Genomic DNA, 55,631 nt, shown 5'->3' with positions numbered 1-55,631 from the left:
TGTCCAAACAACCGGGGCCAGCTCTGGTGGGCAAAGGCGCATCGCGCCGTGCCCACGACTTTTGTCTACGGATGCGATGGTGGGCACGCTTCCGCCTTCGCTCGTCGAGCTACGGCGGACAGGTTGCTTTGCCCACCCTCGCGATCGCGAAACTGACTATTTCGGTGGCGACCTCTGTCGTTCATGCTCAAATCTCGCAATCTCCCCCTGCCATTCCCGATACCGCTCCGAGCTCATCGGAATTCCGATAAGGTGAAATCCGAGAGCATCCTCGTACATCGCGACGTAATACTCCTGGGCCAACTGACGCGGTGTGCTCGGACCCAGAGCATAGGTGTGAGTGAAGGTGCCCCCACGGCCTCCACCGAACGTGACACTTACCAACTCTTGGGCAGGTCGCTTTCCACGAATGACGTCGAGCACCTTCAACTTCGCGGCATAAGGTTCTCGCGGCTTTTCAATCGATGGACGTCCGGACTGGTCGGGACCAACGAGAAAAACAGGTTCCCGCAGCACGCGCACCTTGGCAACGGTGACCTGATCGGTCGATGACGGGCGCGTACGCTCCGCAAAATCGAAGGTCGCCTCATCCGAAAAGTAGGTGATCGGACCGTCGGCCGCCTCGGCGAATGTTGCCGCGCAGGCGAATATAACGACGGCAAGAGAGCGACTGAGCAACCTGATCACCAAAGACATCCATTCGCTTTCGCATAATCCTAGTTGTTATTGCGGTAATGCTGTGACAGTCCGCAGCCTCGATCTGCGAAGTCGTGGGCACGGCGCTATGCGCCTTTGCCCACCCTACGGATCCCGCATCAGGCCACGCCTGCGATCGGACCTTTCGGTTCACTCTGTTGCAGCCGGCGCAAGGCCGCGAGGTTGGTCTCGACCGAGGCGAGGCAGCAGCGCGATTTGCCGCCCGACTTCGCCTCGTAGAGCGCGGCATCGGCGACGGCGAGCAATTCCGCGACGTCGGCGCCGTGATCCGGCGACATCGCAATGCCGACGCTGGCGCGCACCTCGCCGCCGAGCTCATAGGAGGCGGCGACCTCGGCGATGAGGCGGTGTCCCATCTCCTGCGCCATCTCGGGCGTGACGCCGTCGAGGAGCACGACGAACTCGTCGCCGCCCATCCGCGCAACCGCCGTGCGGTCAGGCAACACCCGGCGCACGCGCGCGGCCACCGTCTTTAGCACCTCGTCGCCCGCCGCGTGTCCGAACGTGTCGTTGATCGGCTTGAAATTGTCGAGGTCGAAGAACATCACGGCGAACCGGCGTTCGGCGCGCGCAGCAAGCCTCGTGCCGAGCGCCTCGACGAAGCCGGCCCGATTGAGCAGCCCCGTGAGCGCGTCATGATGGGCGCGATGGCTGTTCTCGCGCTCGGCGCGCATGGTGGTGACCAGCATGCGGTTGAGGCGGAAGGCAGCGGCCGTCATCGCGGCGAGATACATCGGCACCTGCAGATAAACGATGTAGAACAACGGCTCGCCGGCGAGCGCGGCGCCCGGGATGATGGGACCGAGGCTCAGGAGGATCATGGTTCCGGCGAGGCGCGGCGCGCCGAAATTGCGGAAGCAGATGCCGCCGACCATCGCCGCCGCCGACAGCGACGCCAGCATGGCGACGACCCAGTCGCCGCTCGCAAGGCTGGCAATGGCGCCAAATCCGACGCTGGCACTCCAGGCGACCGCGAGCAGGAGATGAAGGTCGGTCGGAGTGGGGCGGTGCTCACGCGCCCTGCGATGCGCGCTGGCGAGCACGAGGAGACGGGCGAGGCAGATCGCGATCTCCATGACCAGCCAGACGATGAAGGGGGCAGTCTGCTTGCGCGCGGCGATCACGGCGGCGACGGCAATGGTGTTGACGGCGCCGGCGGCAAAGACCGGCAGCGATCCGTGGAGCTGCGCAATGAGCGCGGCCCGGATGTCCTCGGGCACCCCAGGCCCCGGCTCGGCCAGCCAGCGCGTCAGCCGCCAGCGCGGCGCGCTGTAGAGTCCCTCGTTCGATTGCATTGCGGAAGCGTCCCCGTATCCCGGGGCCAACAACGACGACGGCTCCTAACAGCCTTTTAAGGTAGCAGCCGATTGTGCCGGCCGTGCTTGACGCGAGGTAAATGGGCGCTGCCGGGACTGTGGCCGTGCAGGTAGGTGCGGGTTGGTGCAGGAGTGGCGGCGAGGGAGAGGCGGATTGGGGTAGCGAGCCAACGGGTCGGCGCGAAGCGCCGCCCGATGACAGGCTCCGCGATATCCGGGGAAAGGTCCCGCATGTCGCTGCGCTCATGCGGGCTACCAGCGTCGTAGCCCGGATGGAGCGGAGCGTAATCCGGGACGGTGTCCCCGCATTCCGCTTCGCTGCATGCGGGCTACGAGACCAGAGCGATCACACCGCCTCCAATTGATCCGCCGCGCGCTTTTTCTTCACCTTCGCCTGGCCGAGCAGGGGAGTTGCCGTGAGCGCGGCCGTATCGGCCACGCCCGGGTCGCGCGAGATCATGGCGGCGACGATGGCACCGTCGATGATGAGGCCGAGCTGGTGCGCCAGCACGGTGGGCTCGGTTGATCCGAGCTCGCCGGCGAGCTTCTCGATGTGGCCGAGCACGATCTTCTTGTGCTTCAGCGCGATGTTGCGGAACTGTTTGGCGTCCTTGTCGTGCTCGCCGACGGCGTTGATGAAGGGGCAGCCGTAGAAGCGCTCTTCCGCGAACCAGCTCTTCAGGGCAGGGAAGATCCGCGTCAGTTTTGTTTGCGCGTCGCCGCCGCCAGCTTCCATGGCGCCGATGAACCATTCGCGCCACTGCTTGCCTTCGCTCTCCAGCACCGCGTTGACGAGATTGGTCTTGGAGCCGAACAGCTTGTAGAGCGTGGTCTTCGCCGTGCCGGCTTCCTCGATGATCGCGTCGATGCCGGTGGCGTTGATGCCGTTCTTGCAGAACAGATGCGTCGCCGCGCTGAGCAGACGCCCGCGTGCGGACTCGTCGTCGCCGGCGCCGGAATGCGGCGCGTTTGCAGTCTTCTTCGATGAAGCTTTTGCCATGGTGACAAACTTACCCGCAGCCATGCCGCATCAGCAAGCCGCATCTGTTCCGCGCTGAAAAGATTCGCAAAGACCAGGCCATCTGCATCGCCTTTGAGCAAGGAGCGGCTGATCAATCCGCAGGCAGGGAGGCGTAAGCGGCTCCAATGCTTCGCGTTTTGATTTTGGCCGGCTCTGGCACGCTCCATGCAAGGAAACAGACCGTTCGGTATCCTGCCGATTTCCACTTCTGCCAGGGAGAAGATTGATGACTGCCGTCGTTCAGAAGACAGTGCTGACGGGGTGCCTCGCGCCCATCGACAAGAACGGGCTCGAGCAACTGATCGCCAACGGCAAGGCGAATCCGAAGGTCATCAAGACCTTGAAGTGCAAGACGGTGGCGGAAGGCAAATTCCGCCACGCCAACTACATCCGCAACCTGCAGCCCTACATCGTCGACGAGCCGCCGGGGCTGCTGGGCGACGATACCGCGCCCAATCCGTCGGAGGCCTCGCTCGCCGCGCTCGGCTCCTGCCTTGCGGTCGGCCTGCACGCCAACGCGGTGCATCGCGGCTGGATCGTCAACAAGCTCGAACTCGAGCTCGAAGGCGACCTCAACATCACCGCGGTCTGGGGCACCGGCGATGTCTCCGACAAGCCGGTCGGTTTCACCGACGTGCGCGTGAAAGTGGACATGGAGTGCGAGGGCATCTCGCCGGACGAGATCAACGCGCTGGTCGCCCATGTGAAGAAATGGTCGCCGGTCGCCAACACCTTCACCCGCCCGGTCAATCTCGAGGTCGGCATCTAGCAATAGCAACAGGACAAGGTGCGGGAGACGATCATGGGTTCACTGGCTTTATCGCGGGCCGAAGTTTTGGATCAGCCCGCACCGTCCATTGCAGGGGAGGTGGCGCGGATCGCGCGGGAGCAGCTCGCGCCGCTCGCCGCCGGCATCGACGCCGGCACGGTCTATCCGGCCGAGGTGCTGCGCGCGTTCGGCACGGTCGGCGCCTGGGGCAGTCATGTTCCTTACGAAGGTCCCGCGGACTTGCGCTGCGCGATCGAGTCGATGGCTGTGATCGGCGAGGTCTGCGGCGCCACGGCCTTCATGGCCTGGTGCCAGAACACGCTGGTCTGGTACGCCGCCAACTCGACCAATCTGAAGCTGGCGAGGCGTTTTGGCGATGCCTTCTCGACCGGGCGCGTGCTCGGCGGCACCGGCCTGTCCAATCCGATGAAGAGTTTCTTCGGCATCGAGAAGCTGAAGCTGAAAGGGCGGAAGGTCGACGGCGGCTACATCGTGCGCGGCGCGCTGCCCTGGGTCTCCAATCTCGGCCCGGACCATTATTTCGGCACGATCTTCGAGCGCGAGGACGATGAGGGGACGGTGATGTTCCTGGCTGATTGCTCCGACCCCGCGATCACGCTGACGCCGTGCAAGCCGTTCCTCGCCATGGACGGCACCGGCACTTACGGCGTGCAGTTCCGAGACGTCTTCGTGCCGGACGAGCTGATCCTCGCCGATCCCGCTGCGCCCTTCGTCAAGAAGATCCGTGCCGGCTTCATCCTGCTGCAGGCCGGCATGGCGCTCGGCGTCATCCGCGATTGCATCAACATCATGGACGAGGTGGATAGCCCGCTCGGCCACATCAACCGCTACCTGCCGCAGCAGCCGGTGCACTTCCGCGATCTCGCCGCCGAGCTCGAGGCCGAGACCATGGCGCTGGCGCGCGATCCCTACAACGAGGAGGAGACTTACTGGCGCAAGGTGATCGCGCTCCGCCTGCGCGCCGGCGAAGCCAGCGTCGCGGCGGCCCATGCGGCGATGCTGCATTGTGGCGCGCGCGGCTATCTCAAAAGCCACCGCGCGCAGCGGCGCCTGCGCGAGGCCTATTTCGTCGCGATCGTCACGCCGGCCACCAAGCAGCTGCGCAAGATGCTCGCCGATGCCTGAGTTCTACGAGTCCACCCCAAGACGAACCTAAGACGACGACCCTAGTGACCCCCAACCTCAACGGAGAGGCTGCCATGACTGACGTTCTGATCACTGCCGTCGAACTCGCCGATCTCTTGAAGACCGAGCCGTGTGTCGTGATCGACACCCGCAATCCCGATGCCTACGCCGCCGGGCATCTGCCTGATGCCGTCAACGTGCACGAGATTTTTACGTTCCTTGCGACCTCGACGCCGGAGGGTATGGCGGAGCTGAAGACAAAATTCGCCGATGCGTTCGGCGGTGCCGGGCTCTCCGGCAAGGAAACGGCCGTGATCTACGAGCAGTCGATGAACTCCGGCTTCGGCCAGTCCTGCCGCGGCTATTACCTGCTCACCATGCTCGGCTATCCCAAGGTGAAGGTGCTGCATGGCGGCTTCGACGCCTGGTCGGCCGCCGGCTTCCCGGTGACCACGGACGTTGCGACGCCTGCCAAGGCCGGGTTCTCGATCGTGCCTGAAGCCGGCGAGATCCTGATCGACGCGAAGACGATGCTCGGCGCCGTCGGCAAGCCCGGCATCGCCATCCTCGACGTCCGCGATGTCGACGAGTGGATCGGCGACAGCTCGTCTCCTTACGGCAAGGATTTCTGCCCGCGCAAGGGCCGCATCCCCGGCGCGGTGTGGCTGGAATGGTATCGCATGATGAAACCGACCGCCGAGGGCCCGCGCTTCAAGTCCAAGGACGAGATTTTGGCAGAATGCGCCACCGTCGGCATCTCGCAGGCGACGCCGGTCTATCTCTACTGCTTCAAGGGCGCGCGGGCCTCGAACACCTTCCTGGCGCTGAAGAACGCCGGCGTGAAAGACGTGCGGATGTATTTCGGCTCCTGGAACGAATGGTCGCGCGATCCCTCGCTGCCGATCGAGCAGGGCCTGCCGATTGCGTCTGATGTGACGACCAAGGCGGCGTGAGCGCTCGCCTCGTCCTTCGAGACGACGCGGAGCCTGTCATCGGGCCGCGCTGTGCGCGGACCCGGTGGCGGTCTCCTCAGGATGAGGCTAAGCGGCAGCGGTGCCCGTTGATACCGCTGCCGCGCACACCGCCCTCATCCTGAGGAGCCCGCCTAAAGCGGGCGTCTCGAAGGATGGGCCGCTTGCGGACGAGGCGTAATCCCTAGCGCCTTGATCCGCGAGGCCAGCGTGGTCGGCTTGATATCGAGCATCTCGGCCGCGCCGTCGGGGCCGAAGACTTTTCCCGAGCAGGCCTCGAGCGCGGCCAGGATGTTGGCGCGCTCGTGGTCGCGCATTTCCGACGACGTCATGACGGCGGGGCGCGCATCCATCTTCTGGCGGGCGGCGCCGGTCGGGGCTTGTGCGCCGGATGCATCCGGCAGGTCGATGCGCAGGCGGCCGTTCTGCGACAGGATCGCCGCGCGCTCGATCACGTTCTGCAATTCGCGGACGTTGCCGGGCCAGTCGTAGCGGGCGAGCCGCCGCGCATCGCCCTCGGACAGGCGCAAATTCGACTTCAGCGCCTTGCCCTCGCGTGTCAGAAAATGCTGGGCCAGCAGGGGAATGTCCTCGCGCCGTTCACGCAAGGGAACGGTTTCGATCGGGAACACGTTGAGGCGGAAATAGAGGTCCTCGCGGAAACGGCCGCGCTGCACCTCCTGCTTGAGGTCGCGGTTGGTCGCGGCGATGACGCGGACGTCGACGGCGCGGGTGCGCTCCTGGCCGACGCGCTCGAAATTTCCCTCCTGCAGCACGCGCAGCAGCTTGCCTTGCAATTCGAGCGGGATCTCGCCGACCTCGTCGAGGAACAGCGTGCCGCCGTCGGCGAGCTCGAAGCGGCCGATGCGGTCGCGCGTTGCGCCGGTGAAGGCGCCGCGGACATGGCCGAAGAACTCGCTCTCGAACAATTCGCGCGGGATCGCCGCGCAGTTGACGCGGATCAGCGGCCGGTCGCTGCGGGTGGAATCCTCATGGATGGCGCGCGCGATCAGCTCCTTGCCGGTGCCGGATTCGCCGGTGATCATCACCGCCGCCGTGGTCGGCGCCACCAGCTTGACCTGGCGCAGCGTCTTCTGGATCGCCTCGCTTCCACCGATGATGCCGCGCGGATTGGTCTCGATGCGGATTTCTTCCTGGAGATAAGCGTTCTCGAGCTCCAGGCGTTCCCGCAGGCGATCGACTTCGGCGAGCGCGGCATGCAGCTTCTCGTCGGCCTCGCGGCGCTGGCTGACGTCGCGAAACACCACGACGGCGCCGACCACGACGCCGCGGTCGCGGATCGGCGTCGAGGTGTATTCGACCCAGGCGGGCGAGCCGTCCTTGCGCCAGAACACTTCGCCGTCGACCTGGTGCACGGCGCCGTCGCGGAACGCCGCATAGATCGGGCAATCGTGGTTGTGATAGTGACGGCCGTCGTGATGGGTGTGGTGCACGATCGGGTGGATCTCCTTGCCGACCAGCTCCTCGGCGGTCCAGCCCAGCATGCGCTCGGCCGCAGGATTGACGAAGGTGGTCTTGCCTTCCGCGTTGACGCCATAGATGCCTTCGCCGGCGGCGCGCAGGATCAGCTGGTTCTCGCGCTCGATGTCCTGGAACACGCGCTCGACCCGCTGCCAGGTGGAGATGCCGCCGCGCATGTGGTCTTCGGCGGCCGCATCGACATTGCGCCGGCGGCGCGCTTCGAGATCGGTCAGCGTGAGCAGCAGCAGCGAGCGGCCGTCATGCGGCAGCAGGCAGCCGGCATATTCGAGCTGGAGATTTTGCCCCGTCGCATGGCGGGGGGTGAGCGCCGTGGTCCAGTAGGCGCCCTTGTGCAGCACAGCCTGGGTGAAGACGGTGAGGGCCGGAAGCTCGCCGGCGTGGAGCGTGCTGGCCCGGGTCTGCCGGAGCAGGGCGCGGTCATAGCCGAGCAGGGCGCAGGCGGCCGGATTGGCATCGACGATCTGGTCGCTGAAGGGATCGACCAGCAGGGTCGCCTCGACCGAGGATTCGAACGCCGCGATGCGCGGGTCGACGGCGGGAGCCACATCATCGTGGACGGATATTGGCGTCGTTGCCATTGCGAAATCTCGTAATTGAACTACGAAATCTCGTTTATCACGAGTTTTCGTAGTGGCCAAGCGCGGGCGAAAATGCTGCGTCATCAAGGCACTGGCCGCTTCTAGGGCGGTGGCATGCTCCTTGCGTAATTGCTCCTCGCAATGACGCGCAGGAGGGCCGATGTCCACGTTCGACAATCCGTTTGATCCCGATCGCAACCTTCGAACCGGCTGCGTCTGCGGCCAGCATCAGTCCGCAGCCGAGCACGAGCAGGCCACGGCGCTGCGCTGCGCGCCCGTCGAGAGCGAGGAGAAGCGCTACGAGGGCGTGGTCGCCTCCGCAGTGATGCGCGCGATGTTTCCGCAGGACGTTGCGCGGCGCGCGTTCCTGAAGTCGGTCGGGGCATCGACTGCGCTCGCGGCACTCTCGCAGTTCTTCCCGCTCAAAACGGCGACCGAGGTCTTTGCGCAGGCCGGTGCGCCCGAGAAGAAGGACCTCAAGGTCGGCTTCATCCCGATCACCTGCGCCACGCCGATCATCATGGCGGCGCCGATGGGCTTCTATGCCAAGCACGGCCTCAACGTCGAGGTGGTCAAGACCGCGGGCTGGGCCGTGATCCGCGACAAGACCATCAACAAGGAATACGACGCCGCGCACATGCTGGCGCCGATGCCGATCGCGATCTCGCTCGGCCTCGGGGCCAACGCCATTCCCTTCGCCGTCCCTGCGATCGAGAACATCAACGGGCAGGGCATCGTGCTTGCGACCAAGCACAAGGACAAGCGCGATCCGAAGGACTGGAAGGGCCTGAAATTCGCGATCCCCTTCGACTATTCCATGCACAATTACCTGCTGCGCTATTATCTCGCCGAGCACGGGCTCGATCCTGACGCCGACGTGCAGCTGCGCTCGGTGCCGCCGCCGGAGATGGTCGCGAACCTGCGCGCCGACAACATCGACGGCTTCCTCGCGCCCGACAACATCTGCCAGCGCGCGATCTATGACGGCGTCGGCTTCATGCATCTGCTCTCCAAGGAGATCTGGGACGGCCATCCCTGCTGCAGCTTCGCCGCCAGCCGCGAGTTCATCACCACAGCGCCGAACAGCTTTGCGGCGCTGACGCGCGCCATCGTCGATGCCACCGCCTATGCCTCGAAGGCCGAGAACCGCAAGCAGATCGCGGAGGCCATTGCGCCCGCCAACTACATCAACGCGCCGGTCACGGTGCTGGAGCAGGTGCTGACCGGCACCTATGCCGACGGCCTCGGCGGTGTGAAGACCGATGCCAAGCGCGTCGATTTCGATCCGTTCCCCTGGCAGTCCTTTGCGGTGTGGATGCTGACGCAGATGAAGCGCTGGGGCCAGATCAAGGGCGATGTCGATTACAAGGCGGTGGCCGAGCAGGTCTATCTGGCGACCGACACCAAGAAGCTGATGACCGAGATGGGCCTGTCGCCGCCGGCGAGCAGCTACAAATCGTTCGCGGTGATGGGGAAGACGTTCGATCCGGCCAAGCCGGAGGACTATGTCGCGAGCTTCAAGATCAGGAAGGCGTCGTGATGGGTCGTGCTCTCTCTCCGGCGTCGTCCCGGCGAAGGCCGGGACCCATAACCACAGGGAGATGTTTGGCGATGACTCGTCGTTCGGTACTCCCACTGACCGCCATCGATAGATCACGCGGTATGGGTCCCGGCCTTCGCCGGGACGACATGTGGAGAGGGCACGTCGCATGACATCCTCCCTCCGCCTCCGCGCCGGCCTCGTCTCCATCGCGCTGCTCGCCGCGTTCCTCGGCATCTGGCATCTCGCCACGCGCTCGACGGCACCTGTCGCCACGATGAGCCCGGAATACGCCAAGCTGATGGGCCTCACGGCCACGCAGGGCAAATCCGCCATGCCTGGGCCGCTCGATGTCGGCGCAAAGCTCTGGGAGCATTTGAAGCGGCCGTTCTACGACAACGGGCCGAACGACAAGGGGCTCGGCATCCAGCTCGCTTATTCCATTGCGCGCGTCGGCACCGGCTATCTGCTCGCGGTGCTCGTCGCCATCCCGCTGGGTTTTCTCATCGGCATGTCACCGCTGCTGAGCAAGGCGCTCGATCCGTTCATCCAGGTGTTGAAGCCGATCTCGCCGCTCGCATGGATGCCGCTGGCGCTCTACACCATCAAGGATTCCTCGGTCTCGGCAATCTTCGTCATCTTCATCTGCTCGATCTGGCCGATGCTGCTCAACACCGTGTTCGGCGTCGCCAGCGTGCGCAAGGAGTGGATCAATGTCGCGCGCACGCTGGAGGTCGGCACCGTCAGGCGAGCCTTCACCGTGATCCTCCCCGCAGCGGCGCCGACGATCTTGACGGGCATGCGCATCTCGATCGGGATTGCCTGGCTCGTGATCGTCGCGGCCGAGATGCTCGTCGGCGGCACCGGCATCGGCTACTTCGTCTGGAACGAGTGGAACAACCTCTCGATAACCAACGTGATCATCGCGATCCTCCTGATCGGGATCGTCGGCATGCTGCTCGACCAGATCCTCGCGCGCTTCACGCGCATGGTCACCTTTCCGGAGTAGGGGCCGTGACCGACAAGTTCATTTCCATCGAAGGCATCGCAAAACGCTATCCCGGCGCAAGCGGCGCCACGACCACCGTGTTCGAGAACCTGTGGCTCTCGATGGCCCGCGGCGAGTTCTGTTGCGTGATCGGCCATTCCGGCTGCGGCAAGACCACTGTGCTCAACATCCTCGCCGGCCTCGATGCGCCGAGCGAGGGCGCGGTCATCGTCGACGGGCAGGCGATCTCGGGCACCAGCCTCGACCGCGCCGTGATCTTCCAGAGCCACGCGCTGCTGCCCTGGCGCACCGTGCTCGGCAACGTCGCTTATGCCGTGAGCTCGAAATGGCGGAGCTGGGACCGCGCCAAGGTCAAGGCGCACGCGCAGAAATTCATCGATCTCGTCGGGCTCACCGGCTCCGAGCACAAGCGGCCGTCAGAGTTGTCGGGCGGCATGAAGCAGCGTGTCGGCATCGCGCGGGCGCTCTCGATCACGCCGAAAATGATGCTGATGGACGAGCCGTTCTCGGCGCTGGATGCGCTGACGCGCGGCACGCTGCAGGACGAGGTGCGGCGCATTTGCCTGGAGACCGGGCAAACCGCGTTCATGATCACCCACGACGTCGACGAGGCGATCTACCTTGCCGACAAGATTTTCCTGATGACCAACGGTCCCGGCGCGGTGCTGGCCGAGGTCGTCGAGAACCCGCTGCCCAGGGATCGCGGCCGCACCGACCTGCACCGCCATCCGCTCTATTACGCGCTGCGCAACCACATCATCGATTTCCTGGTGACGCGCAGCAAGACCTTCGTCGCCGAGACGCCCGATCACGATCCGCGCAACGTGCCTGTGGTGCATATCGGCAAGCCTGGCCTCTCGATCGCAGCAAGCGGCGAAGAGCCACGACAGACCTGGATACCCGGGACCAATCCCGGACTGACGGCCTAACGAGGAGACCCTGACATGAAACGCGAAGACCTCACCGAAAAACTGCTCGACATCAAGCGCGAGAAGGGCTGGAGCTGGAAACACATCTGCGAAAAGATCGGCGGTTATTCCGAGGTGCTGATCGTCGGCGCGATCATGGGCCAGATGAAGCTGACGAAGCCGCAGGCGGCGAACGCCGGCGAGCTGTTCGGCCTCTCGAAGGCCGAGACTGCCATGCTCAACGAGGTGCCGATGCGCGGCACCGGCACGCCGATGCCGCCGACCGATCCCCTGATCTACCGCTTCTACGAGATGGTGATGGTGAACGGCCCGGCCTGGAAGGCGCTGATCGAGGAAGAGTTCGGCGACGGCATCATGTCGGCGATCGACTTCGACATGGGCATCGAGCGCGTCGCCAACCCGAAGGGCGACCGCGTCAAGATCACCATGAGCGGAAAATTCCTGCCGTACAAATATTACGGCGCCAGCGGCAACGTGCCGGAGTACGGCTTTAGGGAGGGCTGACCGACGCGAATGCGTCGCGCAGCTCTTTGATCGGTGCCATCTCGCGAACAAAGGTGAAGGAGCCGTTCTCCTTCATCTCGCGCGCGCTCCTCAGGAACGCGGCCAGCGCATAGCGCGACATGGCGCCGCCGACGCTGATGCGCTTGACGCCGGCCGCCGACAATTGTGCGAGCGTCAGCGTCGGATCGGCAAAACCCATCACGAGGTTGAACGGCTTTCCGACCGAGGCGACGACCGTCCTGATCGTGGCGAGGTCGTGGACCCCCGGTGCGTAGAGGACGTCGGCGCCCGCAGCCTCGAACGCCTGAAGCCGCCGGATCGTATCGTCGAGATCGTTGCGGCCGTGCAGAAGGTTTTCCGCGCGTGCCGTCAGCGTGAACGCGACCGAGAGCGAGCGTGCCGTCTCGACGGCCGCCTGCACGCGCTCGACCGCGAGCGAGAAGTCGTAGATCGGCCGCTCGCGGTCTCCGGTGAAGTCCTCGATCGAGCCGCCGACGGCGCCGGCCTCGGCTGCACGCCGGATCGCTTCCGCCGCCTGCCTCGGGTCGTGCGCGCCGCAGTTTTCCAGATCGACGCTGACCGGAAGATCGGTCGCCTTCGCGATCACGCGGCAATTGTCGAGGATCGCGTCCAGGCTGACGGTCGAGCTTCCCTGCATGTTGGCAAGGCCGAGGCTCGTGGTTGCGAGCGCCTCGAAGCCGGCGGCGGCGAGCAGCTTTGCGGTGCCGGCATCCCAGGGGTTGGGAATGATGAACGCGCCGGGGCGCTGGTGCAGGGCGCGAAATGCCTTCGCTTTCTCCAACTGGCTCGTCATGGCTCTCTCCGCTTGACCTTGTCTGTCGGGCAAGCCTTAGGGGCATTCTCCTCATCCGCCAAATTTGTTATTTCTTTCAGTATCATCAGTTTTTTGCATGAGGTGTCCGCCATGGACAGCGATGCCCTCAACACCTTCCTGACCGTTCATCGCAGGGGCGGGGTCTCGAATGCCGCGAAATTCCTGCATCGCTCGCAGCCGGCGATTTCGCGCCGCATTGCGCTGTTGGAGCAGGAGCTCGGGGTGCCCCTGTTCGAGAGGATCGCGGGCCGCACGCGGCTCAGCGACGCGGGGCGCGTGCTGATCCCCTATGCCGAGCGCGCCGTCGCGGCGGCGCAGGACGCCGAACAGGCGATACGCGCGCTGACCAAGCAGAATTCTGGGCCGGTTTCGCTGGCCGTGACCGGCACGCTCGCCGACGGCCGCCTGTCGGGCATCATGAAACGATTTGCCGCGGAGAATCCCGCCGTCGCGCTCGCCTTGCGCACCGCGACCAGCGCGGAGGTCAGCGATCTCATCCGGCGCGGCGAGGCCACGATCGGCCTGCGTTACAACACCGATCGCGCCGGCGATCTTGCCTGCGAGCTGGTGCTCAGCGAAGCGTTGCAGGTGGTCTGCGCGAGCGATCATCCGCTTGCCGGCAAGCGCGTGAAGCGGCTCGCCGAGCTTCGCGGCGAGCGCTGGATCGCGTTCCCGGAAACGCGCGGCCGCCGCGAGGTCGCGGCGGCTCACGTGTTCGCGCTGTTCCTGACGCAAGGCCTTGGCGAAGTGGAGTGGACGGCGGTGGACAGCCTCACCGCGCAGAAGCGGCTCGTGGAGGCGGGCTTTGGCCTTGCGCTATTGGCGCAGAGCCACGTGGCGGAGGAGCTGCATGCGGGAGCGATCTCGACGATCACCGTCGGCGATCTCGCCGCGGACCAGCACATCGTGCTCGTGACTCGTCGCGGCGGCTTCCTGAGTGCTGCCGCTCAGCGCCTGCTGGAAACCATCCGCCGCGACTACGCCACGTTCGACGGCCCGGCCAGCCGGAGCACCCGAAAGAGAGCGCCGGCGCGCAAGGTCATTGCGCGCCGGCGTGGGCTCTGAACGTATTATTTCCCTGCCTTCACCTCGGCGGCCGCGACCGCGAGCAGCTCGCTCATCTTGGTGCGAATCGCCTGTTCGGTAATTGCGACGCTCTTGGCGGCGAAATCGGCCGCGATCTTGCGCAGGACGTCGGCGTCGCCGGCTTCCTCGAAATCAGCCGCGACCACCTCCTTGGCGTAGGCCGTGGCGGCCTCGCCGGTGATTCCGAGCTTTTCGGCCGCCCACAGCCCGAGCAGCCGGTTGCGGCGGGCCTCCGCCTTGAATTTCTGCTCCTCGTCGAGGGCGAATTTCTTCTCGAAGCCTTCCTCGCGCTTGTTGATCTCGCTCATGCCTTTTCCAATTTCCTGCTGACTGGACCCGGCAGCCCTCGTTGCGGGAGCCCCGGCGCATGCCTAGATAAGGAGCACGAATCGGCAAAACAACGAGCCGTTAAGCCGCAGGCAAGACGGTATAAGTTGGCGCCGGACGGCCGGATCGATTGTGCTCGGACAGCCAATCGGATAGGTTGCCTAAAGGCTTGGTTCCCGTTCTGTTTCCTTGGTGTTTCCTTGGTGTTTCCTTGGGTTATGGATGGGTTCCGGGCTGTTCACGGCAGCTCCGCTGTGGGTCGTAATCCTAGTCAACCGGAGCACACCAAATTCATGGATTTCAACAAAACACGGTACATCCCCATGAGCCGTCGGCGTCGCATTTATGAAGGCAAGGCAAAGGTTCTCTATGAAGGCCCGGAGCCCGGTACCCTGATCCAGCACTTCAAGGACGACGCCACCGCGTTCAATGCGAAGAAGCATCAGGTGATCGAGGGCAAGGGTGTCCTCAACAACCGGATCTCGGAGTACCTGTTTCAGCACCTCAACGACATCGGGGTGCCGACCCACTTCATCCGCCGCCTCAACATGCGCGAGCAGTTGATTCGCGAGGTCGAGATCGTGCCGCTGGAAGTGGTGGTGCGGAACGTCGCCGCCGGCTCGCTGTCGCAGCGCCTCGGCATCGAGGAGGGCACGCAGCTGCCGCGCTCGATCATCGAGTTCTATTACAAGAACGACCAGCTCAACGACCCCATGGTGTCGGAAGAGCACATCACCGCCTTCGGCTGGGCGACGCCCCAGGAGATCGACGACATCATGGCGCTCGCCATCCGCGTCAACGACTTCCTCACCGGCCTCTTCCTCGGCATCGGCATCCGTCTCGTCGATTTCAAGATGGAGTGCGGACGGCTGTTCGAGAACGAGATGATGCGGATCATCGTCGCCGACGAGATCTCGCCGGACAGCTGCCGTCTGTGGGACATCAAGTCGAACGAGAAGCTCGACAAGGACCGTTTCCGCAGGGACCTCGGCGGCCTGCTCGAGGCCTATACCGAAGTTGCAAAGCGCCTCGGCATCCTCATGGAGAACGAGCGTCCGGCGGGCTCCGGCCCGGTGCTGGTGAAGAGCTAAAGGGGTTTTTGACGTGAAGGCACGTGTCACCGTTACCTTGAAGACGGGCATCCTCGATCCGCAGGGCAAGGCCATCGAAGGCGCGCTGAAGTCGCTCGGCGTCGACGGCGTCGCCAGCGTGCGCCAGGGCAAGGTGTTCGACATCGAGCTCGCCGGCGCCGACAAGGCCAAGGCGGAAGCCGCGCTGAAGGACGCCGCCGACAAGCTGCTGGCGAACACCGTGATTGAGAATTATGCTATCGAGATGAAGGCGTAAGGGTAGGCAGAAATGTCCGATGTGACGCCCGAGCGGATGTTCGAGGCGTTGAAATCGATCCAGGCGCGGCTAGCGCAGGTCGATGGCAAAATCGACGAAATGAAGCGGGAAATACTGGCGTTGCGGACGTCCCAAAACGCGGCTCGCCAGGATGTCACGAGCGTCTTTCAGGAAATCGCCGGCGTCCATGCCACGCTGGTGAGGCATGAGGGCCGGCTCGATCGTATCGAGCGGAGGCTTGAACTCAACGACGCGCCTGCCCGGTAACATCGGGCAGGCCTCACAGCCATCCCACCCGCCGAAAACGCCAGTAGAGCGAGCCGCAGGCTGCCAGCATCACGCCGAGCAGCATGTAATAGCCGTACTCCCACTCCAGCTCCGGCATGTGCTTGAAGTTCATGCCGTAGATGCCGGCGAGCGCAGTGGGGATGGCGATGATCGCCAGCCACGAGGCGAGCTTCTTCGAGACTGCCGTCTCCTGCGCCTGGCCGACCAGGAGACTTGCCTCGAAGGCGAAGGCCAGCACCTCGCGCATGGAATCGATCCGTTCCTGGATGTTCCTGACGTGGTCGGTAACGTCGCGGAACAGCGGCTGCATCGTCGCGCGCACCATCGACAGCTCGTCGTGCTCGAGCCGGCGGCAGACTTCCACCAGCGGTCCGATCGCGTTGCGCAGCCGCAGCAGGTCACGGCGCAGCATGTAGAGTCGCTCGATCTGCGCCCTGGTGATCGCGTGGGCGAGCACGTCGTCCTCGATGCCCTCGACCTCCTGTTGGATGCTCTCGAGCACGGGCGAGTAATTGTCGACGATGAAATCGAGAATGGCATAGAGGATGTAGTCCTCGCCGCGGGCGAGCGCCCGCGGGCAGCTTTCGCAGCGTTCGCGCACCGGCGTGTAGGACGTCGAGGCGCCGTGGCGCACCGAGACCAGATAGCCGTCGCCGACGAAGATGTGGGTCTCGCCGAAGGCGATCCGGCCCTCGATCAACTGCGCGGTGCGCGCCACGATGAACAGGGCCTCGCCATATTGCTCGATCTTGGGCCGCTGATGGGCGTGGTTGGCGTCCTCGATCGCGAGCTCGTGCAGGTCGAACTGCTTCTGCACCGCGCCGAGCAGCGCCATGTCCGGCTCATGCAGCCCGATCCAGACCACGTGGCCGGGCTTGGCCCGCCAGCTCGAGGCCTCGCTGATGGCGATGTTGGCGACGCGCCTTCCGTCGACATAGGCGCCGGCAGCGACGACGCCTTCGGTGGACACCGGCTCGGAAGGGGATGCAGGCCGCGACGGGACGTTCATGGTTTCAATCCCGGGCAAGATCGTCGGGCAAAAGTGCCGTGGTTATGGCCTGTGTACAAGGCCGCCCGGCAAGGCTAGCACTGGTAAAATCCCCGTCAAATGGCTATGTCTCTTCACGAATTGGCCCCTTGGCCAGCCCGATTCCCAGCACCGTCGGAACCCCTGCCATGAAAGCCGCCATCCTCGTCTTTCCCGGAATCAACCGTGAGCGCGACATGGCGCGCGCATTGAGGCTGATCTCCGGCAGCGAGCCGGCGATGGTCTGGCACGCCGAGACGTCGCTGCCATCAGGCACCGATCTCGTGGTCGTGCCCGGCGGATTCTCCTACGGCGATTATCTGCGCTGCGGCGCAATCGCCGCGCGTGCGCCGGTGATGGATGCGGTGCGCGATTATGCGGCCAAGGGCGGGCTCGTGCTCGGTGTCTGCAACGGTTTTCAGATCCTCTGCGAATCCGGCCTCCTGCCGGGCGTGTTGATGCGCAATGCGCGGCTGAAATTCATCTGCCGCGACGTGCATCTGCGCGTCGAGCGCTCCGATACCCCGTTCACCCGCGGTTACAATGCCGGCCAGGTGATCCGCGTGCCGGTCGCCCATGGCGAGGGCAATTACGAGGCGGACGAAGAAACCATCAAGCGGCTCGAGGGCGAGGGGCGGGTGCTCTATCGCTACTGCTCCGCCGACGGCGTGGTCGACGAGGCCGCCAATATCAACGGCGCGGCGCATTCCATCGCCGGCATAGTCAACGACAAGGGCAACGTGCTCGGCATGATGCCGCATCCGGAAAACCACGTCGAAGACATCATGGGCTGCACCGACGGCCGCGGCCTGTTCGCCGGCCTCGCCCAGCATCTGGACAAGGCCGCGTGAGCGCGTTCGTGCTGAAGCGTGCTCTCGCCGCGATCGCGGCGCTGGCGTTTGCAACAGGCGCATTCGCGCAGGAATATCCCAAGCGTCCGATCACCATGATCGTGCCGTTCGCGGCCGGCGGCACCTCGGACGTGATCGCGCGCACCGTCGCCGAGCAGATGGGCATCGCGCTCGGCCAGACCATCGTGATCGAGAACGTTGCGGGCGCCGGCGGCTCGACCGCTCTGGCGCGCGCCTCCCGCGCCGAGCCCGATGGCTACACGATCGCGATCGGCAATGCCGGCACCAATGCCGCGACCTACACGATCTATCCAAAACTGCCGTTCACGCCTGATTCCTTCGTGCCGATCGCGATGGTGGCGAAGACGTTCGGTATCATCGCGCTGCGCAAGGATTTTCCGGCCAAGGACCTGAAAGAGTTCATTGCCTACGCCAAGGCCAATCCCGGCAAGATCAATCTCGGCCATGCCGGCGTCGGCTCGTCGAACTATTTGATCTGCAAGAGCTTCGTCACCGCCGCCGGGATCGACGCGACGCTGGTCGGCTATCGCGGCGCCGCGCCCGCGCTGACGGACGCCGTCGGCAGCCAGATCGACGGCGTCTGCGATGCGGCGGCCTCGGTCTCGCAGTCGATCAACGAGAAGCTGGTGAAGGGGCTCGTGGTCGGCTCGACCGTCCGGCTCGCCACGCTGCCGGAGCTGCCGACATCGGCTGAAGCCGGCCTGCCCGAGTTCGAGGCGCAGGGCTGGAACGGCCTGTTCGCGCCGAAGGGCACGCCGCCGGCGGTGATCGCCAAGCTCAATGCCGCCGCCCGCACGGCGGTGGAGACCGACGCGGTGAAGAAGCGTTTTGCCGACCTTTCGACCGTTGCGCCCGATGACAACGAGCATACGCCGGAGCTGCTTCAGCAACTGGTGACGCGCGACGTCGAGAAGTACCGGAAGATGCTGGCGGACGACGCCAAGCAATAGCTGCATACGCCGTAGCAGCGTTGGGCTGGGATCTCATGAACCTGCGTCGCGCTTGGGGCGACTGATTTCTCGTCGCCATCAAACGCGCGCCCCGGGTCGCTGATTTTGCGGAAATGAGCAACTCAAAGTTGTTTAGTCGCGCCAGTTGCGATATCAGGAAGCGTGCGCTGTCGTTGTGCTCGTGGATGTCACATGCCCGTTGCCCTGGTCGTTCTGCTGCTCGATCTCACGCTGATCTATCACGCCTCGCGGACCGGGCGGTTGCGGCCCTGGGCCTTCATCATCCTGCTGGTGCCGATGATGGGCGCGCTCGCCTATATCGCGGTCGAGCTCATTCCCGAATGGTTTTCCAGCCCCGGTGCGCGGCAGGCGCGCCAGCGCGTCGCCAACCGCCTCGATCCGGAGAAGCGCTATCGTGAGCTGTCGGACCGTCTGGCCGGCACCGACACCATCGCCAACCGCGCGGCGCTGGCGGAAGAGTGCGCAAATATCGGCCGGTTCGGCGAAGCGGAAGCGCATTACGATCACATCCTGAAGCTGCCCATGGGCCACGATCCCGCCTATGCCTTCGGCAAGGCGCGCGCCGAGTTTGCCGCCAAGCGCCCGGCCGACGCGCTGGCGACGCTGGACGATCTCCAGAAGCAATGGCCCGACTTCGATTCCGCCGATGCGCATCTGTTGTACGCCCGCGCGCTCGCCGAGGTCGGCCGGCTCGACGAGGCACTGGAGGAATACCACGCGCTCGCCGGCTATTTCCCCGGCGCCGAGGCGCGGGTGCGCTACGGCATGCTGCTGCAAACGGTCGGCCGCACTGCAGAGGCGCGCATGGTCTTCAACGAGCTGCTGATCCAGATGCGCCGCGCGCCAAAATACCTGCGCGATGCGCAGGCCGAATGGCTGTCGATCGCGGAGAAGCAGCTCTCGACGTGACGGGACGTGCCGCGCGCAGAACGGCCTCAGCTTGGGAGCCTCACAGGAACACGAGCGATATCCAGGGTACGAAGGTGATCAGCAGCAGGCCCAGGAACAGCCAGGCGAGATAGATCCAGATCCTGCGCATGCCGGCATCCGGCGGGACGTTGCCGATGATGCAGGCGGCGTAGTAGCAGAGGCCGAAGGGCGGGGCGAACAGGCCGAGGCCCATGGCGAGGATCACCACCATCGCATAGTGCACCTCGTTGATCCCGAACTGAGCGGCCACCGGGAACAGCAGCGGGCCAAACAGCACGATGGCCGGGATGCCCTCCAGCACGCTGCCCAGCACGATGAAGGCGACCACCGAGATCAGCAGGAAGCCCCAGGCGCCGCCGGGCACGCCGGCCATGCGCGCCGCCAGATCATGCGAGAAGCCGGATTGCGCCAGCGCCCAGGCCATCGCGCTCGCAGCCCCCACGATGAACAGGATCGAGCCGGACAGTGAGGCGGTCTGCACCAGCATCGGCAGCACGTTCTTCCAGCTTAGGCTGCCGCGATAGATGATCAGGCCGAGCACGAGGCAATAGGCAATGCCGATGGTCGAGACTTCGGTCGCGGTCGCATAGCCCTCGACCACCGCGCTGCGGATCAGGAACGGCAGCGCCAGCGCCGGCAACGCCGCCCACAACGTCCTTGCGACCACCGACATGGGCGCACGCGCGACCTTGAGCGCTGCATTCTCCTCGGAGCCCGCGCGGTAGCGCGCGACGAAGGCGAGCACGATCGCGAGCACGATCCCCGGCAGGATGCCGGCGGTGAACAAGGCGGCAATCGACACGCCGGTGACGGAGGCGATCGCGATCAGAACGATCGACGGCGGAATGGTCTCGCTCATCGCGCCTGACGCCGCGAGCAGCGAGACCAGCTCGCCATCCTTCATGCCGCGCTTGCGCATTTCGGGAAAGAGCACCGGTGCGATCGCCGCCATGTCGGCGGTCTTGGAGCCGGAGATGCCGGAGACCAGCAGCATGGCCCCTAACATCACATAGGACAGCCCGCCGCGGACATGGCCGAGCACGGAGGCGAGGAACGCGACCATGACGCGCGCCATGCCGGTCTGCTCGACCAGTTGTCCGAGCAGCACGAACAGCGGCACCGCGAGCAGGATCAGCGAGCTCATGCCCTCGTCGATGCGCCCGACCACGACCAATAGCGGCGTCCGCGTCGTGGTCAGCAGGAAAGCGACGGTCGCAAGACAAAAGGAAAACGCAATCGGCACGCCCGCCATCACGGCACAGCCGAGCAGGCCGACGAAGAAGATCAACAGGTTCCAGTTGCCGAGCGATTTCAGCGATGGACCTGCGAGATAGAGCGCACCGGCAATGGCGGCGAACAAGACAGCCACACCAAGCAGGTCCTTCGCTGACCGCTTGACCAGGGTGAGGCAGATGCTGGCGAGCGCGATGATGCAGCCGGCCGGGATGGCCGCCGCGCGGACCATGCCGGACCAGCCGAGGGCCGGCGTCTCGACGAAGGCTTGGTCCTCCACATAGTCCAGTGCCGGATGCAGGATGATCGCGAGGAACAGCGCAACCCCGCCGGCCGCGAGCGTCGAGGCCCAGGCCTCCGCACGGGGCGACAGATACGACGTGAAGAAGGTCAGGCGCATATGCGCCGAGCGCTGCACGGCGATCGCGCTGCCGAGCATCGCCAGCCACAGGAACAGGATGGAGGCGAGTTCGTCCGACCAGATGATCGGCCGGTGGAAGATGCCGCGCGCGACGATGCCGGCGAACAGGATGATGACCTCGGCGACGACGGCTATCGCGGCCGGAACCTCCACCAGCCAGCGCAGCGACTGCTCCAGCCAGCGTCCGCGCAACGGCTGTGCTCTGCCGAGCGCCGCCGTTTCCTGCATGTCGATCACGGCGCTCATGCCAGTGCTCCGGCCGCGGCCTCCAGAATCTTCCAATGGTCCTCGCCGAACTTGCCGCGCCATTCCTTGTAGAAGCCGGCAGCCGACAGCCCCTTGCGGAACGCTTCCTTGTCGGAGGCCTCGAAGGTGATGCCCTTGGCGACCAGCTGGTCCTTCAGCGTCATATTGAGCTTGGCGGTGTCGGCGCGCTGCTCCACCGCGGCCTGGTCGAATTCACGCCGGACGATCGCCAGTAACTCGTCGGGCAGCGCCTTCACCGAGCGGCGGTTGCCGAGGATGAAGAACGGATCCCAGATATGGTTGGTCTCGGAGATGTATTTCTGCACCTCGTAGATCTTGCCGGCCTCGATGGTAACGAGGCCGTTCTCCTGGCCGTCGACGAGATGGGTCTGGAGTGCCGTGTACAATTCGTTGAAGTTGATCGAGGTCGGGTTGGCGCCCAGCGATTTGAACAACGAGGTGAAGATCGGCGATACCGGCACGCGGATGCGGTAGCCGGCGAGATCGGCCGGCGTCTTGATCGGCTTGGTGAACGAGGAAATCTGTCGGAACGTGTTGTCGGCGGGCTTGGCCATCACCAGCGCGCCGGTCTTCTCGATCTGACTTGCGATCAGCTTGCCGAGGTCGCCGTCCATCGCATTCCAGACCTGGCTGTAGTCGGAGAAGGCGAAGCCGACATTGGCGATGCCGGCGATCGGCGCCACCGTCGACAGCACGGAGCCGGCGATGTTGAGAAAATCGACGCCGCCGCTGCGGATCTGGGTCAACAGATCGGTGTCCGAGCCGAGCTGCGAGGCCGGAAAGAACTTGATCTCCAGCCGGCCGCCGCTCGCCTCCCTGATCCGCTTTGCGGCCTGATCGAGGCGGGTGTTGATCGGTTGGGTCAGCGATTGGCCGGTGGCGAGCTTGTATTCGAACTCGGCGGCCTGCGCCGGCCTGGTGCGAATCGCGACCAGCGGAACGGCGGCAGCCGCCACCATGAAGTTGCGGCGTGAAATCCTGTGACCCTTGCCCGACATCGTCAGTCCTCCCTGATAGTTTCGTGCGGCGCCTTTGTCGGCGCACGTGCTCATTGCCGCGCGCAGGCCTTGCTGCGCGGGTGTCGCTGAAATCGCTTGTCTGGTGAAAGGGCCTGGTCTTGCGTTCCTTCCCCCCGGGCGGACCGGTGCGCAGCACCGTCCTGTTTCCTCATCTAGCACCCGTCTGTCGCGGGTTGCCTTGAGCCTGAAGCCTAGATCGCTGGCCATGGGCGACAATTGAATTATATTCGCCGTCACTTTAGCTGGTCTAAAAGGTTCTCTGATGCAGATACCGTTCCGCGCCATCATCGTCTTCCACGCTGTGGCGCGCGCGGGCAGCATTTCCCGTGCGGCGGACGAATTGCGGGTGACGCCCTCAGCCGTCAGCCAGCAGATCCAGGCGCTGGAGCTGCATCTCGGCACGGCGCTGACCTCGCGGGTCGGGCGCAACATCACGCTGACCGAGGCCGGTGAGCGCTATTTTGAGATGATCAGCCGCGAGATCGAGCACGTCACCGACGTGACGCAGCATGTCCGCGGCATCCGCTCCGCCACCACTTTGACGGTGCGCGCCGCGCCGAGCGTATCGAGCAAATGGCTGCTGCCGCGGCTTGCCAGCTTCGTCGACGCCAATCCGGACATCGAATTGCGGCTCGACGGCACCAATGAGCCGACCGATTTCCGTAAAGAAAACGTCGATCTGGAGATCCGCCACGGCGAAGGCGGCTGGCCCGGCCTGTTCGTCGAAAGCCTCGGCAAGGAGCGCTTCTTTCCGCTGTGCGCACCCTCGTCCTTTGCGGCGGGCAGCCTCGCAGCCCGGGACCTGCTCGAGCACCGGCTGATCCATTCGGTGAAATCGCAGATGCAATGGCCGCGCTGGTTCACGGAGGCCGGCATTGAGCCTGCGGAACGCTGGAAGCGCGTGCTGTTCGACCGCAGCCACATGGCGATCGACGCTGCCGTCGACGGCCTCGGCATCGGGCTGGAAAGCGAGCTGCTGGCCTGGCGCGAATTACGCGACGGGCGGCTAGTCTGCCCCGTGAAGAATCCGCCTGAGATCGCGCTGACCACGCAGTGGATCGTCTGCCCGCACGGCCATCTGCGCCACCGCAAGACCCGCACCTTCCTCGACTGGCTGCGCGGGGAGCGCGATGCCTGGAGCGCGCGCTAGCGCATGATCCGGAAAAGTGTGAAGCGGTTTTCCGAGAAAGATCATGCGCAAACAAAGAGCTAAAGCGCGATGATGATTCATCCTCATCGCGCTTTAGGCCATGGCGATTGTTTAGCGTGCCTACATCGTCGCCGCAGATAATCTGAATTGCCCTCGGATTCGTCGCTGCCTAACGTTTCCGTACAAGGCGAGCGCGGCCGGACGTTACGGCTGCAACAACGCCGTCACCCGAGGAAACATTTCAAGGAAATCCAGATGAATCTCCATCGCATGCTGCTGGAACGCAAGGCAGCCGGCAAGCCTGTTACCATTGGCCTGATCGGTGCCGGAAAATTCGGCCTGATGTTCCTGTCGCAGGTGCGGCAGACCGACGGCATGCATCTCGTCGGCGTCGCCGATCTGAACACCGCCCGCGCCCGCGCTCAGCTCAAGCTCGGTTGCTGGCCGGAAGAGCAATACGCGGCAACCTCCATCGACGACGCGCTCAAGCGCGGCGGCACCGTCGTCACCGACAATGCCGACGCGCTTATCACCCATCCGGCGATCGAGGTGATCATCGAGGCGACCGGCGATCCCGGCGCCGGCATCCGCTTCGCGATGAAGGCGATCGAGAACGGCAAGCACATCGTGATGGTCAATGTCGAGGCGGACGCGGTCGCGGGCCCCATCCTGGCGCGCAAGGCGAAGCAGGCCGGCGTTGTCTATTCACTCGCCTGGGGCGATCAGCCGGCACTGATCGCCGATCATGTCGATTGGGCGCGCGCGGCCGGTTTCAAGGTCGTCGCCGCCGGCAAGGGCACGCGCTATCACCCGACCTATCACCAGTCGACGCCGGATACGGTCTGGGACATCCTCGACAAATACATGAAGATCAAGGATCGCAACTCGATCAACCCGAAGATGTTCAACTCCTTCGTCGACGGCACCAAGTCCGGCATCGAGATGACGGCGGTGTGCAATGCGACCGGGCTGCACGCACAGAGCGAAGGCCTGTCGTTCCCGCCGGCGACGCGGTTCGAGCACGCCGAGATCTGCAAGCCGAAATCCGATGGCGGCATGCTGGAGAAATCGGGCGTCACCGAGGTGACCTCGTCGGTCTATCGCGACGGCTCCGACGTGCCGCAGAGCCTCGTGATGGGCACCTATGTGGTGTTCGAGACCGACAGCGCCTATTCCGAGGAATGCTTCCGCGAATACAGCATGCTGCCGGACAAGACCGGCAAATATGCCTCTCTGTACCGGCCGATCCATATGATCGGGCTCGAGCTTGGTATTTCCGTCGCCTCCGCGGCGCTGCGCAAGGAGCCGACCGGCGCGCCGATCGTCTTCAATTCGGACGTCGTCGCGACCGCCAAGCGCAAGCTTAAGGCCGGCGAGATGCTCGACGGCGAGGGCGGCTTCTGCGTGTGGGGCAAGCAGACACCTGCCGACGCTTCACTGAAGCAGGGCTACCTGCCGCTCGGCCTCGCCCACCAGGTCAAGCTCAAGACCAATATCGAGCCTGGTCAGCGCCTGAAATGGGAGGACGTGGAGTACGATCCCAATAATCTCGCGGTGCGGGTGCGCCGCGAGATGGAAGCAGCCTTCCGGCAGCCAAACGTGGCTGCCTGATCGGCGCTCGCTGAAGCGCGATGAGATTTGGATGAATCGTCATCGCGCTTTAGATTGTTGTTTACGCATGATCTTTCCGGAAAACCGCTTCGCACTTTGCGCCAACGCGGCCCTCCGGGTCCGGATCATGCTCTAGCGCAGTTTCAGCCGCTCCGCCGGCACCGTCATGGCCGCAACGCCGGCCATCACCAGCAGCAGGCCCAGCGCCAGGTTCGACGGCACGCTCTCGCCGAGCAGCAGCACCGAAAGCCCGACGCCGATCGGGATGCGCAAATAGCCTTGCGCGTTGGTCGTCAGCGTGCCGAGCCGGCCGAGGCAGACGTAGAACAGCATCAACCCTAGCGCGCTGGAGACGATGCCCATGACGATGGTGGCGACGATCGCCGTCGGCGTCGGATGCAAGGTCCAGGGCTGATCGATGAGCAGCGAAGGCGGCAGCAGCACGAGGCCGCCGAACAAGAGCGAGCCGGCTGCGACCACCATCGGGTCGTATTCCGAGAGCCGCAAGCCAAAGATCGTCGCACAGGCAAAGGAGATGGTGGCGAGCAGGATCGCAATCTCGGCGATGATCTCGCTGCCGAAGCCGCGCAGCGCATCGAGTCCGACGATGGCGACGGTGCCGGCGAGTCCCAAAATCGCGCCGGCGAGCTTCAGCAGCGTTGCCGGCTCGTGCCGCGTGATCAGCGAGGTGATCAGGAAGGCGAAGATCGGCGTGGTCGAGGCCAGCACCACCGTGTTCGAAGCCGGCACATATTGCTGCGACCAGGTGATGATCAGGAACGGGAAGGTCGAGTTGATCAGCTGCTGGGTCGCGAACAGCTTCCAGGCTTTCGCGTCGGTGGGAATCCTGGTGCCGCGCATCCACAGGATCGCGAACAGGAAGGCGGCCGCGATCAGCGAGCGCGCCGAGATGAAGGTGATGGGCGGGATCGTGTCCAGCGCCAGTTTTGCCAGCGGATAGGTCGAGCTCCAGCAGCAGGCCAGCGCGAACAGCAGCGCGTAGTCGCGCCAGTTGCGGGCGCCGGTGGCGGCCATGGACGGCAGCGGTGTTGATACGGAGGCCGCTGCGCGACCCCTCGGCGATGTGCTCTGCGGCACCTTGTCTTGCTCCCCGGCGCGAACGCGCTTGCCGCAGTCTGGGCGAGGGGGCGCGAAAAGGGAAGGCGCCGAGCTATGCGTTTGGCTGAGGGAGCGACTTCCACTTCGCCCGCTTGATCGTCCCGGAAAAGGTGAACAGAAGGCGCTCACCGGCGGTCATCTGCCCGCGCAGGAAGATCAGCGACTTGCCGGCGCGGGTGACCTCGCCGGTGCACTCGATCAGCTCGCCCTCATGTCCCGCGTCGAGGAATTCGCAGGCGAAATTGACGGTCACGCCTTTGCCGTTCAGGGCGTGGCGGCCGATCGCGAACAGGCTGTAATCGGCGAAGGCCATGAAGCAGCCGCCATGGACGTTCCCCGAGCCGTTCAGGTGCTTTTTCTCGACCCGGAAGGCGCAGCGGACGCTGCCGTCCGCCTCCAGGCGGTGCCAGAAGGGGCCGATATGGTTCTCAAAGCTGTCGCGAATCCAGGTCTGCCAGCCTGCAAATTCGCCCTCGGTCGCGACATGCAGCTCGGGGCGGGGGGAAGCGGCCATTTTGGTCAATTCGTGCAAGGAAATGGGCCTTCAATTACGGGTACTTTGCCCTTAAATCCGATCCGTCCGCGCCGTGCAATTCCCGTTCCCGCGGGGCCCCCGGCGCAAAACGTGGGACAGCGGGAAAATGCGCCATAAAGGGCTTTTCGCGAGCCCCCGATGTTCCTAAGAACGGCCAAACCGCCGCCGAAAGCCCCGAATCCATGAAGAATGAACCCAAGATCACCCCCGAACTGGTTGCCGCCCACGGGCTCAAGCCCGACGAGTATGAGCGCATCCTGAAGCTGATCGGGCGGGAGCCGACCTTCACCGAGCTCGGCATCTTCTCGGCGATGTGGAACGAGCATTGCTCGTACAAGTCCTCGCGCATCCATCTGCGCGGCCTGCCGACCAAGGCCCCCTGGGTGATCCAGGGGCCCGGCGAGAATGCCGGCGTGATCGACATCGGCGACGGCCAGGCCGTGGTCTTCAAGATGGAGAGCCACAACCACCCGAGCTACATTGAGCCCTACCAGGGCGCGACCACGGGCGTCGGCGGCATCTTGCGCGACGTCTTCACCATGGGCGCGCGCCCGATCGCCTGCCTCAACGCGCTGAGCTTCGGTGCGCCCGAGCATGCCAAGACGCGGCATCTCGTCTCCGGCGTCGTCGCCGGCGTCGGCGGCTACGGCAATTCCTTCGGCGTGCCGACGGTCGGCGGCCAGGTGCGCTTCCACACCCGCTACGACGGCAACATCCTCGTCAACGCGATGGCGGTGGGCCTCGCCGATGCCGACAAGATCTTCTATGCGGCCGCCTCCGGCGTGAACATGCCGATCGTCTATTTGGGCTCCAAGACCGGGCGCGACGGCATCCACGGCGCCTCGATGGCCTCGGCCGAGTTCGACGACAAGTCCGAGGAGAAGCGCCCGACGGTGCAGGTCGGTGATCCCTTCGCCGAGAAGCTGTTGCTGGAAGCCTGCCTCGAGATCATGGAGAAGGGCTGCGTCATCGCGATCCAGGACATGGGCGCGGCGGGCCTGACCTGCTCGGCGGTCGAGATGGGCGCCAAGGGCGACCTCGGTGTCGACCTCGATCTCGATGCGGTGCCGACCCGCGAGACCGGGATGAGTGCCTACGAGATGATGCTCTCGGAGAGCCAGGAGCGCATGCTCATGGTGCTGAAGCCCGAGAAGGAAAAGGAAGCCGAGGAGATCTTCACGAAGTGGGGGCTCGATTTTGCGATTGTCGGCTACACCACGCCGAGCAAGCGCTTCGTGGTCAAGCATGGCGGCGACGTCATGGCCGACCTGCCGATCAAGGAGCTCGGCGACGAGGCGCCGGTCTATGACCGCCCGCATGTCCCGTCCGCCGCGCTGCCGGTCGTGCACGCGCGCGACGTGGTCGCGCCGATGGGCCTCGGCGCTGCGCTGGAGAAGCTGATCGGCACGCCCGACATGTGCAGCAAGCGCTGGGTGTGGGAGCAGTACGACCACGTCATCCTCGGCAATACCATGCAGCGTCCCGGCGGCGATGCCGCCGTCGTGCGCGTGCAGGACGGACCGAAGGGCCTGGCGCTGACCGTCGACGTCACGCCGCGCTATTGCGAGGCCGATCCGTTCGAGGGCGGCAAGCAGGCGGTGGCGGAAGCCTGGCGCAACATCACCGCGGTCGGCGGCAAGCCGCTCGCGATCACCGACAATCTCAATTTCGGCAACCCTGAGCGTCCCGAGATCATGGGCCAGTTCGTCGGGTGCCTGAAGGGCATCTCGGAAGCCTGCCGCACGCTCGACTTCCCGGTCGTCTCAGGCAACGTCTCGCTCTACAACGAGACCAACGGCCGCGCGATCCTTCCCACGCCATCGATCGGCGGCGTCGGCCTGCTCGACGATTTCACCAAGTCTGCGTCACTGGCCTTCAAGGCCGAGGGCGAGGCGATCCTCTTGATTGGCGAAACCCATGGCTGGCTCGGCCAGTCGGTCTACCTGCGCGACATCTGCGGTCGCGAGGAGGGCGCGCCGCCGCCGGTCGATCTCGCCGCCGAGAAGCGCAATGGCGATTGCGTGCGCGGCATGATCCATGCGGGCACCGCGACCGCCGTGCACGACCTCTCCGACGGCGGCCTCTTGATCGCACTCGCCGAGATGGCGATGGCGGGCGGCATCGGTGCAAAGCTGCTGGCGGCGCCGACGTCGCTTGTCTCGCAGGCCTACTGGTTCGGCGAGGACCAGGCGCGCTATCTCGTCACCGTGCCGGAAACCGAAGCCGGCCGTGTGCTCGCCAAGATGCGCGGCTGCGAGGTGCCCTGCGTGCGGATCGGCACCACCGGCGGCGATGCGATCGCGATCGCCGGCGAGGCGCCTGTTACGATCGACGTGTTGCGCAAGTCGTTCGAGCGCTGGCTGCCGGAATATATGGGTGGCAAGGCGGCGTAAGGCGCCGCCTCAATCTCAGACCCGTAGCCCGGATGAGCGAAGCGACATCCGGGTCTTGGTCGACACGGTTTCCCCGCTCAAAGCACCTTCGTCGCGCCCGGGATCTGCCGCAACGCTCGCGTCAGCGCCCAGCTCGCCGCGACTGTCAGTACAAACCCGATCGTGGCCTTGACGATCGCCGGCAGGTCGTAGTCGAACAGCCAGTATTGCAGCCACAGTGCGATCGGGTAGTGCACCAGGAACATGCCGTAGGCGTCGGACTGCATCGGATCGAGTAGCTTGGCTGAACCTGATTGCTTGAACCGCTGGAAAAAGGCCAGGATCAGAAACATGATGGCCACGCTGAAGACAGTGAAGCAGATGGCATAGAGCGCTTCATACCAGTCCGGCAACGGCGACGGGTTGCCCAGTATTTCGCGCTTGATGAAGATCAGCACCCACAAGAGGCAATACGGAACGATCGCCAGCACCATCCAGTCCCAGCTGACCTTCGCCATCCGGCCGTCTGCGGCGAGCAGCCCGCGATCCATTTGCGCAACGCCGATGCCGGCACCGAAAAAGAAGTAGGTCGCGTAGAGCATCACGCGCCCGTGCTGGACCGAGAACGGCCCGAACTCGAACCAACTGCTATGCCCGTAGTGAACCAGCCCGGGAATGTAGAACGCAGCGGTGACGGCAAGCATGACCGCGAAGAACACCGCGGGCCGGCGGCGGCCGTGCAGCGAGAGGCGATTGATCGGATCGAGCAGATTGGGCGACAGCCGGTACAGCAGGCAGGCAACCAGGTCGAAGCCGAACAAGACCCAGAGAAACCAGATCGGCCCGCTCGGCCACGGGCCCTTCGTGATCATATTCCAATAGTATTCCGAAAAGCCGATCTCGGGATGGTGCCGCAGTGAGATGGCGTAATAGGCGAGCGGAATGATCGTGAAGGCGCAGATCACGAATGGCAGCGCGAGCCGAAGCAGGCGATCCTGCAAATAGCTCAGCGGTCCCTTCCGGGCGATACCAGACCAGGCGAACAGTCCCGACAGGAAGAAGAACATCGCCATGAAGAAACTGTCGGTGGCGAGCACGATCATGTCGAAGCCGAAGAAGTACTTCGGATCGGTATGACCGAAATAGGTATAGGGGATCACCGCGTGATGCAGCAGCACCACCAGAGTCAGGAAGGTGCGGGCGCGATCAATCGCCAAATTGCGCGCCTTGGCCTTTGGTGCAGCTTGCGCCTCTGCGTCCATCGTCGCTGTATGTGACATCGTCATCATGGCCGCCCCGCGCTCCCTGTCCCGAGTGGACTGTGCCGCCGGGAACCGGATTCAGCAAGGGGCGTTTCTGCCGTAGTTGAGGCCTGACACGGTTAGGAACCAGTTCCGCGCAGCAAGGTTAGCGTTCGCGCAAAAGGGCTTGAGGGCCGCAAAGGCGGCACCAATTTCGGAGCTGGTGATGACGATCCTGAAATGGGCACTGATCTTCTTACTGGTCTCCATCGTAGCCGGCGTGTTCGGCTTCACCGGCATCTCGGCCGCCTCGGCCGATGTCGCCCGCTTCCTGTTCTACGTCTTCGTCGTGATCTTCCTGGCGCTGCTGATACTGGGGCTGACGATCTTCAGGGCTTAGCGGGAAAGCCGCTCGACCGGGCCGGCTCCCAGGCGCAGGTCCTCAATTGCGAGCATACGCCCTTACGCGGGCCAGCAACTCCGCCAGAAACTCATCGGGACGGTTGAAGGGGAGAAAATGATCGCCGCCGCGCATCCAAACAAATTCCTTATGGGGTGCGGTGATCTGACTGAAATATTGCTCGGCAGGTCCGCCCGGCGTCACGCCATCCGCATCGCCCTCGATGAAGAACATGGGGATCGAAAATTCGAGCCCTATTGAAGCCGTGTCGTGCTGAACCATCGGACCATCCCGTCCGGTCAGATATTTGGTGGAGAAGGCGACGCCCTTGCGCCAGTTGTACCAATCGAGCAGCGAGAAATCCGGCATGAAGCGGGGCGGGATCTGGCCGGCCAGCTGGATGCGATCGACGGGAAGGGCCAGCGCGCGGCTCCACTTTTCGGCGATCAGGCGATTTTCCTGGCTCATGGTCGGCCGTGCAGCGATCGGCGCCAACTCCGCCAGCGCCTCGTTGTTGCCGGTCGACGCCGCCAGCGTTTGCAGGCGCGCAATCTTGAGCTCGAATGCCTTCTCGAAGGTCGTCCTGCCAACGACCTGGCCTGTGCCGACATAGGCCGAGAACAGATCGGGGCGTTGCTTCGCCATGTGAATTCCCAGGAATGAGCCCCAGGAGTGCCCGACCAGGACAACCCTGTCCTTGTGCAAATGTGCGCGCAGATATTCGGCCAGCTCGATGCCGTCCTGCGTCATTCGTTCCAATGTCATGGTTGGAGCGAGCGCGTCTCCAGCGGCACCATAAGTGCGGCCGGTGCCGCGCTGGTCCCATTGCACAACAGTGAAATGCTTTTCCCAGGAGCGCCAGCCCGACGAGATGGGCAAGGTGGTGCCTCCGGGCCCGCCATGGACAAACAGAAGAACCGGGTTATCCCGATCCTCGCCGCGGATTTGAATCCACTGCTTGATGCCGCCGATGACGACGAACTCTCCCTCCTGCACCCCTTTGGGGGAGCGGATGGCGAGAGTTTCCGCAGCAAGATGCTGGCGATAGGCGCGAAACCCGAGCCCGGCAGCTGCCACCGCAATCGCGACGCCGGCCGCCCCGAGCAACGAGATTCCAATAAGTCTTCCGGCCTTGCGCGGCATTGACGGCAGCATCGACTGAGAGGGGGATTCGTGATCGCCCCGGCGTCAGAACGCCGTAAACCTACCCCACTTCCTCGATCTTCACCTTGTCCGGATAGAAGGCGAGATGGCCGGAAATCTCGGTCATGGCGGGGAATGGGGTCTCGTAGGTCCAGATCGCGTTGTCGAGCGTCTTGCCGTCGGCCTTGACGCTGTAATAGCTCGCATCGCCCTTGTAGGGGCAATGGGTGACGCGGTCGGTGCGCTCCAAGAGCGCCATGTTGGCGTCCTCCCGCGGCACATATTGCACCGCCGGATATTTCGCCTCCTTCAAGGTCAGCGCCTTGCTGGTCTCGGCGATCACGATGTCGCCCGCCGTGACGCGGACGCGCCGGGGGTTTTGGGTGATGGTGATGGGGTGGTCCGGCCCTGGAAGCTTCATGGTTTCACGCCTTTTCGATCAATCTGCCGCGCGCGGCACTTTGTCGTGCCTTTGTCCCGATGCGATCAGGGATATAGTGCCGGAAAGCGTGACGTAGAAGGCCGTTCACGCTAAGTTTGGCCCGCCGGCCCCGGGGACCCCGGCGAGCGATTCGATGACGAGGCTGCCTTGCAGCCGAGATAAGGAGCTAGACCCGAATGCCCATGGACGCCCACGATATCGAGGCGATGATCAAGGCAGCGATCCCCGATGCCGAGGTGACCATCCGTGATCTCGCCGGCGACGGCGATCACTATGCCGCGACCGTGATCTCGGAATCCTTCCGCGGCAAGTCCCGCGTCCAGCAGCACCAGATCGTCTATCAGTCCCTGCGCGGCCAGATGGGCGGCGTCCTGCATGCGCTGGCGCTGCAAACCGGCGTACCCGGCACCTGACCTGACCCAAGCGACGGGGGACGACGATGGCTGCGGACAATCCGCGCGGCGCGATGTTCCGCGTTATCACGCCGAACCAGCCCAGCCGCGTCACCAACGCCGAGCTGTTCTTCGACCTCGTCTTCGTCTTCGCCGTCACGCAAATCTCGCACACGCTATTGCACCATTTCACGCCGCTTGGCGCGGTGCATGTCACGGTGCTGTTTCTCGCGGTGTGGTGGGTGTGGGTCTACACCGCCTGGGTCACCAACTGGCTCAATCCCGATCTGACGCCGGTTCGCATCCTGATCTTCCTGATGATGCTCGGGGGCCTCGTGCTGTCGACGACCATCCCGACCGCCTTCGAGGGGCGGGGCCTCTGGTTCGCCATCGCCTACGCGGCCATGCAGGTCGGACGCACCGCGTTCTGGCTGTTCGCGACCCCGCGCCATCGCACGGCGGTACGGCACAACGCGATCCGCATCCTGACATGGCTCTCGATCTCGGCGGTGTTGTGGATCGCGGGCGGTCTTTCCGAGGGAGAGACCCGGCTGTGGCTGTGGATCGCGGCGGTCACCTGGGAGTATGTCTCGCCAGCGGCGCGTTTCTGGGTCCCGAAGCTGGGCTTCTCGTCGGTCGAGGCCTGGGCGGTCGAAGGCAACCACATGGCCGAGCGCTGCTCCCTCTTCGTCATCATCGCGCTGGGCGAGACCGTCGTGGTCAATGGCGCGACCTTTGCCGAGCTGGAGTGGACGTCGGCCAACATCCTCGCGTTCGTCTCGGCGCTGGTCGGCAGCATCGCGATGTGGTGGGTCTATTTCCACAAGGGCGCGGAAGCCGGCTCCGAGCGCATCTCGAAATCCGCCGAATCCGGCCGGCTGGCGCGGCTCGCCTACACCTATCTGCACATGCCGATCGTCGCCGGCATCATCCTCACCGCGGTCTCGGACGAGCTGGTGCTGAAGCATCCGACCGGCGATTCCGACATCCGCACCATCGTGAGCACGATCGGCGGTCCCCTGGTGTTCCTGATCGGCACCATCCTGTTCAAGCACGCGATCCGCGGCTTCCTGCAGCTCTCGCACGGCATCGGCATCATCCTGCTGCTGGCGCTGTGGTGGTTCGCCGCCGAGCTGTCGCCGCTCTGGCTGTCGGTCGCAACCAGCGTAATCATGATCGTGGTCGCGGTGTGGGAGTCGGTGTCGCTGGGTTCGAAGAGCGAGGAGGCCGGGGAGCATTGAGCTCACCAGGAAGGCATTGTTTAGGGCCTCTCTGGAGCGGTCTGAGCGCGCGCCTCGTCCTTCGAGACGACCGCTTCGCGGTCTCCTCAGGATGAGGCTAATCAGCATTGGTGCCCGTTGAAACTGCTGCTGCGCACTCCGTCCTCATCCTGACGAGCCCGCCTAAAGCGGGCGTCTCGAAGGATGCGCCGCGGGGAACGCGCTCTCAAATAGCGGGAAGCGGTGAGGATTACTCCGCAACCTCCAGCGCGTGCACCGAAAACATCTTCGCCGCATCCGTCCAGCTCTCACGCACGCGCCAGCCGGCGCCGTGCGCCAGTGCAGCAAAACGGTCGAGGCTATATTTGTAGCTGTTCTCGGTATGGATGCTCTCGCCGGGGCGGAACGAGAAGCTGGTGCCGAGCAGGCGCACGGTCTGGCTCTTCCTGCTGATCAGATGCATCTCGATGCGGTGTCGCTCGCGATTGTAGATCGCGCGATGGGTGAAGGCGGACAGGTCGAAATTGCCGCCGAGTTCGCGGTTGATGCGCACCAGCACATTGAGGTTGAAGCGCGCAGTGACGCCGGCGGCATCGTTGTAGGCGTCGTGCAGGACGCGCTCGTCCTTCTCGAGGTCGGCGCCGATGATCATCTGGGCGCCCTTGCCCAGGATCTGGCGCGCGCTCTTCAGGAAGGCCTGTGCTTCATGCGGCTCGAAATTGCCGATGGTCGAGCCGGGAAAGAAGCCGACGTTGGGCATGGATGCGACCTGCTTGGGCAGCTCGAACGGCGTGGTGAAGTCGGCGGCGACCGGATAGATGCCGAGCGAGGGGAAGTCGCGCTTCAGCCCGTTCGCCTGCGCCGCCAGGAAATCGCCGGAGATGTCGACGGGCACATAGGCCGCGAATTTGCAATGGCTGAGCAGCAGACGGACCTTCGTGGTCGCGCCCGCCCCGAACTCGACCAGCGCCGCGTGCTCGGGAATGATCTTCGCGATCTCGCTGCCGCGCTCCTTCAGGATCGAGAGCTCGGTGCGCGTCGGGTAATATTCGGGCAGGCGCGTGATCGCCTCGAACAGCTCCGACCCGGTCGCATCGTAGAAATATTTCGGTGACAGCTTCTTCGGCTGCTGCGAGAGATCCTCGATGGCCTCGCGGGCGAAAGCGGTGGTCTGCTCGTCGGGAAGATGGGCCTCGGCCAAAGCGCTGGCGTGCACATTCATGATACTCTCCTGAACGCGCTGTCCGGCGCGCATTTGTCGTCGGATGAGAACTAGTCGTAGTCGGCGAGCCGCAGTCCCGTGAACTGCCAACGGTGGTGCGGATAGAAGAAGTTGCGATAAGTGATACGGCTGTGGTCCTGCGGAGTTGCAAGCGAGGAGCCGCGAAGCACGAGCTGGTTGACCATGAACTTGCCGTTGTATTCGCCGAGCGCGCCTTCGACGGCGCGGTAGCCGGGGTAGGGCGAATAGGAGCTGCGGGTCCACTGCCAGACGATGCCGAAGGCGTCGTTGAGCTGCCGGGTGCGGGCCGCAACCTCCCATTCCATCTCGGTCGGGAGATGCTTGCCGGCCCAGCGCGCGAACGCATCCGCCTCGTAATAGCTGACATGGCAGACCGGGGCGTCGGGATCGACCGGCTTGAGGCCGGCCAGCGTCATCACCTGCCATGCGCCATCGACCTCGCGCCAATATCCCGGGGCCTGCCAGTCTTCCTTGCTGGCCGCGGCAAAGCCGTCCATCAGCCACAGCGTTGCCGTCCGGTAGCCGCCGTCGCGCATGAACGCGAGCCATTCGGCATTGGTGACGAGATTGCGGGCGACCTTGACAGGGCCGACGAAGGCGCGATGGGCGGGCTTCTCGTTGTCGAAATGGAAGCTGTCTTCGACATGGCCGACGGTGTGGATGCCTTCGTTGAGCGTCAGCCAGTCATCGCCGGTACGCGTCGCCGCCGGGATGCGCCAGGCCGGATCATAGGCCGGATAGACCGGATTCTGCGCGAAGGCGTGCAGGATGTCGGTGAACATCAATTCCTGATGCTGCTGCTCGTGGTTGAGCCCGACCTCGACCAGCGGCGCCAGGGCCTGGAGCTTGTCGCCGCTCGCTTCGCGGAAGAATTTGACGACGGCAGCATCGACATATCTGCGATAGGCGCCGACCTCGTCCGCACTGGGACGGGTGATGTCGCCGCGATGGTTGCGGGCATGACGCGGGCCGGCGCTGACGTAATAGGAATTGAACAAGAATGCGAAATCGGGGTGAAAGGCCCGGTAGCCAGAGGCGTGCTCGCCGAGCAAGAACTGCTCCCAGAACCAGGTGGTGTGGGCCCGGTGCCATTTCGCAGGGCTCGCATCGGGCATGGACTGGATCTGCTGGTCCTCGGGCGACAGTGGCGCAGCCCGGCGTTCGGTCTCGTTGCGAACCGCGAGAAAGGCCTCTTCCAGCCGCCGGGCAAGGCTGCCCGGGTCGGAGGACGGTGACGAAAGCTCTGGGGCGGCCGTGGCGGAGGCTGGTTTCGTCACGTTTTTCTCCAGACAGGACAAGAGAACGTTGTTGGCGTTGCCCGGTTCCAAAACCAAGGTTCGTCCTAGATAGGGGCTCCGTTACGGTATGAAAGTCCTCCCCGGTGATGATATTCGAGCCATCATGCAATGGGCCGGGCCTGCCGGGGCCGGTTGCCCAAGGGCGGGACAAGGGCCGGGACGGGGACCGTTCGCCGCCATTTTACTTTGGATGCACAACGGTTTGGGCTACATATATAGGCAGGTATCGGGTTAAATCGGCTGAGCCGGCCCGAAGCAATTGGTGAGGGCTCTGCCCCAGAAGGACACGGATATGAGCATCGCGGAATTCATCGACAACGAAGTGAAGTCGAACGACGTGGTTCTGTTCATGAAGGGGACGCCGCAATTTCCGCAGTGCGGTTTCTCCGGCCAGGTCGTCCAGATCCTCGACCATATCGGTGTCGGCTATAAGGGCCTGAACGTCCTCGAATCCGCCGAGCTGCGCAACGGCATCAAGGAATACTCGAACTGGCCGACCATCCCGCAGCTCTATGTGAAGGGCGAGTTCGTCGGCGGCTGCGACATCGTCCGCGAGATGTTCCAGGCCGGCGAATTGCAGCAGCTCTTCTCCGAGAAGGGCGTCTCCGTCGCGGCCTAAAGCCGTGACCGTGCTGTCGCGCCGGATTGGTGGCGCGGAGCTCGACGTCGTCGTTGCCGACATCACGACACTGAGCGTTGACGCCATCGTCAACGCGGCCAACACGTCGCTCCTTGGCGGGGGCGGCGTGGATGGCGCGATCCATCGCGCGGCCGGGCCCGAGCTTCTCGCTGAATGCCAGACGCTCGGGGGATGCCCGACCGGTGATGCCAAGATCACGAAGGGCTACCTTCTGCCCGCCCGCCATGTGATCCACGCGGTCGGTCCCGTCTGGCACGGCGGCGGCCGCGGCGAGGCCGACGCGCTGCGCTCCTGTTACCGCCGCGCGCTTGAGCTCTCCCAGGCCAATGGGCTGAACTCGCTGGCCTTCTCCGCGATCTCGACCGGCGTATATCGTTTCCCGGCCGACCAGGCGGCCAGGATTGCGGTCCATGCAACCATCGAATCCCTGCCGGCTGCGCCGCTGGTTGCCCACGTCATATTCTGTTGTTTCTCGGACACAAGCGCCGCACTCCATTCGGACGTCTTGGCGCGATACGGCAGCCCTTGTGCCGGATGACGCGGTCAGTACACTCCGCCGGACCATGCTCCGGGGAGGGGATATGAATTTTCATTTTGGATTGCGCCCATTTGTCTATGGCGCATTGTTGTCGCTCGGCGTGATGTCGCTGGCGCGCGCGGAGGGCACCTACGAGATCCCGGCCGGCGCGCATTTCAACCAGGACAAGCTCGCCAAAGTCAGCGAGTTCTTCAAGAACGAGGTCGCGACCGGCAAGATCGCCGGTGCAACCGTGCTGATCCAGCAGCACGGCAAGCCGGTCTACCACGAAGCCTTCGGCGTGCAGGACGTGGTCAGCAAGGCGCCGATCACGGACAAGACCATCTTCCGCCTGTTCTCGATGACCAAGGCGATCACCGCTGTCGTCGCGATGCAACTGGTCGAGGACGGCAAGATCAAGCTTGACGATCCCGTCGCGAAATACATTCCGTCCTTCGCCAATGTGAAGGTCGGTGTCGAGAAGAAGGGCGAGGACGGCGCCAAGTCGCTCGAGCTGGTGCCACCGAACCGGCCGATGACAGTGCACGATTTGATGACGCACACCTCGGGTGTCACCTATGGCTTCTATGGCGACAGCCTCGTGCGCAAGACTTACCGCGACGCCAACATCTATGCCGGCGACTTCGACCTCGCCGAGTTCGCCGAGCGCATCGCGAAACTTCCGCTGCACAACCAGCCGGGCGCGCTCTGGCAGTACGGCCATTCCACCGACATTTTGGCGCGCGTGATGGAGATCGCCGCCGGCAAGCCGCTGATCGACATCATGCAGGAGAAGCTGCTCACCCCGCTCGGCATGGTCGACACCGGCTTCTTCGTCACCGACCCCGAGAAGCAGAAGCTCCTGGCGCAGCCGGTGCCGAATGACGCCGATTTCCGCGTCGGCCGCATCAACGATCCGACCGTCGTCAAGAAGATCATGTTCGCCAGCGGCGGCATGGTCACGACCATGGCGGACTACAAGCGCTTTGCGCAGATGCTGCTCAATGGCGGCAGTCTCGACGGCAAGACCATCCTCAAGCCGGAGACGTTCAAGCTGATGGTGACCGACCAGATCGGCCGCGGCTCCGGCGTCGACCGCGATTATTTCTACTTCCCCGGTGACGGCTTCGGCTTCGGCCTCGGGCTTGCGGTCCGCACCGATCCCGGCAACGCCAAGCCGCCGCCGCCCGGCGATCTCGGCGAACTGAAATGGGACGGCGCCTCCGGCTGCTATTTCGTGATCGACCCCAAACAGGACATGTTCTTCGTGCTGCTGGAGCAGACCCCGACCGAGCGCCAGCGCGTGCAGCGGACGCTGAAGCTGTTGGTTTATGAAGCCATGGAGAATTGACATGTTCGGGCGCCGTGCGCTGTTCGCGGCGCTCGTTCTGCTGTTGACTGCGGCCGGTGCGCAAGCGGGCTCGGAGACGCGCGCCGCGCGCAGCTTCTCGCCTGAAGGCCTCGCGAAGGTCTCCGACTACATCCAGAAGGAGATCGTCGCCGGAACGTTTCCGGGCGCGATCCTGCTGCTGCAGCAGCACGGCAAGCCGGTCTACTACGAGAATTTCGGCGTCCGCGACGCGGCGACCGAGCTCTCGATGAGCGCGGACACCATCTTCCGCCTCTACTCGATGTCGAAGCCGATCACGACAGTCGTGGCGATGATGCTGGTCGAGGAGGGCAAGCTCTCGCTCGACGATCCCGTCTCGAAATACATCCCGGCCTTTGGCGAGATGAAGGTCGGCGTCGAGACGAAGGCCGAGGATGGCAAGGTCTCGCTGACCTTCGAGCCGGTCAATCGTCCCGTGACGATCAAGGATCTGATGCGCCACACCGCCGGGCTTCCTTACGGCTATCACGGCGGGGGCCTGGTGAACAAGCTCTATGCCGACGCCGGTCTGTTCGACAACAGGGCTTTGACCAATGCCGAGCTCGTCGCGAAGATCGCCACGCTGCCGCTCGCCGAGCAGCCAGGCACGATCTGGGACTACGGCCTCTCCACCGACGTGCTCGGCCGCATCATCGAGGTGATCTCGGGGAAATCGCTGCTCCAATTCGAGAAGGAGCGGTTGCTTGATCCGCTCGGGATGACTGATACCGCTTACTATGTCGCCGATCCCGCCAAGTGGCCGCGCATCGCCGAGCCGATGCCGGGGGATCGCGCGATCAGCCCGATGACGCAGGTTCGCGATCCCCGGAAACCGCTGAAATGGGAATCGGGTGGTGGCGGCCTCGTCGGTACTGTCGGCGACTACGCGCGCTTCTCGCAGATGCTGCTGAATGGCGGCACGTTTGAAGGCCGGCGCTATCTCAAGCCCGAGACCATCGCGCTGATGGCGTCGGACCATATCGGGCCGGAGACCAGAATCGCGCGCGACCAGAACTATTATCCGGGCGGCAACTCCGGCTTCGGCCTCGGCTTCGCCGTGCGCACTTCGGTGCCGCCGGGCACGTCATGGCCTACAGGCGAATACCGCTGGGACGGTGTGGGCGGCACGTTCTTCTTCATCGATCCCGAGGACGATCTGTTCGGGATCTTCATGGTGCAGACCCCCTCGCAGCGCGGCCGGATTCAATTGGTGCTGAAGACGCTGATCTATCAGGCGATGGGGCGGTAGCCTTTTCACCGTTTTCGTAGCCCAGATGGAGCGAAGCGCAATCCGGGACTTCCTCACCGCGCGGATAGGTCCCGGATTTCGCTGCGCTCCATCCGGGCTACGGGACTGAGCCTTACGCCCCGCGCACGATCTCGCGCACGTATCCGATCGCTTCCTCGACTTGGGCCGCATTGACGTCGAGATGGGTGCAGGCGCGGATGCGGCCGTCCATCATCGCCAGCGTCACGCCGCGCTGGCGCAGCGCGGCGACCATCTTGTCGCCGGGAATGCCGGCGCCGTCGGGCTTGAAGAACACGAGATTGGTCTCGGGCTCCTGCACCTCGATGCCGGAGATCTGCGACAGGCCGCGGGCGAGCGCGCGCGCATTGGCGTGGTCGTCGGCGAGCCGCTCGACGTGATGGTCGAGCGCGTAGATGCAGGCGGCGGCGCAGATTCCGGCCTGCCGCATCGAGCCGCCGAGCCGCTGCTTCCACTGCCACACGGCGTCGATGAAGGCGCGCGTGCCCGCGAGCACGCCGCCAATCGGCGCGCCCAGGCCCTTGGAAAAATCGATCCAGGCCGAGTCCCAACCCGCGGTCATGTCACGCGGAGAGATGCCGCTGGCGACCGTGGCGTTGAGGAGGCGCGCGCCGTCCATGTGAGTGACGAGGCCGTGCTGCTTGGCGATCGCGACGATCTCGTCGAGGGCTGCCTTCTTCCAGATCGTGCCGCCGCCGATATTGGCGGTCTGCTCGACGCTGACGACGGTCTGCGGCGGCTGGTAGCGCGTGCGCGGATGCAGCGCCTTGCGAAAGGTCTCTGGCGTGAACTGGCCGTCGGGACCCTTGAGCTGCGTCACCTGGAAGCCGCCGATCGCGGCATGCGCGCCGCCTTCGCGGGCGATGATGTGCGCGGTCTCATGCGCCAGGATCTCGTCGCCGGGACGGCAATGCACCAGCGTCGCGGTGACGTTGCACATCGTGCCCGAGGGCATGTAGACGGCCGCCTCCTTGCCGAGCAGATCCGCAACGCGCTCGCACAGCGCATTCACGGTCGGATCGTCGCCGACCTGCTCGTCGCCGACCTCCGCCCGCGCCATCGCCTCGCGCATTCCTGCCGTCGGCTTGGTCTGCGTGTCCGACAACAGATTGATGCGCACCGGCGGCGCCTTGGGATCGATCGGGGGAGGGGTGTAGAGCATCACAGACCGTGCTTTTTCCACATGGCGCGAACTTCATCGGCAGTGGCTAATTCGCCGCGGGCGATTTCAGCCTCTGCTTCTGTCAGGTCGGCCTCTTCTGTTGTTGTTAGTTGGAGAGGAGGCCGATCATCAATCTCGTTGAGAGGTTCGCCGAGAAGACGCGTCATGATCAGCTCCACTGCGCAATCATAGCACAACTGGATCGAGACATGGGAATGGCCGGCTCAATCGGGATAGGGGGAAGCCTCGCGGCTCCGCCCCTCCCACACCACCGGACATACGGGTCCGTATCCGGCGGTTCAGCGGATTATGCGGGTCGCCGTGCCGCGACGGAAGCCAAGCCGAGTGAGGCAAAGAAGCCGTTTGGCAGAGCAATGGTGAGCGCGGGGCTGTTCGCGAGCCGCCAAGGGCCACGTGGGCTGCCGGCGGTTTGCGCCGCCAGATCCCGGCCGACGCCGCGGCGTCGCAACTCGGCAAAGCGAGCGGGTCCATACTTCCATTGCTTCCAGGCAACGGCGCGCAACCGTCGCCTGATCCACTGGTCAAGCACGCGCAACACCGACGGGGTTTGACAGAAGCCGAAGTAGCCGTGCCACCCAATCAGGTAGGTCGACAGTTCTTTGGCGATCTGCACGAGGCATCGACCACGCGTGCGTCGCGTGAGCTCCCGAACCTTCGCCTTGAAGCGGGCGAGTGCCTGCGGCGCGATGCGCCGCCGCGGTTCTTGCCCGCCGGTGAAGCTGAAGCCCAGGAACTTGCGAACACTCGGTTTGGCAACCGCGCTCTTCGCTTTGTTGATCTTGAGCTTGAGGCGCTTTTCGAGGAACCTCTCGACGCCAGCCAGCACCCGTTCGCCCGCCCGCTGACTGCGCACGTAGATGTTGCAGTCGTCGGCGTAACGCACGAAGCGGTGGCCGCGCTTCTCCAGTTCCTTGTCCAGCACATCCAGCATCAGGTTCGACAACAGCGGCGAGAGCGGACCGCCCTGCGGCGTGCCCTCTTCCGTCGGACTGACCAGCCCTCCTTCCAACACACCCGCATTCAGGAAGGCGCGGATGAGCTTCAGGATGCGCTTGTCAGCAACCCGCTTGGCAACCAGTCCCATCAGGATGTCGTGGTTGACCCGGTCAAAGAACTTCTCCAGGTCGATGTCCACCACGATGCTGTGGCCGGCCGCAATGTACGCCTGCGCCCGTTCCACCGCCCGATGTGCCGAGCGCCCCGGCCGAAAGCCGAAGCTCGTCTCGGCGAACGTCCTATCCCAATCCGCCTGCAGCACCTGCATCACCGCCTGCTGGATCAAGCGGTCGAGCACCGTCGGAATGCCGAGCGGCCGCAGGCCGCCCGACGCCTTCGGTATCTCCACCCGCCGCACCGGCTGTGGCTTGTAGGTGCCGTCAAGCAACTGGGCTCGGATCGCAGGCCAGTGCTCCTTCAGGTGGGCTGACAGCTCGCCGACGGTCATCCCGTCGACGCCCGCCGCGCCCTTGTTGCGCTTTACTTGCGCCAACGCTGCCTTCAGATTCTCACTCTCGACAACGTCTTCCATCGACGGTCCTGCGACCGCCGGGCGTTCGAGACAGACTTCCGCCGCACGCGCTTCAGGCTCTCGGGCGCCGGCGCTTCGGGCTTCACCCTCCGCTCCGGGGCTCAAGTTCAGCTCGACCTGATTCTTCTGCCGCATGGCTCGCACGAGATCGCCGCTCTACTGACCACTTCCACCGTTCAGGCCTTCAGCGGCGCGCTGCCGCCTACTACGCCCTCGGCTGACTTCTGCGCTGCGGTCAGGCCGTCTTGCGACGGTCTCAGTCTCGTTGCCGAGACACAGCGCAGACCTCCCGAGGTAAGACCGACCGCCTTCACCGCACGCCCGCCGAATTTACCACCCCGACCTTTGATGACCTTGGACTTCGCGATCAATTGCTCGCTCGTCCGGCCGGGTAGGCCTCGTTATCCGGTGTTTGTCCATCGGGCCGCGGCTTTGCTCCACGCTTTCTTCAGACCCCACCTCACGATGACGCCCTTGCGCTTCGCTAATCCTTCGCCGCCATCAGGCTGGATAGAGGACTTCCACCTCCAAGCTGTCGCTCATACTCGGCACACAACAAAAAGGCCCCGGAAAACCGGGGCCTTTGAACGTTGGTATGCCGAAACTATCAGCGCGAATAGAATTCGACGACCAGATGGGGCTCCATCTGCACCGGGAACGGCACGTCGGAGAGGCCGGGGATGCGCGCGTACTTCGCGGTCATCTTGCCGTGGTCGACTTCGAGATAGTCGGGGACCTCGCGCTCGGGGAGCTGGCTGGCTTCGAGCACGTGGGCGAGCTGCTTGGAGGCTTCCTTGACCTCGATCACGTCGCCGACCTTGAGCTGGTAGCTCGAGATGTTGACCTTGCGACCGTTCACCTTGATGTGGCCGTGGTTGATGAACTGGCGGGCGGCGAAGATCGTGGAGACGAACTTGGCGCGGTACACGACCGCGTCGAGACGACGCTCGAGGAGGCCGATCAGGTTCTCGCCGGTGTCACCCTTGAGGCGGCTCGCCTCGACATAGATGCCGTGGAACTGGCGCTCGGAAATATTGGCGTAGTAGCCCTTGAGCTTCTGCTTGGCGCGGAGCTGCACGCCGAAGTCGGAGAGCTTGCCCTTGCGGCGCTGGCCGTGCTGGCCGGGGCCGTACTCGCGGCGGTTCACGGGGCTCTTCGGGCGGCCCCAGATGTTCTGGCCCATACGGCGATCGATCTTGTACTTCGCCTCACTGCGCTTAGTCATCGCGTCCTCTTCGGTTGCATGGTTTGAGGAAACGCGCCCTCCTGTGTGACGGGCCAGGCCCGGCACCGACAGGTCCGATCCCCAAAGCTAGAGGGAGAGGACCACGGGTCGCGAAACGCTTCGCGGGCCGAAATCGGCCCGCGAGCAGGCGGCTTTTAGGGGAGTTTGGGGTTCGCTGTCAATTCTTTAGCCGTCATTCCGGGGCGCTCGCAGAGCGAACCCGGAACCTCGAGATCCCGGGTTCGGTGCTGCGCACCGCCCCGGGATACCGCTACGCGGTCAGGTCCTGACCGCCCGGACCGCCTTTGGGCCGGCCGCTTGCAATTCGGCAGCGATTTCAGTGTTCAGGACCTGTTCCAGCCGGGTCAGGACCCGGGCCATGGGGGCGGCGTCGGTGACCCGGTGGTCCCAGCGGATCACGACATGGATGGTCTGGTCGGGCGCGACCACCCCATAGCTGACGATAAACGGGCCTGGCGTGATCGGATGGAGCTCGCCGCCGCCATAGGCGGCCACCGAGCTCACCGCAAAGCTGCCGAACCAGTTACCGCGTTGCCGGCCGAAATTCAGGCCCACGGCCCAGGACAGCCGCCGCAGCGGCAGCGGCAGGCGGGTCGCCCGCATGATCTTGCGGAACATTGGGACGTCGTTGATGGGGGCGGTCTTGGCGCGCCGGATTTCGGCGTCGACCGCCGCCAGCGTCATGGTCTCGGGGGCCGCGATCCGCTGCGGCATCACGCATTCCTCGCCGTCCTCGACCCGGGCGATCGCCACCGACGCCACGCTATTGGGCAGCTCGTAGAGCGAAGGCCAAGGCCATTTGGCGTAGACGGTGCGCAGGACCGGCTCATCCCTGGCGACGAGGGCAAAGGCCTTGACGACCATGGCCGCCCAGCCTGCGGGCGCCGGCGCGCCGGCACGGGCCTCCAGCAGGGGACGAATATCGAGCGAACGGGACAGCGAGACGAACGGCACGTCCATCGACGCGCGCATGAGGTCGCAAATCAGGCGGCGCGGCAGCGAAATGGTCTTGGGCGTCCCGCGCATCGCTCTTTCGGTTCCGGCGGATGAAAATATGTGCAGCGAGCGGGTTCCCGCTCGCTGCCTGCTCTAGCACGAACCAACCCGCTTGGGGCCGGTCGGTTCGCCGCATCAGGGCGCCGGCGAGGCCAGCGGCTTGGTCTTGTCGACGACGTAAACTCCAAGCACTTTCATAGCCTTATCGCCATGAGCCTTGGCGTCGTGCACGACGCCTGCCGGGATCTGGTAGGAATCACCGGCTTTCAGGGTTTTCTCGGGCTGCCCGTCGATCAGGAGATTGAGCTCGCCTTCGAGCACATAGCCCGTCTCGATTCCGGGGTGGATATGGCGTCCGGCGGAACCGCCGGCGGGGACTTCCGCGATCGCGGTGACGGTGGCGTAGCCGTCGGGGAATTCGACCTTCTGGAGCGGGGTGCGCTTGATGCCGGGCTGCTGGGCGAAGGCCGCAAAGGCAAGGCCTGCGAAGGACAGAGCGAGCAAAGTCTTCTTGAGCATGGTTGTTTTTCCTCCCTGGAGCCGCCGACCGTAGCAGCGCGGCAGTTCCCGGCAAGGTGGTAATCGGCTGCTCAGCGCCTGATCCCGTCGAACGCCGCCATGATGCCGCGCTGGAACAGCGACCAGTCGAAGCCGAGCGCAATGGCGCGGTAGCCCCGGTCGATCAGGGCGTTGGCCTGGTCGGCGGTGCGGGCCACGCCGCCGATCGGCACGCCGCTTCTGAGAATGCCGGCCTCGGCGCGGGCGACCAACTCGAGCAATTCCGGATCGTCCATCTGGCCGCGCTTGTTGATGGAGGTGGCGAGATCGCCGGGACCGATCACGGCGACGTCGATGCCGGGTGTTGCCATGATCTCGTCGATGCGGTTGACGGCCTCGACATGCTCGATGGTGACCATGCAGATCATCTCGTCATCGGCGGAGGCCATGTAATCAGGCATCGACTGGCCCCAGCGGAAGGGAGCGTGGAACGGTCCCCAGAGACGGTCGCCGCGCGGCGGGTAGCGCACGCTGCGCACGGCCTTCTCGGCCTCGTTGCGGTTGGTGATCATCGGAAAATTGATGCCGAAGGCGCCGATGTCCATCGGCGCCTTGGCAAGCCACGGCTCGTTCGCCGCGATCCGCACCAGGGGCGTGCACGGCGTGCCCGTCGTCGCGGCAATCATCGCATGCGCTTCGGTGAGGCCGATCGGTCCGTGCTCGAGATCGACGATGATCCAGTCGAGCGAACGCGCCATGATCTGCACCAACTGCACGCTCGGGATGGTCGCGATGGCGCCGAACGCGGGGCGGCCCTCGCTCCACAATTGGCGGAGGCGATTGAGCGGCTTTGCGGGGACCGGCATATGATGACCTGCGCGGAGATGACGACGGCAGAGCCTAGCAGCGCGTCGTCAATGCGGAAAGTCAGGCCACTGCGCGCCCGCCGAAGAACGGCGTCAGCGTGGCACTGAGGCCATGCACGCGGTTCGAGGTGAAGATCATCTCGGCGCCGGACTGCGCGATGGCGCAGGTAGACGCACCCAGCAGGTCCGAGACGCGGCGGGCGATCGCCGGCGCCGGATCGATCCAGTCGACCGGCCAGGGCGCTAGCTTGGTCAGCCGGTCGAGCAGCAGCGGATAATGCGTGCAGGCCAGCACCACCGTATCGGTGCGCGCGCCCGCCTCCTCGCCGACGAAGCAGGGCGCGAGCTCGGCGCGGATGGCGTCGTCACTGACGGAAGCGCCACTCAGCTCGGCTTCGGCAAGCGAGGCGAGCTCGGGCGAGCCGACCAGCGTGACCTCGCAGCCTTGCGCGAAATCGCGGATCAGCGCCTTGGTGTATTCGCGTTTGACCGTGCCCTTGGTGCCGAGCACCGAGACGCGGCGGGTCTTCGACCGGGCGCAGGCCGGCTTGATCGCCGGCACCGTGCCGACGAAGGGCAGGGAATAAGCGGCGCGCAGGTGCGATAGGACGAGGGTGGAGGCTGTGTTGCAGGCGATGACGACGAGGTCGGGATCATGGGTGCCGATCAGCTCCCCCATCAACGGCACGACGCGGGCGATGATCTCGTCCTCGCTGTGGTGGCCGTAGGGGAAGAAGGCGTCGTCGGCGACGTAAACATAGTGTGCGTCGGGGCGCGCGGCCACGACCTCACGGAGCACCGTGAGCCCGCCAAGGCCGGAATCGAATACCAGGATCGTCGGGGAATTGGTCACGTCGCTACCCTAGCCAGCCATGGTTACCATTCGGTTTTTAGGGCGATTTTGCGGCGGGGGAGCGTGGTCGCCAGTTTGGAACGATTCAATTTCGTGATTCCCGCATTGTCCCGCTATCAGGCAGCGATATTGCACTGCGGGTGGGGACATATCCGCAAAATTCCGGAGAGCCGACATGATCAGAAACACCAGTCACGGCTGGGGCAGCGTCTCCCGTTGGCTGCACTGGATCCTGGCGCTGACGATCATCGGCATGATCGGCTTCGGCTGGTGGATGAACCACATCCCGGCGCGCCCCGACCGCTTCTTCTACCGCTCGATCCATGCCGATATCGGCTATGTGATCCTGCTGCTCACGCTGCTGCGCCTGGTCTGGCGCGTCGCCAACCCGACGCCGGCTTTGCCGGCCGACAGCCAGCCCTGGCAGAAGCTCGCCGCCCGCATCAGCCATTGCGCGCTCTACCTCGCCGTCATCGTCGTGATCCTGCTCGGCTGGGCTCATTCGGGTGCGCACACGCCGGATTATTCGGATTTCTTCGGCCTGTTTCACGTGCCGCAATTCACTTCTCCCGACCGCGAAGCCGCGCGCGCCTATGAAGATCGCCACATCCTCTTTGCCTATGTGCTGCTTGCCCTGATCGCGGTTCACGTCATCGCCGCCATCTGGCACCACTTCATCCGCCGTGATCACGTCGTGGCGCGGATGGTGACGGACGAGGCGGGGTTGGGTGACGGTCTCGTGTCCCGGACGCGCTGCAACGCTTCTTAGCGTTGCTGCGCAGAGCCGGGACCCACGTCGCGCGGCTTGCTCTCTGCCGCATGGGCCCCGGCTCTGCAGCGCACCGCTGAAGAAGCGCTGCGCTGCGTCCGGGGCACGAGAGGAAAGTGTGGGGCATGCTCTCTCCACACCGTCGCTGCGCTCGCAATGACGGGTTAGGATGCAGCGTCACGATTGATCGCAGGAGACGCCATGCTCACCGTTCATCATCTCGGCAAATCGCAATCCGAGCGCATCGTCTGGCTGTGTGAAGAGCTCGACATCCCCTACGAGCTGAAGCGTTACGCCCGCGATCCCGTCACCATGCTGGCGCCGCCCGACTACAAGGCGCTGCACCCGATCGGGGCGGCGCCCGTCGTCACCGATGGCGATCTCGTGCTCGCCGAATCCGGTGCCATCGTCGACTACATCATGGCGAAATACGGCAATGGACGCCTCGTGCTCCGCCCGGACGACCCGGACTTCGCGCAGTTCCTGTACTGGTTTCACTTCGCCAACGGCACGCTGCAGGCCGGCATGGGCCGGCTGATGATCCTGAACCGGCTCAAGCTCGCCGAGGACAATCCGATGCTGGTCGCGACCAGAGGGCGCGTCGACCGCGCCTTCGATCTGGTCGATGCGCGCGTTCGCGATGCCGAATATCTGGCGGGCAGGACCTTCACCACCGCCGACATCATGACGGGCTTCTCGCTCACCACGATGCGCTACTTCCAGCCCTATGATCTCTCCCGCTGCCCGAACGTGGTCAAATATCTCGGCCGCATTGGTGCGCGGGCGGCCTATCGACGCGCGATGGAGAAGGGCGATCCGGGCATGGCGCTGCTCTTGAGCTGACCGCCGGTCACGCGATCCTGTTGGTGGTGGCCGCCCGCTCCGTGGCAAGTTGCTTCTGCAGGCGATCGATGTTTTGCAGCAGGCGCTGGCTGGTCAGCACCAGGAAATAATAACCGAACTGCGGATCCTGGAAGTAGATCTCGAGCAGACGGTCATACGTGATCGTCAGCACCTGGCCGTCCTCGATGCATTCGATCGTTCCGGTGCGGCGGTTGTCAGGCGTCAGGAAACCGAGCTCGCCCATCAGCGCGCCCGGCAGGATCTCGACGTTGATCTCCTTGACCAGGAATTTGCCGGTGACCGTCAGGAGCATCTCCTTGGCCGGGTCGCCCAGCTTGAACAGCGTGTCGCCGCGGCGATATTTGCGCTCGGTCATGAACGGCTTGAGCCATTCGATCGACATGTCGCCCTCGGCCGCATGGCGCGCCTTCTTGACCAGCTTGAGCATCTGCCGCAGGCGAAGAGCGTTGATCGGAAGCAACAGAAGATAGAGCAGGAACGTCGAGACGTTGGCGGTGAGTGCGCCGAAAGCGGCGAAGAACGCGCAGCCGATCATGTTGGCCACCCGCAGGGGCACCATCGTCCGCATCAGGAGGGTGGCGACGAAGAAGCCGGCGCCGACCGCGGCGAACAAATTGGCGAACGTGATGTTGTGGACAAAGATCTCCAGCAGCCGATTGAAGATCGCGTCGTAAGTGACGTTGTCGGGATCGAGGCCCATCTGGACCAGGATCTTGGCGATCCTGAGGTTGTCCGTGGCCGCCTCGAGAATGCGGTCGAGGATCGAGGAAATGTCTGCGCTGCCGGACGGCATGGTACTAACCCCGCGTAAGGCCTTCAGTCCTGCTCGGTATTCGTATAGCCGAAATCGAATGACGACCGCTTGAATGAAGCCTCCGGCCGTCATGCCGCAAGAGGCAAATTTAGCCTGATCGGGCGTTTCGGCAATTGCCCGTTGGTTGCGCGTATGGCTTCCGCGCGCCCGTGATTCGGGGCGCCGGGTGCGGGCCTGGGCGTCGTGGACGGACCTGGGCGCCCCGGCGAGGTTGCGGGGCGACTTCCGCCTCAGGGCTTGGCGGCGGGCTGGACCACCTGCTGTTCGAGCAGGTCAAGGTGCCCGGGCAGCGACCCCGCGCGCAGCAACATGGCGACGCTGCTCGCTTCCTCCAGGGTGAAATTGCCTGAGATCTGGCCGGAACCCCCGGTGATGGGCTCGCGGATCACCGGGGCGGAGATCACCTTGTCGTCGAGCACGATGGCGAAGGGCTTTCCAATTTTCTCTTCCGTGATGTGGGCGAAACGCCGCGCGCCGCGTCCGTTGAAGCGGAACGAGGCGATCGGTTCGTTCGTGCTGCTCGCGAAGCCCGGGCCCGCGTAGCTGATGTCGTTGCCGTCGAGCGCGCTGTCCTTGGCAACAAGATAAGGACGCCTGTCCTTGAAGCCGAGCAGGACTTCCGTGCCTGCGGGCGGTGTGCCGGATTGCGCCTGTTCCGCCGGCATCGAGATGTCGATCAGGCGGAAGCTGACCTTGACCTTCGTGGCGAAGATCGCGGTGACGCGCTCGGGCTCCATCATCCCCGGGACGAAGATGCGGATGCGGTCGGTGCCATCAGGCTGGGCGCTGGCGAGCTTGATGCCGGCATCCTTGAGACGCTGCTCGATCATCGCGATGGAATCTTCGACGAGGTCGTGCAGCCCTGCGGCGGATGCGGCGTCAGTCGGCTTGAGCCTGACCAGCCCGTCGCCGCCGTCGGTCACGGTGAGGGCATGTGATGGCAATCCATCAGCGGCCGATGCGAGCTTGCGCGCGAGTTGTTCGCGGCCCCTGGGGTCGGCGATCTTCACCTCGACCCCACCGTCGCGGATCGCAAGGCCCGAGAAGGCGATCTTGCCCTCGCGCAGGGTCTTGTAAACGTCATCGCGGAGGTCCGTGACGGCGCTCTCGCGCAAGCCATCGACGTCCACCTTGTAAACGATGCGCGATCCGCCCAGCTTCTCCATCTTGTCGCCGATGAAGGCCGCGATCTTGGCGCGCATCTTCTCGAGCTGGCTGTCCGCGGCGAGCGCGGCGCGGGGCAGGGGGACCGTCGACGCCATCGCAAGCGCGAAGATCAGCGGTGCAATGCGATTCCGCAGGGGTGTGGTCATGATCACCTTAAGTCTTGCGGCAGGACGCTGGCAGGCGAATCTGATGCCAGTTCTTGGTCCCCGGATCGGGCGCGGAGGTTCAAATTCCGTTCGACCCGGGCCGTGTCGCCGCAGCCGCCAGGCGATGGACGAACGCCAAATCATCCCTCATTGTGTTCCTGCTCGGCCGGCCATCGGTCGGGTCTCGCCAAATCAAAATGTCAAAAGACAGGGGCGGGGAAATCTGAGGGAGGACAAAATTCCATGGCGGGCATCCATGCGCTCGATCGGCTGATCGGCAATGACTATCCGGACCTTTTGACCGACGATGAGGTCCGGGCCTTCGAGCAGGTCCCTTACGCGGACCGCGTCGCGGCCGAGAGCACTTATGACGCGATCAAACTCGGTGCGGCGCGCGATCCCGACGGCGCGGCGATCCAGTTCCTGCAGAATGCCGATCCGTCCGACACGCCGGTCGTGGTCACCTACCGCGACTTCATTGCGCGCGTCACGCAGGCCGCCAACATGTTTCACGCGCTTGGCGCGGAGAAGGGCGATGTCATCAGCTTCATGCTGCCGCTGGTGCCCGATGCCTTCGTGACGCTGTTCGGTGCGGAAGCTGCCGGCATCGCCAATCCCGTCAATCCGTTGCTGGAGCCGCACCAGATCGCGGAGATCCTGGAAGCCGCGAACACCAAGATCCTGGTGGCGCTCGGGCCGTTGCCCGGCACCGACATCTGGCAGAAGGTCGAGCAGATCCGCCCGCAGTTGAAGCACCTCAAGGCGATCGTGCAGGTGTTCGGCGGCGGCGATCCGGATAAGGGAATTTTCGCCTTCAACGACCTGATCAAGCAGCAGCCGGCGGACCGGCTCGTCAGCGGGCGCAAGATTTCGGGTGCCGATATCGCCGCCTATTTCCACACCGGCGGCACCACCGGCACGCCAAAGCTGGTGCGGCACACCCATGCCAACCAGGTCTATCAGGCCTGGGCGCTCAGCCTGCTGCTCAAGTCGAAGCCGGGCTCTAATTTGCTGTTCGGCATGCCGCTGTTTCATGTCGGGGGATCGCTGACGCAGGGGCTGCTGACTCTGTCGTGCGGCGGCTCGCTGGTCGTGCTGTCGCCGAGCGGCTGGCGCAATCCCAATTCGGTGAAGAACATCTGGGATTGGTCGAGCGCTATAAGCCAGAGGCGCTGTCGAGCGTGCCGACGGTGCTGGCCGCTGCGCTCGCGGTGCCGCCCGGTAATGCCGATATCTCCAGCCTCAAATACGCTGCCGGTGGCGGCTCGGCGATCCCCGTCGCCGTGGGCTCGGCGATCCAGGACAAGCTGAAGCTGCCGGTGGTCGAGGTCTACGGCATGACCGAGACCTCGAGCGTGCACACGCTCGCCTATCCGGGGCGGCCGATCCGGCTCGGTTCGGTCGGCCTTCCCATGCCGTATGCGCGCGTGCGCATCGTGCAACTCGATGCCGACGGCCGCCTGATCCGCGACTGTGCGCCGGACGAGATCGGCGTCGTCATCATGGCCGGGCCCGGCGTGTTCGGCGGCTATCTCAACGACGAGCACAACAAGGGCGCCTTCGTCGACGAGGTCTGGGTCAATTCCGGCGACCTCGGACGGCTCGATGCCGACGGCTATCTCTGGATCACCGGCCGCGCCAAGGACCTCGTGATCCGCGGCGGCCACAACATCGATCCGGCACCGATCGAGGAGATCATGTTCCGCCATCCCGCGGTCGGCTTCGCCGCCGTGGTCGGCCAGCCCGACGCTTACGCGGGTGAACTGCCTGTGGGCTACGTGCAGCTGAAACCGGGCGCCAGCGTCGAGCCGGGCGAATTGGAGAATTGGGTGCGCGAGCGCACGCCCGAGCGCGCCGCCGTTCCGGTGCAGGTCATCCCGATCGATCCGATGCCGGTGACAGGCGTCGGCAAGGTGTTCAAGCCGCAGCTGCGCTGGGACGCCGCGCAGCGCGTGTTCACCAAGGTGCTGGCACCGCTCGCCGAGCGTGGCATCGACTGCAAGGTGAAGGTCGGTGCGCACGGCAGCCACGGCTCGATCGCCACCGTGACGCTCACGGGACTGCCGGCGGACCAGCGTGAGGTTGTCGCCGGCGAGGTGCATACGCTGCTCGCGCCGTTCGTGATGCGGCACGAGGTGGTGCAGGTGTAGGTGAGGGCGCGAGAGGCTTGCATGCCTCGCCGCAAGCGAGCATCATCCCTCCAAAAAATTGGGGGGAAATCGATGCCTCAAGTCTCTCGCCGCCGCCACCTTCAGCAATTGTCGGGCGTGTTCGGCGCCGCCGCGCTGTCGGCGTGGTCGAGGTCGGCCTCGGCTTCAGAGGCGGACATCCCGCCGGAGGGCATCGGCAAGGGCATCCAGCACATCTCCTACAGCGACATCGGCGGTCGGCCCGACAGTGTGCAGGTGATGTTCAACCGGCAGCACGTCTATGTCGGGCACATGTTCAGCGACGGCGTGACGATCCTGGACGCCTCCGATCCGCGCGCGCTGAAGCCGGTCAACTTCTTCACCGCGGGGCAATACACCCGCACCCATCATTTGCAGGCGGCGGAGGACCTGCTGCTGGTTGCGAACGGCGCCAACATCGTCGCGATGCAGTCCTACGACAACATGCGCGGCTATTTCGAGAACACGCTGGTCGACAGCATCACCAAGGCCAAGAAATTCCGCTCCGGCCTGTCGATCCACGACATCTCGAAACCCACCGAGATGCGCGAGATCGCGTTCCTCGAAATGCCCGGCTTCGGCATCAACCGGCTGTGGTGGCCGGGCGGCCGCTATGCCTATGTGTCGGCGCATTTCGACGGCTTCACCGACCACATCCTGTGCGTGGTCGATCTGAAGACCATCACCAAGCCGGAAGTGGTCGCGAAATGGTGGCTGCCCGGCATGAACCGCGCGGCCGGCGAGCCGGCGGCGCCCAAGGGCAAGCGCTTTGCGCTGCATCACATGATCACGGCGGGCGATCGCGGCTATGCCGCCTGGCGCGACGGCGGCTTCACCATCCACGACATCAGCGATCCCGCAAATCCAAAGCTGCTGTCCCACGTCAACTGGTCGCCGCCCTTCGCCGGCGGCACGCATACGCCGCTGCCGCTGCCGAAGCGGCAGCTCGCGATCGTCGCGGACGAAGCCAACGCGGAGAAATGCGCCAAGGGCCTGTTCCACACCTTCGTGCTCGACGTGCGCGCGCCTGAGAACCCGGTGCCGATCGCAACCTTGCCGACCCCACGCGAGCGCGACTTCTGCACGATCGGCACTTTCGGTCCGCATAATCTGCACGAGAACCGTCCGGGCTCGTTCCAGAGCGAGGAGACGATCTTCGCGACCTACAACAATGCCGGCGTCAGAGTGTTCGACGTCAGGGATGCCTTTGCGCCGAAGGAGATCGCGTACTGGGTGCCGCCGATGCCGAAGAAGCTGATCGACCCCCGCCCGAATGTCGCCCTCGCAGCCAAGACCTGTGACGCCTACGTCCGGCCCGACGGGCTGATGTTCGTCTCCGACTGGAACGCCGGCATGCACGTGCTGCAATATCAGGGGTGACCGCCGCGCAAGGTTAAGTGGCGACTTGTCGGTCGAAACCAGCTCTTCCGATTAAACGACGCTTCGCCGCTACCCGCGGATCGCCGCATTGGCCTGCGCGGCTGCACCGGTCATCACATCCTTTGCCGATTTCGCGCCGTTGACCACTTCATTGACGCCGATCATGAACGCATCCAGGATCGGTCTCGATTGCGGATGGAAGAGAATCGCCTTGGCGCGGTCGACATCGGCATTTTGCAGGTTGGTCAGCGCCGCCTCGGCGGCTTGCGGGCCGAATGCCTTCTTGAAGCCCTCGCTGGACCACGCCGACACGCGGGTCGTCGCCAGCCCTGCTGCCGCAGTCTGCAGCGATGTCGGCTTGCTTGTCGCCCAGAGCAGGAACAGGAAAGCTGCCCGCTTGTTGCGTGATTTTGAATTGATGCAGGCCTGCCAGTGCGACATGAAGGGCACGGGGGCGTGACCAGGGAGATGCGGAAAGACTGCAAACTGGGCCTGCTTCGCGACGCGACTCCTGGCCGGATTGGAGATGTCGGTCGCGAAATTGCTGCTGTCGATCGCGACTGCAGTC

The 55,631-nt window shown here is 64.6% G+C and carries 54 protein-coding genes and 1 pseudogene (1 of these 55 only partly in view); 28 read left to right on the top strand and 27 right to left on the bottom strand.

Features of this window, described 5'->3' with window-relative positions; genetic code table 11:
• Nucleotides 1–156: 156 nt before the first annotated feature.
• The 3 genes from ACVJ19_RS36385 to ACVJ19_RS36375 form a co-directional block, all read right to left on the bottom strand.
• On the bottom strand, nt 157–696 hold the full coding sequence (locus ACVJ19_RS36385; RefSeq protein ID WP_453953844.1) for a hypothetical protein: 540 nt from the start codon (nt 694–696) through the stop codon (nt 157–159).
• A 119-nt stretch (nt 697–815) separates the two neighbouring features.
• Nucleotides 816–2,012 carry a diguanylate cyclase domain-containing protein gene (locus tag ACVJ19_RS36380; protein WP_453953843.1) on the bottom strand — a complete coding sequence of 399 codons (1,197 nt, stop codon included), beginning with the start codon at nt 2,010–2,012 and terminating at the stop codon, nt 816–818.
• Between the two features lie 367 nt (nt 2,013–2,379).
• The gene (locus tag ACVJ19_RS36375; RefSeq protein WP_453953842.1) at nt 2,380–3,033 is read right to left on the bottom strand and encodes a TetR/AcrR family transcriptional regulator; all 654 of its coding nucleotides are present in this window, start codon (nt 3,031–3,033) and stop codon (nt 2,380–2,382) included.
• A 247-nt stretch (nt 3,034–3,280) separates the two neighbouring features.
• On the opposite strand from ACVJ19_RS36375, the gene ACVJ19_RS36370 reads away from it, so the two are divergent.
• From ACVJ19_RS36370 to ACVJ19_RS36360, 3 genes are all read left to right on the top strand, one after another.
• The gene (locus ACVJ19_RS36370) at nt 3,281–3,823 is read left to right on the top strand and encodes an OsmC family protein (RefSeq protein WP_025037311.1); all 543 of its coding nucleotides are present in this window, start codon (nt 3,281–3,283) and stop codon (nt 3,821–3,823) included.
• Nucleotides 3,824–3,856: 33 nt separating this feature from the next.
• A complete protein-coding gene (locus tag ACVJ19_RS36365) occupies nt 3,857–4,969 on the top strand; it encodes an acyl-CoA dehydrogenase family protein (RefSeq protein WP_453953841.1) in 1,113 nt (370 codons plus the stop codon).
• A gap of 74 nt (nt 4,970–5,043) precedes the next feature.
• Nucleotides 5,044–5,922, top strand: coding sequence for a sulfurtransferase (locus tag ACVJ19_RS36360; RefSeq protein WP_453953840.1), 879 nt, complete (start codon nt 5,044–5,046; stop codon nt 5,920–5,922).
• A 152-nt stretch (nt 5,923–6,074) separates the two neighbouring features.
• On the opposite strand, the gene ACVJ19_RS36355 is transcribed toward ACVJ19_RS36360, so the two are convergent.
• On the bottom strand, nt 6,075–8,021 hold the full coding sequence (locus ACVJ19_RS36355; protein ID WP_453953839.1) for a sigma 54-interacting transcriptional regulator: 1,947 nt from the start codon (nt 8,019–8,021) through the stop codon (nt 6,075–6,077).
• Nucleotides 8,022–8,181: 160 nt separating this feature from the next.
• Here ACVJ19_RS36355 and ACVJ19_RS36350 point away from each other — a divergent pair, with 160 nt between their 5' ends.
• The 4 genes from ACVJ19_RS36350 (at nt 8,182) to cynS (ending at nt 12,003) form a co-directional block, all read left to right on the top strand.
• Complete coding sequence (locus ACVJ19_RS36350; RefSeq protein WP_453953838.1) at nt 8,182–9,561, top strand: CmpA/NrtA family ABC transporter substrate-binding protein; 1,380 nt, start codon at nt 8,182–8,184, stop codon at nt 9,559–9,561.
• A gap of 169 nt (nt 9,562–9,730) precedes the next feature.
• Entirely contained in the window at nt 9,731–10,570 is an 840-nt protein-coding gene (gene ntrB, locus ACVJ19_RS36345) for a nitrate ABC transporter permease (RefSeq protein ID WP_453953836.1), read from the top strand.
• A 5-nt stretch (nt 10,571–10,575) separates the two neighbouring features.
• Nucleotides 10,576–11,499 (top strand): ABC transporter ATP-binding protein, encoded by a 924-nt coding sequence (locus tag ACVJ19_RS36340; RefSeq protein ID WP_453953835.1) that lies wholly within the window; start codon nt 10,576–10,578, stop codon nt 11,497–11,499.
• A 15-nt stretch (nt 11,500–11,514) separates the two neighbouring features.
• Complete coding sequence (cynS, locus tag ACVJ19_RS36335) at nt 11,515–12,003, top strand: cyanase (RefSeq protein ID WP_157333768.1); 489 nt, start codon at nt 11,515–11,517, stop codon at nt 12,001–12,003.
• Here cynS and ACVJ19_RS36330 read toward each other — a convergent pair.
• The gene (locus ACVJ19_RS36330; protein ID WP_453953833.1) at nt 11,990–12,817 is read right to left on the bottom strand and encodes an isocitrate lyase/PEP mutase family protein; all 828 of its coding nucleotides are present in this window, start codon (nt 12,815–12,817) and stop codon (nt 11,990–11,992) included. The genes cynS and ACVJ19_RS36330 overlap by 14 nt on opposite strands.
• Nucleotides 12,818–12,928: 111 nt before the next feature.
• Between ACVJ19_RS36330 and ACVJ19_RS36325 the strand changes: the two genes are divergently transcribed.
• Complete coding sequence (locus tag ACVJ19_RS36325; protein ID WP_453953832.1) at nt 12,929–13,903, top strand: LysR family transcriptional regulator; 975 nt, start codon at nt 12,929–12,931, stop codon at nt 13,901–13,903.
• 5 nt (nt 13,904–13,908) lie between these two features.
• On the opposite strand, the gene ACVJ19_RS36320 is transcribed toward ACVJ19_RS36325, so the two are convergent.
• On the bottom strand, nt 13,909–14,232 hold the full coding sequence (locus tag ACVJ19_RS36320) for a DUF1476 domain-containing protein (protein WP_453953830.1): 324 nt from the start codon (nt 14,230–14,232) through the stop codon (nt 13,909–13,911).
• Nucleotides 14,233–14,574: 342 nt separating this feature from the next.
• On the opposite strand from ACVJ19_RS36320, the gene purC reads away from it, so the two are divergent.
• Genes purC through ACVJ19_RS36305 form a run of 3 tightly spaced genes read left to right on the top strand, consistent with a single transcriptional unit; the run spans nt 14,575 to nt 15,865 of the window.
• A complete protein-coding gene (gene purC / locus ACVJ19_RS36315) occupies nt 14,575–15,342 on the top strand; it encodes a phosphoribosylaminoimidazolesuccinocarboxamide synthase (protein WP_008974302.1) in 768 nt (255 codons plus the stop codon).
• Nucleotides 15,343–15,355: 13 nt separating this feature from the next.
• Nucleotides 15,356–15,598 (top strand): phosphoribosylformylglycinamidine synthase subunit PurS, encoded by a 243-nt coding sequence (gene purS, locus ACVJ19_RS36310; protein ID WP_128950927.1) that lies wholly within the window; start codon nt 15,356–15,358, stop codon nt 15,596–15,598.
• A gap of 12 nt (nt 15,599–15,610) precedes the next feature.
• Nucleotides 15,611–15,865, top strand: coding sequence for a hypothetical protein (locus ACVJ19_RS36305; RefSeq protein WP_453953829.1), 255 nt, complete (start codon nt 15,611–15,613; stop codon nt 15,863–15,865).
• Between the two features lie 13 nt (nt 15,866–15,878).
• Here the strand turns inward: ACVJ19_RS36305 and ACVJ19_RS36300 are convergent, their stop codons facing one another.
• Nucleotides 15,879–16,895 carry a magnesium and cobalt transport protein CorA gene (locus ACVJ19_RS36300; RefSeq protein ID WP_453953827.1) on the bottom strand — a complete coding sequence of 339 codons (1,017 nt, stop codon included), beginning with the start codon at nt 16,893–16,895 and terminating at the stop codon, nt 15,879–15,881.
• Between the two features lie 167 nt (nt 16,896–17,062).
• Between ACVJ19_RS36300 and purQ the strand changes: the two genes are divergently transcribed.
• The 3 genes from purQ to ACVJ19_RS36285 all read left to right on the top strand — a co-directional run bounded on the left by purQ (nt 17,063) and on the right by ACVJ19_RS36285 (nt 19,665).
• Nucleotides 17,063–17,764, top strand: coding sequence for a phosphoribosylformylglycinamidine synthase subunit PurQ (purQ, locus tag ACVJ19_RS36295; protein ID WP_453953826.1), 702 nt, complete (start codon nt 17,063–17,065; stop codon nt 17,762–17,764).
• Nucleotides 17,761–18,735: a tripartite tricarboxylate transporter substrate binding protein BugD gene (locus ACVJ19_RS36290; protein ID WP_453953825.1), complete on the top strand. Its 975-nt coding sequence runs from the start codon at nt 17,761–17,763 to the stop codon at nt 18,733–18,735. The genes purQ and ACVJ19_RS36290 overlap by 4 nt, the downstream gene beginning before the upstream one ends.
• Before the next feature lie 192 nt (nt 18,736–18,927).
• Nucleotides 18,928–19,665, top strand: coding sequence for a tetratricopeptide repeat protein (locus ACVJ19_RS36285; RefSeq protein WP_453953824.1), 738 nt, complete (start codon nt 18,928–18,930; stop codon nt 19,663–19,665).
• 40 nt (nt 19,666–19,705) lie between these two features.
• Here ACVJ19_RS36285 and ACVJ19_RS36280 read toward each other — a convergent pair whose 3' ends face one another.
• Complete coding sequence (locus tag ACVJ19_RS36280) at nt 19,706–21,586, bottom strand: TRAP transporter large permease (RefSeq protein ID WP_453953822.1); 1,881 nt, start codon at nt 21,584–21,586, stop codon at nt 19,706–19,708.
• Complete coding sequence (locus ACVJ19_RS36275; RefSeq protein WP_453953821.1) at nt 21,583–22,605, bottom strand: TRAP transporter substrate-binding protein; 1,023 nt, start codon at nt 22,603–22,605, stop codon at nt 21,583–21,585. Before ACVJ19_RS36275 ends, ACVJ19_RS36280 begins: the two co-directional genes overlap by 4 nt.
• Before the next feature lie 283 nt (nt 22,606–22,888).
• Here ACVJ19_RS36275 and ACVJ19_RS36270 point away from each other — a divergent pair, with 283 nt between their 5' ends.
• A complete protein-coding gene (locus ACVJ19_RS36270) occupies nt 22,889–23,776 on the top strand; it encodes a LysR substrate-binding domain-containing protein (protein ID WP_453953819.1) in 888 nt (295 codons plus the stop codon).
• 255 nt (nt 23,777–24,031) lie between these two features.
• Nucleotides 24,032–25,387: an NAD(P)H-dependent oxidoreductase gene (locus ACVJ19_RS36265; RefSeq protein ID WP_453953818.1), complete on the top strand. Its 1,356-nt coding sequence runs from the start codon at nt 24,032–24,034 to the stop codon at nt 25,385–25,387.
• 132 nt (nt 25,388–25,519) lie between these two features.
• Here the strand turns inward: ACVJ19_RS36265 and ACVJ19_RS36260 are convergent, their stop codons facing one another.
• Both ACVJ19_RS36260 and ACVJ19_RS36255 read right to left on the bottom strand, forming a co-directional pair.
• Nucleotides 25,520–26,485, bottom strand: coding sequence for a DMT family transporter (locus ACVJ19_RS36260; RefSeq protein ID WP_453953817.1), 966 nt, complete (start codon nt 26,483–26,485; stop codon nt 25,520–25,522).
• Between the two features lie 73 nt (nt 26,486–26,558).
• Nucleotides 26,559–27,038: a PaaI family thioesterase gene (locus tag ACVJ19_RS36255; RefSeq protein WP_271584412.1), complete on the bottom strand. Its 480-nt coding sequence runs from the start codon at nt 27,036–27,038 to the stop codon at nt 26,559–26,561.
• 185 nt (nt 27,039–27,223) lie between these two features.
• Between ACVJ19_RS36255 and purL the strand changes: the two genes are divergently transcribed.
• Nucleotides 27,224–29,434 carry a phosphoribosylformylglycinamidine synthase subunit PurL gene (gene purL, locus ACVJ19_RS36250; protein ID WP_453953816.1) on the top strand — a complete coding sequence of 737 codons (2,211 nt, stop codon included), beginning with the start codon at nt 27,224–27,226 and terminating at the stop codon, nt 29,432–29,434.
• A 77-nt stretch (nt 29,435–29,511) separates the two neighbouring features.
• Here the strand turns inward: purL and ACVJ19_RS36245 are convergent, their stop codons facing one another.
• The gene (locus tag ACVJ19_RS36245; protein WP_453953815.1) at nt 29,512–30,702 is read right to left on the bottom strand and encodes an acyltransferase family protein; all 1,191 of its coding nucleotides are present in this window, start codon (nt 30,700–30,702) and stop codon (nt 29,512–29,514) included.
• 178 nt (nt 30,703–30,880) lie between these two features.
• Between ACVJ19_RS36245 and ACVJ19_RS36240 the strand changes: the two genes are divergently transcribed.
• Complete coding sequence (locus ACVJ19_RS36240; protein WP_018647430.1) at nt 30,881–31,054, top strand: DUF1328 domain-containing protein; 174 nt, start codon at nt 30,881–30,883, stop codon at nt 31,052–31,054.
• A gap of 42 nt (nt 31,055–31,096) precedes the next feature.
• On the opposite strand, the gene ACVJ19_RS36235 is transcribed toward ACVJ19_RS36240, so the two are convergent.
• Nucleotides 31,097–32,197: an alpha/beta fold hydrolase gene (locus ACVJ19_RS36235; RefSeq protein WP_453953814.1), complete on the bottom strand. Its 1,101-nt coding sequence runs from the start codon at nt 32,195–32,197 to the stop codon at nt 31,097–31,099.
• 61 nt (nt 32,198–32,258) lie between these two features.
• Nucleotides 32,259–32,618 carry a DUF427 domain-containing protein gene (locus tag ACVJ19_RS36230; protein ID WP_453953813.1) on the bottom strand — a complete coding sequence of 120 codons (360 nt, stop codon included), beginning with the start codon at nt 32,616–32,618 and terminating at the stop codon, nt 32,259–32,261.
• A gap of 197 nt (nt 32,619–32,815) precedes the next feature.
• On the opposite strand from ACVJ19_RS36230, the gene ACVJ19_RS36225 reads away from it, so the two are divergent.
• Both ACVJ19_RS36225 and ACVJ19_RS36220 read left to right on the top strand, forming a co-directional pair.
• Nucleotides 32,816–33,052: a BolA family protein gene (locus ACVJ19_RS36225; protein WP_011088461.1), complete on the top strand. Its 237-nt coding sequence runs from the start codon at nt 32,816–32,818 to the stop codon at nt 33,050–33,052.
• 26 nt (nt 33,053–33,078) lie between these two features.
• Entirely contained in the window at nt 33,079–34,272 is a 1,194-nt protein-coding gene (locus ACVJ19_RS36220; protein ID WP_453953812.1) for a low temperature requirement protein A, read from the top strand.
• Nucleotides 34,273–34,501: 229 nt separating this feature from the next.
• Here the strand turns inward: ACVJ19_RS36220 and egtD are convergent, their stop codons facing one another.
• Complete coding sequence (egtD, locus tag ACVJ19_RS36215) at nt 34,502–35,473, bottom strand: L-histidine N(alpha)-methyltransferase (protein WP_453953811.1); 972 nt, start codon at nt 35,471–35,473, stop codon at nt 34,502–34,504.
• Between the two features lie 50 nt (nt 35,474–35,523).
• Nucleotides 35,524–36,822: an ergothioneine biosynthesis protein EgtB gene (gene egtB, locus ACVJ19_RS36210; protein ID WP_453955273.1), complete on the bottom strand. Its 1,299-nt coding sequence runs from the start codon at nt 36,820–36,822 to the stop codon at nt 35,524–35,526.
• A gap of 262 nt (nt 36,823–37,084) precedes the next feature.
• Between egtB and grxD the strand changes: the two genes are divergently transcribed.
• From grxD to ACVJ19_RS36190, 4 genes are read left to right on the top strand one after another with little or no spacing between them, the layout of a single operon-like run.
• Complete coding sequence (grxD, locus tag ACVJ19_RS36205) at nt 37,085–37,411, top strand: Grx4 family monothiol glutaredoxin (protein WP_453953810.1); 327 nt, start codon at nt 37,085–37,087, stop codon at nt 37,409–37,411.
• 4 nt (nt 37,412–37,415) lie between these two features.
• Complete coding sequence (locus tag ACVJ19_RS36200; RefSeq protein ID WP_453953809.1) at nt 37,416–37,970, top strand: O-acetyl-ADP-ribose deacetylase; 555 nt, start codon at nt 37,416–37,418, stop codon at nt 37,968–37,970.
• 43 nt (nt 37,971–38,013) lie between these two features.
• Nucleotides 38,014–39,300: a serine hydrolase domain-containing protein gene (locus ACVJ19_RS36195; RefSeq protein WP_453953808.1), complete on the top strand. Its 1,287-nt coding sequence runs from the start codon at nt 38,014–38,016 to the stop codon at nt 39,298–39,300.
• A gap of 1 nt (nt 39,301) precedes the next feature.
• Nucleotides 39,302–40,567 carry a serine hydrolase domain-containing protein gene (locus tag ACVJ19_RS36190; protein WP_453953807.1) on the top strand — a complete coding sequence of 422 codons (1,266 nt, stop codon included), beginning with the start codon at nt 39,302–39,304 and terminating at the stop codon, nt 40,565–40,567.
• A gap of 112 nt (nt 40,568–40,679) precedes the next feature.
• On the opposite strand, the gene ACVJ19_RS36185 is transcribed toward ACVJ19_RS36190, so the two are convergent.
• The 8 genes from ACVJ19_RS36185 to murI form a co-directional block, all read right to left on the bottom strand.
• A complete protein-coding gene (locus ACVJ19_RS36185) occupies nt 40,680–41,747 on the bottom strand; it encodes a threonine aldolase family protein (RefSeq protein ID WP_453953806.1) in 1,068 nt (355 codons plus the stop codon).
• A complete protein-coding gene (locus ACVJ19_RS36180; RefSeq protein WP_453953805.1) occupies nt 41,747–41,914 on the bottom strand; it encodes a hypothetical protein in 168 nt (55 codons plus the stop codon). Before ACVJ19_RS36180 ends, ACVJ19_RS36185 begins: the two co-directional genes overlap by 1 nt.
• 140 nt (nt 41,915–42,054) lie before the next feature.
• Nucleotides 42,055–43,431 carry a group II intron reverse transcriptase/maturase gene (ltrA, locus tag ACVJ19_RS36175; RefSeq protein WP_028144467.1) on the bottom strand — a complete coding sequence of 459 codons (1,377 nt, stop codon included), beginning with the start codon at nt 43,429–43,431 and terminating at the stop codon, nt 42,055–42,057.
• A 472-nt stretch (nt 43,432–43,903) separates the two neighbouring features.
• Nucleotides 43,904–44,521 (bottom strand): 30S ribosomal protein S4, encoded by a 618-nt coding sequence (gene rpsD / locus ACVJ19_RS36170; protein WP_453953804.1) that lies wholly within the window; start codon nt 44,519–44,521, stop codon nt 43,904–43,906.
• 279 nt (nt 44,522–44,800) lie between these two features.
• Nucleotides 44,801–45,568, bottom strand: a complete 768-nt coding sequence (locus tag ACVJ19_RS36165) for an acyltransferase (protein ID WP_453953803.1) — start codon at nt 45,566–45,568, stop codon at nt 44,801–44,803.
• A gap of 105 nt (nt 45,569–45,673) precedes the next feature.
• The gene (locus ACVJ19_RS36160; RefSeq protein ID WP_453953802.1) at nt 45,674–46,057 is read right to left on the bottom strand and encodes a cupin domain-containing protein; all 384 of its coding nucleotides are present in this window, start codon (nt 46,055–46,057) and stop codon (nt 45,674–45,676) included.
• 71 nt (nt 46,058–46,128) lie between these two features.
• The gene (locus ACVJ19_RS36155; RefSeq protein WP_453953801.1) at nt 46,129–46,902 is read right to left on the bottom strand and encodes an HpcH/HpaI aldolase family protein; all 774 of its coding nucleotides are present in this window, start codon (nt 46,900–46,902) and stop codon (nt 46,129–46,131) included.
• 61 nt (nt 46,903–46,963) lie between these two features.
• Nucleotides 46,964–47,755 (bottom strand): glutamate racemase, encoded by a 792-nt coding sequence (gene murI, locus ACVJ19_RS36150; RefSeq protein WP_453953800.1) that lies wholly within the window; start codon nt 47,753–47,755, stop codon nt 46,964–46,966.
• A 175-nt stretch (nt 47,756–47,930) separates the two neighbouring features.
• On the opposite strand from murI, the gene ACVJ19_RS36145 reads away from it, so the two are divergent.
• Both ACVJ19_RS36145 and ACVJ19_RS36140 read left to right on the top strand, forming a co-directional pair.
• Nucleotides 47,931–48,524: a cytochrome b gene (locus ACVJ19_RS36145; protein WP_453953799.1), complete on the top strand. Its 594-nt coding sequence runs from the start codon at nt 47,931–47,933 to the stop codon at nt 48,522–48,524.
• 201 nt (nt 48,525–48,725) lie between these two features.
• Nucleotides 48,726–49,367: a glutathione S-transferase family protein gene (locus tag ACVJ19_RS36140; RefSeq protein WP_453953798.1), complete on the top strand. Its 642-nt coding sequence runs from the start codon at nt 48,726–48,728 to the stop codon at nt 49,365–49,367.
• Nucleotides 49,368–49,374: 7 nt separating this feature from the next.
• Here ACVJ19_RS36140 and ACVJ19_RS36135 read toward each other — a convergent pair whose 3' ends face one another.
• The gene (locus tag ACVJ19_RS36135; protein ID WP_453953797.1) at nt 49,375–50,181 is read right to left on the bottom strand and encodes a Crp/Fnr family transcriptional regulator; all 807 of its coding nucleotides are present in this window, start codon (nt 50,179–50,181) and stop codon (nt 49,375–49,377) included.
• A 251-nt stretch (nt 50,182–50,432) separates the two neighbouring features.
• A complete protein-coding gene (locus tag ACVJ19_RS36130; protein ID WP_456739495.1) occupies nt 50,433–51,515 on the bottom strand; it encodes a SecDF P1 head subdomain-containing protein in 1,083 nt (360 codons plus the stop codon).
• A 243-nt stretch (nt 51,516–51,758) separates the two neighbouring features.
• On the opposite strand from ACVJ19_RS36130, the pseudogene ACVJ19_RS36125 reads away from it, so the two are divergent.
• Nucleotides 51,759–53,665: pseudogene (locus ACVJ19_RS36125) on the top strand (acyl-CoA synthetase).
• 72 nt (nt 53,666–53,737) lie between these two features.
• Nucleotides 53,738–55,063 (top strand): LVIVD repeat-containing protein, encoded by a 1,326-nt coding sequence (locus ACVJ19_RS36120; protein WP_453953795.1) that lies wholly within the window; start codon nt 53,738–53,740, stop codon nt 55,061–55,063.
• A gap of 69 nt (nt 55,064–55,132) precedes the next feature.
• Here the strand turns inward: ACVJ19_RS36120 and ACVJ19_RS36115 are convergent, their stop codons facing one another.
• Nucleotides 55,133–55,631, bottom strand: the end of a protein-coding gene (locus ACVJ19_RS36115) for an ABC transporter substrate-binding protein (RefSeq protein ID WP_453953794.1). Its footprint extends 869 nt past the window's final position; the window shows 499 of its 1,368 coding nt (coding positions 870–1,368); its start codon lies off the right edge, out of view — the gene reads right to left on this strand; the stop codon is at nt 55,133–55,135.

The sequence above is a fragment of the Bradyrhizobium sp. USDA 376 genome (assembly GCF_054063675.1).
This window is presented reverse-complemented; position numbering and strand designations above follow the sequence as displayed.

Bases quoted from the DNA above. Each gene is read 5' to 3' on its own strand.
- ACVJ19_RS36185 (WP_453953806.1), bottom strand. From the start codon at position 41,747: ATGCTCTACACCCCTCCCCCGATCGATCCCAAGGCGCCGCCGGTGCGC.
- ACVJ19_RS36325 (WP_453953832.1), top strand. From the start codon at position 12,929: ATGGACAGCGATGCCCTCAACACCTTCCTGACCGTTCATCGCAGGGGC.
- ACVJ19_RS36225 (WP_011088461.1), top strand. From the start codon at position 32,816: ATGCCCATGGACGCCCACGATATCGAGGCGATGATCAAGGCAGCGATC.
- ACVJ19_RS36370 (WP_025037311.1), top strand. From the start codon at position 3,281: ATGACTGCCGTCGTTCAGAAGACAGTGCTGACGGGGTGCCTCGCGCCC.
- purQ (WP_453953826.1), top strand. From the start codon at position 17,063: ATGAAAGCCGCCATCCTCGTCTTTCCCGGAATCAACCGTGAGCGCGAC.
- ACVJ19_RS36275 (WP_453953821.1), bottom strand. From the start codon at position 22,605: ATGTCGGGCAAGGGTCACAGGATTTCACGCCGCAACTTCATGGTGGCG.
- ACVJ19_RS36280 (WP_453953822.1), bottom strand. From the start codon at position 21,586: ATGAGCGCCGTGATCGACATGCAGGAAACGGCGGCGCTCGGCAGAGCA.
- ACVJ19_RS36385 (WP_453953844.1), bottom strand. From the start codon at position 696: ATGTCTTTGGTGATCAGGTTGCTCAGTCGCTCTCTTGCCGTCGTTATA.
- ACVJ19_RS36360 (WP_453953840.1), top strand. From the start codon at position 5,044: ATGACTGACGTTCTGATCACTGCCGTCGAACTCGCCGATCTCTTGAAG.
- egtD (WP_453953811.1), bottom strand. From the start codon at position 35,473: ATGAATGTGCACGCCAGCGCTTTGGCCGAGGCCCATCTTCCCGACGAG.
- grxD (WP_453953810.1), top strand. From the start codon at position 37,085: ATGAGCATCGCGGAATTCATCGACAACGAAGTGAAGTCGAACGACGTG.
- ACVJ19_RS36145 (WP_453953799.1), top strand. From the start codon at position 47,931: ATGATCAGAAACACCAGTCACGGCTGGGGCAGCGTCTCCCGTTGGCTG.
- ACVJ19_RS36285 (WP_453953824.1), top strand. From the start codon at position 18,928: ATGCCCGTTGCCCTGGTCGTTCTGCTGCTCGATCTCACGCTGATCTAT.
- ACVJ19_RS36140 (WP_453953798.1), top strand. From the start codon at position 48,726: ATGCTCACCGTTCATCATCTCGGCAAATCGCAATCCGAGCGCATCGTC.
- purC (WP_008974302.1), top strand. From the start codon at position 14,575: ATGAGCCGTCGGCGTCGCATTTATGAAGGCAAGGCAAAGGTTCTCTAT.
- ACVJ19_RS36180 (WP_453953805.1), bottom strand. From the start codon at position 41,914: ATGACGCGTCTTCTCGGCGAACCTCTCAACGAGATTGATGATCGGCCT.
- ACVJ19_RS36375 (WP_453953842.1), bottom strand. From the start codon at position 3,033: ATGGCAAAAGCTTCATCGAAGAAGACTGCAAACGCGCCGCATTCCGGC.
- ACVJ19_RS36240 (WP_018647430.1), top strand. From the start codon at position 30,881: ATGACGATCCTGAAATGGGCACTGATCTTCTTACTGGTCTCCATCGTA.
- ACVJ19_RS36195 (WP_453953808.1), top strand. From the start codon at position 38,014: ATGAATTTTCATTTTGGATTGCGCCCATTTGTCTATGGCGCATTGTTG.
- rpsD (WP_453953804.1), bottom strand. From the start codon at position 44,521: ATGACTAAGCGCAGTGAGGCGAAGTACAAGATCGATCGCCGTATGGGC.
- ltrA (WP_028144467.1), bottom strand. From the start codon at position 43,431: ATGCGGCAGAAGAATCAGGTCGAGCTGAACTTGAGCCCCGGAGCGGAG.
- ACVJ19_RS36265 (WP_453953818.1), top strand. From the start codon at position 24,032: ATGAATCTCCATCGCATGCTGCTGGAACGCAAGGCAGCCGGCAAGCCT.
- ACVJ19_RS36245 (WP_453953815.1), bottom strand. From the start codon at position 30,702: ATGATGACGATGTCACATACAGCGACGATGGACGCAGAGGCGCAAGCT.
- ACVJ19_RS36155 (WP_453953801.1), bottom strand. From the start codon at position 46,902: ATGCCGGTCCCCGCAAAGCCGCTCAATCGCCTCCGCCAATTGTGGAGC.
- cynS (WP_157333768.1), top strand. From the start codon at position 11,515: ATGAAACGCGAAGACCTCACCGAAAAACTGCTCGACATCAAGCGCGAG.
- ACVJ19_RS36270 (WP_453953819.1), top strand. From the start codon at position 22,889: ATGCAGATACCGTTCCGCGCCATCATCGTCTTCCACGCTGTGGCGCGC.
- ACVJ19_RS36365 (WP_453953841.1), top strand. From the start codon at position 3,857: ATGGGTTCACTGGCTTTATCGCGGGCCGAAGTTTTGGATCAGCCCGCA.
- ACVJ19_RS36130 (WP_456739495.1), bottom strand. From the start codon at position 51,515: ATGACCACACCCCTGCGGAATCGCATTGCACCGCTGATCTTCGCGCTT.
- ACVJ19_RS36380 (WP_453953843.1), bottom strand. From the start codon at position 2,012: ATGCAATCGAACGAGGGACTCTACAGCGCGCCGCGCTGGCGGCTGACG.
- ACVJ19_RS36235 (WP_453953814.1), bottom strand. From the start codon at position 32,197: ATGCCGCGCAAGGCCGGAAGACTTATTGGAATCTCGTTGCTCGGGGCG.
- ACVJ19_RS36300 (WP_453953827.1), bottom strand. From the start codon at position 16,895: ATGAACGTCCCGTCGCGGCCTGCATCCCCTTCCGAGCCGGTGTCCACC.
- ACVJ19_RS36165 (WP_453953803.1), bottom strand. From the start codon at position 45,568: ATGCGCGGGACGCCCAAGACCATTTCGCTGCCGCGCCGCCTGATTTGC.
- ACVJ19_RS36230 (WP_453953813.1), bottom strand. From the start codon at position 32,618: ATGAAGCTTCCAGGGCCGGACCACCCCATCACCATCACCCAAAACCCC.
- ACVJ19_RS36355 (WP_453953839.1), bottom strand. From the start codon at position 8,021: ATGGCAACGACGCCAATATCCGTCCACGATGATGTGGCTCCCGCCGTC.
- ACVJ19_RS36320 (WP_453953830.1), bottom strand. From the start codon at position 14,232: ATGAGCGAGATCAACAAGCGCGAGGAAGGCTTCGAGAAGAAATTCGCC.
- ACVJ19_RS36350 (WP_453953838.1), top strand. From the start codon at position 8,182: ATGTCCACGTTCGACAATCCGTTTGATCCCGATCGCAACCTTCGAACC.
- purL (WP_453953816.1), top strand. From the start codon at position 27,224: ATGAAGAATGAACCCAAGATCACCCCCGAACTGGTTGCCGCCCACGGG.
- ACVJ19_RS36160 (WP_453953802.1), bottom strand. From the start codon at position 46,057: ATGCTCAAGAAGACTTTGCTCGCTCTGTCCTTCGCAGGCCTTGCCTTT.
- ntrB (WP_453953836.1), top strand. From the start codon at position 9,731: ATGACATCCTCCCTCCGCCTCCGCGCCGGCCTCGTCTCCATCGCGCTG.
- ACVJ19_RS36120 (WP_453953795.1), top strand. From the start codon at position 53,738: ATGCCTCAAGTCTCTCGCCGCCGCCACCTTCAGCAATTGTCGGGCGTG.
- ACVJ19_RS36330 (WP_453953833.1), bottom strand. From the start codon at position 12,817: ATGACGAGCCAGTTGGAGAAAGCGAAGGCATTTCGCGCCCTGCACCAG.
- ACVJ19_RS36220 (WP_453953812.1), top strand. From the start codon at position 33,079: ATGGCTGCGGACAATCCGCGCGGCGCGATGTTCCGCGTTATCACGCCG.
- ACVJ19_RS36135 (WP_453953797.1), bottom strand. From the start codon at position 50,181: ATGCCGTCCGGCAGCGCAGACATTTCCTCGATCCTCGACCGCATTCTC.
- ACVJ19_RS36190 (WP_453953807.1), top strand. From the start codon at position 39,302: ATGTTCGGGCGCCGTGCGCTGTTCGCGGCGCTCGTTCTGCTGTTGACT.
- ACVJ19_RS36305 (WP_453953829.1), top strand. From the start codon at position 15,611: ATGTCCGATGTGACGCCCGAGCGGATGTTCGAGGCGTTGAAATCGATC.